49 protein-coding genes and 1 pseudogene are annotated in these 50,611 nt (G+C 73.9%); 36 read left to right on the forward strand and 14 right to left on the reverse strand.

The annotated features are described in order from the left end of the window. The 7 genes from VGI02_RS26820 to pknB all read left to right on the forward strand — a co-directional run. Nucleotides 1-937 (forward strand): FHA domain-containing protein (locus VGI02_RS26820; protein ID WP_331632739.1); only part of this gene is annotated, 937 nt, incomplete at its 5' end. A gap of 12 nt (nt 938-949) precedes the next feature. Continuing rightward, nucleotides 950-1,432, forward strand: coding sequence for an FHA domain-containing protein FhaB/FipA (locus tag VGI02_RS26825; RefSeq protein WP_331632740.1), 483 nt, complete (start codon nt 950-952; stop codon nt 1,430-1,432). A 112-nt stretch (nt 1,433-1,544) separates the two neighbouring features. Continuing rightward, entirely contained in the window at nt 1,545-2,945 is a 1,401-nt protein-coding gene (locus tag VGI02_RS26830; protein WP_331632741.1) for a PP2C family protein-serine/threonine phosphatase, read from the forward strand. Further along, on the forward strand, nt 2,945-4,741 hold the full coding sequence (locus tag VGI02_RS26835) for an FtsW/RodA/SpoVE family cell cycle protein (RefSeq protein WP_331632742.1): 1,797 nt from the start codon (nt 2,945-2,947) through the stop codon (nt 4,739-4,741). The genes VGI02_RS26830 and VGI02_RS26835 overlap by 1 nt, the downstream gene beginning before the upstream one ends. Beyond that, nucleotides 4,738-6,216 carry a peptidoglycan D,D-transpeptidase FtsI family protein gene (locus tag VGI02_RS26840; RefSeq protein ID WP_331632744.1) on the forward strand — a complete coding sequence of 493 codons (1,479 nt, stop codon included), beginning with the start codon at nt 4,738-4,740 and terminating at the stop codon, nt 6,214-6,216. The genes VGI02_RS26835 and VGI02_RS26840 overlap by 4 nt, the downstream gene beginning before the upstream one ends. A gap of 4 nt (nt 6,217-6,220) precedes the next feature. After that, nucleotides 6,221-7,630, forward strand: coding sequence for a protein kinase domain-containing protein (locus VGI02_RS26845; protein WP_331632746.1), 1,410 nt, complete (start codon nt 6,221-6,223; stop codon nt 7,628-7,630). Next, on the forward strand, nt 7,627-9,645 hold the full coding sequence (gene pknB, locus VGI02_RS26850) for a Stk1 family PASTA domain-containing Ser/Thr kinase (RefSeq protein WP_331632748.1): 2,019 nt from the start codon (nt 7,627-7,629) through the stop codon (nt 9,643-9,645). The genes VGI02_RS26845 and pknB overlap by 4 nt, the downstream gene beginning before the upstream one ends. A gap of 16 nt (nt 9,646-9,661) precedes the next feature. On the opposite strand, the gene VGI02_RS26855 is transcribed toward pknB, so the two are convergent. Beyond that, entirely contained in the window at nt 9,662-10,312 is a 651-nt protein-coding gene (locus tag VGI02_RS26855; RefSeq protein ID WP_331632750.1) for an aminodeoxychorismate/anthranilate synthase component II, read from the reverse strand. A gap of 169 nt (nt 10,313-10,481) precedes the next feature. Between VGI02_RS26855 and crgA the strand changes: the two genes are divergently transcribed. Continuing rightward, nucleotides 10,482-10,739: a cell division protein CrgA gene (crgA, locus tag VGI02_RS26860; RefSeq protein ID WP_331632752.1), complete on the forward strand. Its 258-nt coding sequence runs from the start codon at nt 10,482-10,484 to the stop codon at nt 10,737-10,739. A gap of 216 nt (nt 10,740-10,955) precedes the next feature. Further along, a pseudogene (locus tag VGI02_RS26865) lies at nt 10,956-11,234 on the forward strand (PH domain-containing protein); the annotation flags it as partial. A 33-nt stretch (nt 11,235-11,267) separates the two neighbouring features. Here VGI02_RS26865 and VGI02_RS26870 read toward each other — a convergent pair. Both VGI02_RS26870 and VGI02_RS26875 read right to left on the reverse strand, forming a co-directional pair. Beyond that, entirely contained in the window at nt 11,268-12,164 is an 897-nt protein-coding gene (locus VGI02_RS26870) for a rhomboid family intramembrane serine protease (protein ID WP_331632754.1), read from the reverse strand. A gap of 58 nt (nt 12,165-12,222) precedes the next feature. Then, nucleotides 12,223-12,753, reverse strand: coding sequence for a peptidylprolyl isomerase (locus VGI02_RS26875; protein ID WP_331632756.1), 531 nt, complete (start codon nt 12,751-12,753; stop codon nt 12,223-12,225). A 115-nt stretch (nt 12,754-12,868) separates the two neighbouring features. Between VGI02_RS26875 and VGI02_RS26880 the strand changes: the two genes are divergently transcribed. Further along, entirely contained in the window at nt 12,869-13,681 is an 813-nt protein-coding gene (locus VGI02_RS26880; RefSeq protein WP_331632758.1) for a hypothetical protein, read from the forward strand. Nucleotides 13,682-13,767: 86 nt separating this feature from the next. On the opposite strand, the gene VGI02_RS26885 is transcribed toward VGI02_RS26880, so the two are convergent. After that, complete coding sequence (locus VGI02_RS26885) at nt 13,768-15,174, reverse strand: alpha/beta hydrolase (protein WP_331632760.1); 1,407 nt, start codon at nt 15,172-15,174, stop codon at nt 13,768-13,770. Then, nucleotides 15,171-15,464 (reverse strand): hypothetical protein, encoded by a 294-nt coding sequence (locus tag VGI02_RS26890; RefSeq protein WP_331632762.1) that lies wholly within the window; start codon nt 15,462-15,464, stop codon nt 15,171-15,173. The genes VGI02_RS26885 and VGI02_RS26890 overlap by 4 nt, the downstream gene beginning before the upstream one ends. Before the next feature lie 377 nt (nt 15,465-15,841). On the opposite strand from VGI02_RS26890, the gene mug reads away from it, so the two are divergent. From mug to VGI02_RS26955, 13 genes are all read left to right on the forward strand, one after another. Continuing rightward, the gene (gene mug, locus VGI02_RS26895) at nt 15,842-16,465 is read left to right on the forward strand and encodes a G/U mismatch-specific DNA glycosylase (RefSeq protein WP_331632763.1); all 624 of its coding nucleotides are present in this window, start codon (nt 15,842-15,844) and stop codon (nt 16,463-16,465) included. Between the two features lie 82 nt (nt 16,466-16,547). Then, on the forward strand, nt 16,548-17,366 hold the full coding sequence (locus VGI02_RS26900) for an N-acyl homoserine lactonase family protein (RefSeq protein ID WP_331632764.1): 819 nt from the start codon (nt 16,548-16,550) through the stop codon (nt 17,364-17,366). Next, nucleotides 17,363-18,655, forward strand: a complete 1,293-nt coding sequence (locus VGI02_RS26905; RefSeq protein ID WP_331632765.1) for a hydroxyacid-oxoacid transhydrogenase — start codon at nt 17,363-17,365, stop codon at nt 18,653-18,655. The genes VGI02_RS26900 and VGI02_RS26905 overlap by 4 nt, the downstream gene beginning before the upstream one ends. A gap of 8 nt (nt 18,656-18,663) precedes the next feature. Continuing rightward, the gene (locus tag VGI02_RS26910; RefSeq protein WP_331632766.1) at nt 18,664-19,104 is read left to right on the forward strand and encodes an FmdB family zinc ribbon protein; all 441 of its coding nucleotides are present in this window, start codon (nt 18,664-18,666) and stop codon (nt 19,102-19,104) included. 34 nt (nt 19,105-19,138) lie between these two features. After that, nucleotides 19,139-20,611, forward strand: a complete 1,473-nt coding sequence (locus VGI02_RS26915) for an aldehyde dehydrogenase (RefSeq protein WP_331632767.1) — start codon at nt 19,139-19,141, stop codon at nt 20,609-20,611. Nucleotides 20,612-20,623: 12 nt separating this feature from the next. Then, the gene (locus tag VGI02_RS26920; RefSeq protein ID WP_331632768.1) at nt 20,624-21,535 is read left to right on the forward strand and encodes an SCO6745 family protein; all 912 of its coding nucleotides are present in this window, start codon (nt 20,624-20,626) and stop codon (nt 21,533-21,535) included. 29 nt (nt 21,536-21,564) lie between these two features. Beyond that, nucleotides 21,565-22,422: an SCO6745 family protein gene (locus VGI02_RS26925; protein ID WP_331632769.1), complete on the forward strand. Its 858-nt coding sequence runs from the start codon at nt 21,565-21,567 to the stop codon at nt 22,420-22,422. 55 nt (nt 22,423-22,477) lie between these two features. Continuing rightward, nucleotides 22,478-23,449, forward strand: a complete 972-nt coding sequence (locus VGI02_RS26930; protein WP_331632770.1) for an NADPH:quinone reductase — start codon at nt 22,478-22,480, stop codon at nt 23,447-23,449. 77 nt (nt 23,450-23,526) lie between these two features. Beyond that, complete coding sequence (locus VGI02_RS26935) at nt 23,527-24,063, forward strand: hypothetical protein (RefSeq protein WP_331632771.1); 537 nt, start codon at nt 23,527-23,529, stop codon at nt 24,061-24,063. A 73-nt stretch (nt 24,064-24,136) separates the two neighbouring features. Further along, nucleotides 24,137-25,918: a GMC oxidoreductase gene (locus VGI02_RS26940; protein WP_331632773.1), complete on the forward strand. Its 1,782-nt coding sequence runs from the start codon at nt 24,137-24,139 to the stop codon at nt 25,916-25,918. Between the two features lie 151 nt (nt 25,919-26,069). After that, a complete protein-coding gene (gene pepE, locus VGI02_RS26945; protein ID WP_331632775.1) occupies nt 26,070-26,840 on the forward strand; it encodes a dipeptidase PepE in 771 nt (256 codons plus the stop codon). Nucleotides 26,841-26,886: 46 nt separating this feature from the next. Then, nucleotides 26,887-29,835, forward strand: coding sequence for an FAD-binding and (Fe-S)-binding domain-containing protein (locus tag VGI02_RS26950; RefSeq protein ID WP_331632777.1), 2,949 nt, complete (start codon nt 26,887-26,889; stop codon nt 29,833-29,835). Further along, on the forward strand, nt 29,828-30,157 hold the full coding sequence (locus tag VGI02_RS26955) for a DUF5313 family protein (protein WP_331632779.1): 330 nt from the start codon (nt 29,828-29,830) through the stop codon (nt 30,155-30,157). Before VGI02_RS26950 ends, VGI02_RS26955 begins: the two co-directional genes overlap by 8 nt. Here VGI02_RS26955 and VGI02_RS26960 read toward each other — a convergent pair. Next, the gene (locus VGI02_RS26960; protein WP_331632780.1) at nt 30,145-30,768 is read right to left on the reverse strand and encodes a TetR family transcriptional regulator; all 624 of its coding nucleotides are present in this window, start codon (nt 30,766-30,768) and stop codon (nt 30,145-30,147) included. The two genes, VGI02_RS26955 and VGI02_RS26960, sit on opposite strands and share 13 nt — an antisense overlap. Nucleotides 30,769-30,832: 64 nt before the next feature. On the opposite strand from VGI02_RS26960, the gene VGI02_RS26965 reads away from it, so the two are divergent. Then, nucleotides 30,833-32,311: an FAD-dependent oxidoreductase gene (locus VGI02_RS26965; protein ID WP_331632782.1), complete on the forward strand. Its 1,479-nt coding sequence runs from the start codon at nt 30,833-30,835 to the stop codon at nt 32,309-32,311. Here VGI02_RS26965 and VGI02_RS26970 read toward each other — a convergent pair. Together VGI02_RS26970 and VGI02_RS26975 are read right to left on the reverse strand one after the other, a co-directional pair. Beyond that, nucleotides 32,230-33,759: an alpha/beta hydrolase gene (locus VGI02_RS26970; protein WP_331632784.1), complete on the reverse strand. Its 1,530-nt coding sequence runs from the start codon at nt 33,757-33,759 to the stop codon at nt 32,230-32,232. The genes VGI02_RS26965 and VGI02_RS26970 overlap by 82 nt on opposite strands. Before the next feature lie 29 nt (nt 33,760-33,788). Next, nucleotides 33,789-35,339 (reverse strand): ArnT family glycosyltransferase, encoded by a 1,551-nt coding sequence (locus VGI02_RS26975; protein ID WP_331632786.1) that lies wholly within the window; start codon nt 35,337-35,339, stop codon nt 33,789-33,791. 124 nt (nt 35,340-35,463) lie between these two features. On the opposite strand from VGI02_RS26975, the gene VGI02_RS26980 reads away from it, so the two are divergent. From VGI02_RS26980 to VGI02_RS26990, 3 genes are all read left to right on the forward strand, one after another. Continuing rightward, entirely contained in the window at nt 35,464-36,258 is a 795-nt protein-coding gene (locus tag VGI02_RS26980; RefSeq protein WP_331632788.1) for a BglII/BstYI family type II restriction endonuclease, read from the forward strand. A 74-nt stretch (nt 36,259-36,332) separates the two neighbouring features. Continuing rightward, nucleotides 36,333-37,151: an MT-A70 family methyltransferase gene (locus VGI02_RS26985; RefSeq protein ID WP_331632790.1), complete on the forward strand. Its 819-nt coding sequence runs from the start codon at nt 36,333-36,335 to the stop codon at nt 37,149-37,151. Between the two features lie 65 nt (nt 37,152-37,216). After that, nucleotides 37,217-37,444: a helix-turn-helix domain-containing protein gene (locus VGI02_RS26990; RefSeq protein ID WP_331632792.1), complete on the forward strand. Its 228-nt coding sequence runs from the start codon at nt 37,217-37,219 to the stop codon at nt 37,442-37,444. A gap of 31 nt (nt 37,445-37,475) precedes the next feature. Here the strand turns inward: VGI02_RS26990 and VGI02_RS26995 are convergent, their stop codons facing one another. From VGI02_RS26995 to map, 3 genes are all read right to left on the reverse strand, one after another. Beyond that, nucleotides 37,476-37,997 (reverse strand): ester cyclase, encoded by a 522-nt coding sequence (locus VGI02_RS26995; protein ID WP_331632794.1) that lies wholly within the window; start codon nt 37,995-37,997, stop codon nt 37,476-37,478. Between the two features lie 72 nt (nt 37,998-38,069). Continuing rightward, entirely contained in the window at nt 38,070-38,990 is a 921-nt protein-coding gene (locus VGI02_RS27000; protein WP_331632796.1) for an MBL fold metallo-hydrolase, read from the reverse strand. Continuing rightward, entirely contained in the window at nt 38,987-39,778 is a 792-nt protein-coding gene (gene map / locus VGI02_RS27005) for a type I methionyl aminopeptidase (RefSeq protein ID WP_331632798.1), read from the reverse strand. The genes VGI02_RS27000 and map overlap by 4 nt, the downstream gene beginning before the upstream one ends. Nucleotides 39,779-39,975: 197 nt before the next feature. Between map and budC the strand changes: the two genes are divergently transcribed. Next, nucleotides 39,976-40,746 (forward strand): meso-2,3-butanediol dehydrogenase, encoded by a 771-nt coding sequence (budC, locus tag VGI02_RS27010; protein WP_331632800.1) that lies wholly within the window; start codon nt 39,976-39,978, stop codon nt 40,744-40,746. A 28-nt stretch (nt 40,747-40,774) separates the two neighbouring features. On the opposite strand, the gene VGI02_RS27015 is transcribed toward budC, so the two are convergent. Then, entirely contained in the window at nt 40,775-42,229 is a 1,455-nt protein-coding gene (locus VGI02_RS27015; protein WP_331632802.1) for a flavin-containing monooxygenase, read from the reverse strand. A 28-nt stretch (nt 42,230-42,257) separates the two neighbouring features. On the opposite strand from VGI02_RS27015, the gene VGI02_RS27020 reads away from it, so the two are divergent. Next, entirely contained in the window at nt 42,258-42,641 is a 384-nt protein-coding gene (locus VGI02_RS27020; protein ID WP_331632804.1) for a thiol-disulfide oxidoreductase DCC family protein, read from the forward strand. A gap of 44 nt (nt 42,642-42,685) precedes the next feature. On the opposite strand, the gene VGI02_RS27025 is transcribed toward VGI02_RS27020, so the two are convergent. Next, on the reverse strand, nt 42,686-44,002 hold the full coding sequence (locus VGI02_RS27025; protein WP_331632806.1) for an amidase family protein: 1,317 nt from the start codon (nt 44,000-44,002) through the stop codon (nt 42,686-42,688). Between the two features lie 31 nt (nt 44,003-44,033). Here VGI02_RS27025 and VGI02_RS27030 point away from each other — a divergent pair, with 31 nt between their 5' ends. The 4 genes from VGI02_RS27030 to VGI02_RS27045 all read left to right on the forward strand — a co-directional run bounded on the left by VGI02_RS27030 (nt 44,034) and on the right by VGI02_RS27045 (nt 46,596). Next, on the forward strand, nt 44,034-44,867 hold the full coding sequence (locus VGI02_RS27030) for a helix-turn-helix domain-containing protein (RefSeq protein ID WP_331632808.1): 834 nt from the start codon (nt 44,034-44,036) through the stop codon (nt 44,865-44,867). Nucleotides 44,868-44,908: 41 nt separating this feature from the next. After that, the gene (locus tag VGI02_RS27035) at nt 44,909-45,274 is read left to right on the forward strand and encodes a VOC family protein (protein ID WP_331632810.1); all 366 of its coding nucleotides are present in this window, start codon (nt 44,909-44,911) and stop codon (nt 45,272-45,274) included. A gap of 132 nt (nt 45,275-45,406) precedes the next feature. After that, a complete protein-coding gene (locus tag VGI02_RS27040) occupies nt 45,407-45,817 on the forward strand; it encodes a VOC family protein (RefSeq protein WP_331632812.1) in 411 nt (136 codons plus the stop codon). A 131-nt stretch (nt 45,818-45,948) separates the two neighbouring features. Next, nucleotides 45,949-46,596, forward strand: a complete 648-nt coding sequence (locus tag VGI02_RS27045; protein WP_331632814.1) for a TetR/AcrR family transcriptional regulator — start codon at nt 45,949-45,951, stop codon at nt 46,594-46,596. On the opposite strand, the gene VGI02_RS27050 is transcribed toward VGI02_RS27045, so the two are convergent. Then, a complete protein-coding gene (locus VGI02_RS27050) occupies nt 46,568-47,311 on the reverse strand; it encodes an SDR family NAD(P)-dependent oxidoreductase (RefSeq protein ID WP_331632816.1) in 744 nt (247 codons plus the stop codon). The two genes, VGI02_RS27045 and VGI02_RS27050, sit on opposite strands and share 29 nt — an antisense overlap. A 182-nt stretch (nt 47,312-47,493) precedes the next feature. On the opposite strand from VGI02_RS27050, the gene VGI02_RS27055 reads away from it, so the two are divergent. From VGI02_RS27055 to VGI02_RS27065, 3 genes are all read left to right on the forward strand, one after another. Further along, the gene (locus VGI02_RS27055; protein WP_331632818.1) at nt 47,494-48,309 is read left to right on the forward strand and encodes an enoyl-CoA hydratase/isomerase family protein; all 816 of its coding nucleotides are present in this window, start codon (nt 47,494-47,496) and stop codon (nt 48,307-48,309) included. Then, on the forward strand, nt 48,306-49,955 hold the full coding sequence (locus VGI02_RS27060) for an acyl-CoA dehydrogenase family protein (protein WP_331632820.1): 1,650 nt from the start codon (nt 48,306-48,308) through the stop codon (nt 49,953-49,955). The genes VGI02_RS27055 and VGI02_RS27060 overlap by 4 nt, the downstream gene beginning before the upstream one ends. A 305-nt stretch (nt 49,956-50,260) precedes the next feature. Beyond that, nucleotides 50,261-50,611 (forward strand): Phenylacetic acid catabolic protein (locus VGI02_RS27065; RefSeq protein WP_331632822.1); only part of this gene is annotated, 351 nt, incomplete at its 3' end.

Here is a 50,611-nt window from a genome sequence, read left to right on the forward strand (position 1 = left end):
TGAGGTCGTAGTCTCTCTGGAGCGTTCCGACGCGCTGCACACGGGACAGTTCCGCACCAAGTCGTCCGTTGACCCCGACGCGTCGCGGCAGCGGACCGCGAGCCCCCGAACCGCAGGAGAGCACCCCATGAGCCAGGCACCCGGTCGCTACCCGGAAGAGCAGGACCAGCGCGGCTACGGCCAGCCGGACCCCTACGGCCAGCAGCAGGGCTACCCGCAGCAGGGCTACGCGCAGGACCCGTACGCCCAGCAGCCGGGTTACCCGCAGCAGGGCGGCTATCCCCCGCAGGGCTACGGGCAGGACCCGTACGGCCAGCAGCAGGGCTACCCGCAGCAGGGTTACCCGCAGCAGGGCTACGGGCAGGACCCGTACGGCCAGCAGCAGGGCTACCCGCAGCAGGGCTACGGGCAGGACCCGTACGGCCAGCAGCAGGACCCGTACGGCCAGCAGCAGGGCTACGGCCAGCCGCAGGGCTACGACCCCTACGGCCAGCAGCAGGGCTACGCGCAGCCGGGCTACGGCCAGCCGCAGGGCTACGACCAGTACGGCGGCCAGTACGGCCAGGGCGGGTACGACCCGTACGGCCAGCAGCCGGGCTACGACCAGTACGGCCAGCAGCCCGGGTACGGCGGCGTCCAGACCCGCCAGATGACGGCGAGCCTGACCCTCGACGACGGCTCGAACCGCTCGTACCAGCTCGTCGCGGGCGCCAACGTCATCGGCCGCGGCCAGGACGCGCAGTTCCGTCTCGCCGACACCGGGGTCTCCCGCCGGCACCTCGAGATCAGCTGGGACGGCCAGCAGGCCACCCTGTCCGACCTCGGGTCCACCAACGGGACGACGGTCAACGGCACCCCGGTGCAGACCTGGCAGCTCGCCGACGGCGACACGATCCGGGTCGGACACTCGGCGCTGCTGTTCCGCGCCCAGGGCTGACGCGCTCTCCTCGTGCCCGAACTCGTCCTCCAGCTCACCCGAGCCGCGTTCCTCGCGCTGCTCTGGCTGTTCGTCTTCGCCGCGCTACGGGTCGTGCGCTCGGACCTGTACGCGGCGTCCGGACTGCGCGCCGCGGCGCCCGGCCGACGACCCTCCAAGGGAGGAGGGACGGCGAAACCGGGCCGCGGCGGGGGTCGGTCGAACGGGCCGAAGGCGTTGATCGTGACGGCGGGCGCGCTGGCGGGCACCCGCATCGCACTCGACGGTCGCCCGATCATGCTGGGTCGTGCTGACGACTCGACGCTGGTGCTCGACGACGACTACGCGTCGACCCGGCACGCCCGCATCTCCCAGTCCGGTGACGACTGGTACGTCGAGGACCTCGGATCGACCAACGGCACCTATCTCGACCGCGCCAAGGTGACCGGTCCCACCAAGGTGCCCCCGGGCACGCCGATCCGTATCGGCAAGACCGTGATCGAGCTCCGTACATGATGGCTGACACCGCACGCGGGCATCGGCGCCCGCACGCCGCCCGCGCTCCGAGCGCGCCCGTCGCACGGACCCGGGTGCAGGTCGTCCGTGCCCGTGAGTGCAGGATCGTCCCGTGACCCTGGTGCTGCGCTACTCCGCCCGCAGCGACCGGGGCCTGGTCCGGCAGAACAACCAGGACTCGGTCTACGCGGGCCCTCGCCTCCTCGCGCTCGCGGACGGCATGGGAGGCCACGCGGCCGGTGAGGTGGCCTCCAAGCTGGTCATCGCCGCGCTCGTGCCCCTCGACGACGACGAGCCGGGAGACGACCTGCTCGGCGAGCTCGCCGAGGCGACCGCCCAGGGCAACGACGCCATCACCGAGCTGGTCAACGAGGAGCCCGACCTCGACGGGATGGGCACCACGCTCACCGCCGTCCTGTTCGCGGGCACCAGGCTCGGCATGGTCCACGTGGGCGACTCGCGGGCCTATCTCTTCCGCGACGGCGTCCTCACCCAGATCACGCGCGACGACACCTTCGTGCAGTCGCTCATCGACGAGGGCCGGATCACCGAGGACGAGGCCGCGAGCCACCCGCAGCGCTCGCTGCTGCTGCGCGCGCTCACCGGCCACGACGTCGAGCCCTCCCTGACGGTGCGCGAGGCGCGCTCCGGCGACCGCTACCTGCTCTGCTCCGACGGCCTCTCCGGCGTCGTGAGCGCGGAGACGATCGCGGAGGCGCTCACCATCCGGGACCCGCAGGGCTGCGCGGACCGGCTCATCGAGCTCGCGCTCAAGGGCGGCGGGCCGGACAACGTCACGTGCATCGTCGCCGACGTCGTCGACGTCGACTACGGCGAGGACGAGCCGATCTACGGCGGCGCCGCGGGCGACGGCCGCGCGGACCCACCGCCCGGGGACTCCGCCGCGGCGCGTGCGTCGGCGGCGACCCTCACCCGGTCCGAGGCCACCCCGCGCCCCGATCCGCTGCCCACCCGCAGCGACGCCGCGCGCAGCCGGAACAAGCCGCGCCGCTCCCGGCTCGCGGTGGTGCTCGCCGTCGTCGGCGTGATCGTGCTGGCCGGCCTCGCGCTGCTCGTCACCCGCCTCTGGATCTCGCAGCAGTACTACGTCGGCGCCTCGGGGGATCAGGTCGTCATCTACCAGGGCGTGCGCGGCAGCGCGCTCGGCGTGCAACTCCAGGACGTGACGGAGCAGACCGGTCTGCGGGTCGGGGACCTGACCCAGGTGGGTCGGATGTCCGTCCAGGGCGACTCGCTGCCGACCTCCGACCTCGACTCCGCGCACCGCACCGTCGAGCGCCTGCGCACCGACGAACTGCTGCCGGCGTGCAAGCCGCCGGCACCCGCCGCGGTCCCGGGCGCCCCGGGCACCCCCGCGGTACCCGGGCAGGCCGCTGCCCCCACGACCGCCGCGGCACCGGGAGCCCAGGCGCCCGCGGCCGTCACCGCGGCACCGCCGACCGTGTCCACGTCCCCGCAGGTCCCGGGACGCGACTGTCGCCGGGTGCAGTAATGGCCCGCCCCGCCCAGGCCGCGCCCGGCAGCGGACGGAGCGGCAGCGCCCGCCCCGCCGTCGAGGCGCCCGCGGACCGCACCGCCCTGCGCCCGATCGTCGCCGCCGCCGTCTCCACCCGGCGTGGGATCGAGCTGGCGCTGCTCGCCTTCGCCGCGGTCATCACGACCGGCGCGCTCGTCCTCGTCGAGGCGAACCAGAACCAGGAGCTCACGCTCACCCTGCTGTACCTGGGTGCGGCCTACCTGGGGCTGTTCGCCGCCGCGCACATCGCCGTCCGCAAGTTCGCGCCCTACGCGGACCCGGTGATGCTGCCGTGCGCGGCCCTGCTCAACGGGCTCGGCCTCGTGATGATCCACCGGATCGACCTGGCCAAGGCCGCCAAGGCCATCCAGCTGGGCAACCCGGTCCCGGACGCCGACGCGCTGAAGCAGATCGAGTGGCTCGCGCTCGGCCTGGTGATCTTCGTGGTCGTCATGTGGAAGGTGAACGACCACCGCGCGCTCGCGCGGTACGGCTACACGGCCGGGTTCGTCGGCCTGATCCTGCTGGGGCTCCCCGCGATCCTGCCCTCGGCCCTGTCCGAGGTGAACGGCGCGAAGATCTGGATCCGGATCGGCGGCGTCGGTATCCAGCCCGGTGAGTTCGCCAAGATCCTGCTGACGGTCTTCTTCGCGGGGTTCCTCGTCTCCAAGCGCGAGCTGTTCACGACGGCGGGCAAGCACTTCCTGGGCATGACCTTCCCCCGCCCGCGCGACCTCGCTCCGCTGCTCATCGCGTGGGCCGTGGCCATGGGCGTCCTGGTCTTCGAGTCCGACCTCGGCACCTCGCTGATGTTCTTCGGGATCGTCCTCGCGATGATCTACGTGGCCACCGAGCGGTCGTCCTGGGTCCTCATCGGCCTGGTCATCTTCGGGGCGGGCGCATTCGCGGCGTGGACGTTCGTGTCCCGCGTGCAGCTGCGCGTCGACGTGTGGCTCAACCCGCTGGGCGACCCGGCCAACACGAGCTTCCAGGTCGCCCAGGGACTGTTCGGCCTCGCGACCGGCGGCATGCTCGGCACCGGCCTCGGCGCCGGGCGGCCGGACCTCGTGCCGCTGTCGAGCACCGACTTCATCTTCACGTCCATGGGTGAGGAGCTCGGCCTCGTCGGGCTCATGGCGCTGCTGCTGCTCTACGGGCTGATCTCGACCCGCGCGCTGCGGACCGCGCTCGCCGTGCGTGACACGTTCGGCAAGCTCCTCGCCGCGGGCCTGGGCTTCGCCCTGATGATCCAGGTGTTCGTGGTCTGCGGCGGCGTCATCGACCTCATCCCGAACACCGGCCAGGCCGCGCCGTTCATGTCCTACGGCGGGTCGTCGCTGGTGGCGAACTACGCGCTCGTGGCCCTCGTGCTGCGGGTGTCCAACGCCGCCCGCCAGCCCGCGGGCGGCGACAAGGCGAAGCCGGAACCCGGGGCCGCCCCGGAGGCTCCGCGCAAGCCGCTCGCCGAGGCGCACACCGAGATGGTGTCGCGGGGCGAGGCGGCCACGCCGCCGCAGGGCTCCCCGGCCACTCCGCACGAGGCCGCGGGTGCGCCCTACGGCGGGACGACGTCGCCGCCCGAGGGGAGCACGCCGCCCCGGGGTGGCCCGCTCATGCCCTCCGGCCCGCATCCGGCCGGCCAGAACCCGCCCGGCCCGGCCGGCCAGGTCCCGCCCGGACCCGGGGCCCACCGGCCCGGCGCCGTTCCCCCGCCGTCACGCGGGAGGACCCGCTCGAGCGAGCGCAACGACGGGAGGAGGACCCGAGAGTGAACACCCCGCTGCGTCGGGTCTCCCTCGTGGTCATGGGCCTGATCGTGCTGCTGCTGGGCCAGGCCACCTGGGTCCAGGTCGTCAAGGCCGACGACTACAAGGCGAACCCCTACAACCAGCGCGTCCTGCTCGACGAGTACTCGCGCCAGCGCGGTCAGATCAGCGCGGGCGGCGACGTGCTCGCGGCCAGCGTGCCGACCGACGACCGCCTGAAGTACCTGCGTCAGTACTCCGACGGCCCGATGTACGCGCCCATCACCGGCTACTACTCCCAGGTCTACGGCACGACCGGCGTCGAGCGCGCCCTGGACTCGGTGCTCAACGGCTCGGACGACCGCCTCTTCGTGCGTCGCATCTCCGACGTGGTGACGGGCCGGGCGCCCGCGGGCGGCAACGTCGCGCTGACGATCGACCCGAAGGTGCAGAAGGCCGCGTACGACGCGATGACCTCCAAGGGCTACAGCGGCAGCGTCGTCGCGATCCGGCCGCAGACCGGCGAGATCCTCGCGATGGTGTCGACCCCCTCGTTCGACCCCAACCCGCTCGCCAGCCACGACGGCCCGACGCAGAAGGCCGCCTGGAACGCGCTCGACCCGAACAGCTCGGACTCCCCGCTGATCAACAAGGCGATCAGCGCGACGTATCCCCCGGGGTCGACGTTCAAGCTGGTCAACACGGCCGCCGCGCTCGAGGCGAACGCGATCACGCCGCAGTCGCCGGTGACCGCGGCGCCCCGGATCACGCTGCCCGACAGCGTGACCACGCTGGAGAACTACAACGGCGAGGCCTGCGGCTCGGGCCCGACGGTGCCGTTCTCGGTCGCGTTCGCGAAGTCCTGCAACGGCCCGTTCGCGCAGCTGGCCGACCAGATCGGCGCGGACAAGCTGCGGGCCATGGGCACGGCACTCGGCATGGAGAACACCGGCCTCACCGTGCCCATGCCGGTCGCCGAGTCCTCGGTCGGCGAGCTCGGCGACGGCGCCGCGTTGGCGCAGTCCGGGATCGGGCAGCGCGACGTCCGCATGACCCCGCTCCAGAACGCGATGATCACGAGCACCATCGCGAACGGCGGAGTCCCGATGCAGCCGCACCTGGTCAGCCAGATCCAGGGCCAGGACCTCTCGGTCGTCGACACCACCGATCCCGACCGCGGGTCACGCGCGTTCTCCACGAACACCGCCTCGACGCTGACCCAGCTGATGATCGGCTCGGAGAACGGCGGCACCAGCGGCGGGAAGATCCCGGGCATCCAGCTCGCGTCGAAGACCGGCACCGCCGAGTGGGGCTCCACCCCCAAGATCAGCCCGCCGCACACCTGGTACGACGCGTTCGGGCCCGTGCCCGACCCGCAGGTCGCGGTCTCGGTGATCGTCGAGAAGGGCGGGAACCGCGGGGATGACGCCACCGGCTCCTCCGTCGCGGGCCCGGTCGGTCGCGCGGTCGTCGCCGCCGCTCTGCAGCAGGGAGGGAGGTAGCTCCATGGCTCCGACCACGGGCACCTTGCTCGCCGACCGCTACCGGATCGGCCGCCGCATCGCGATCGGTGGCATGGGCGAGGTCTGGGAGGCCCAGGACTCGCGCCTGGACCGCACCGTCGCCGTCAAGATCCTCAAAGCCGAGCTGTCCGGGGACCCGGAGTTCCTGCACCGCTTCCGCACCGAGGCCCGCACGGCCGCGTCGCTGAACAACCCCGGCATCACCCAGGTCCACGACTACGGCGAGACCACCACCGACTGGACGACGGCCAACGGCACCGTCCAGGTCCCGGTGGCCTACCTCGTGATGGAGCTGGTGCGGGGCGACCCGCTCGCGCAGCTCCTCTCGGTGCACGGCCGTCTCGGGGTGGACTTCACCCTCGACATCCTCGAGCAGTCGGGCTACGCGCTCGACGCGGCGCACGAGCGCGGGCTGGTCCACCGTGACGTCAAGCCCGGCAACATCCTGGTGACCCCGAGCAACCAGGTGAAGATCACCGACTTCGGGATCGCGAAGGCCGTCGACGCCGCCCCGGTGACCCGCTCCGGCATGGTCATGGGCACCGCGCACTACATCGCCCCCGAGCAGGCGGGCGGGGGTGACGCGGGCCCGGCGTCGGACGTGTACTCCCTCGGCGTCGTCGGCTACGAGTGCCTCGCGGGCCGCCGGCCCTACCTCTCCGAGAACGCGGTCACGGTCGCGATGATGCACATCCGCGACCCGCTGCCGCCGCTGCCGCCGGACGTGCCCCCGGTGGTGCGCCAGCTCATCGAGCTGACCCTCACGAAGGACCCGCGCGGTCGCTACGCCACCGGCGGCGAGTTCGCGCGCGCCGTGTCCGCGGTGCGCCGCGGCGAACCGCTCCCCCGGCCGGGGGCGGCGACGGCCGCGACCGAGGCCGTGAACCCGTCCACGCGGATCGCCCCGGCCACCACGCGGGAGCCCCAGCCGTCGCCGCCCCGCCGCGACCGCTGGGAGGACCAGCAGCCGCAGCGGCGCCGCGGCCCGTGGGGCGCGGTCGCCGCGATCGCCCTGGTCGTCGCGCTGCTCGCCGTCGCGGGCTACGTGCTGCTCTCGAACACCGAGACCAGCGCGCCGCCCGCTCCCGTCGCCACCCCGACCACGACGACGACCACCCCGGCGCCGACCACGACCACGCGGGCGAGCCGCACGACGACGGCCACGAGTTCGGCGTCGGGCAACACGATCACGGTCAGCAACATCGATTACGTGGGGCGGCCCGCCTCGGTGGCGGTCGCCGCACTGCGACAGGACGGCCTCGACTCCGACGTCCGGACCGTCCTGGGCTCGAAGCCGAGCGACCCGTCAGCCTGCCGGGTCCTCTACGTGTCCCCCACCGGCGAGGTTCGCCGCGGGGACACCGTCACCGTGACCTGTCAGGAGTTCGGATGACCACTCCCCGCCTCCTGTCCGACCGCTACGAGCTCGGGCCCGCGCTGGGCTACGGCGGGATGTCCGAGGTCCACGGCGGCCGGGACGTGCGCCTGGGTCGCGACGTGGCCATCAAGGTGCTGCGCGCCGACCTCGCCCGCGACCCACAGTTCCAGATCCGCTTCCAGCGCGAGGCCCAGAACTCGGCGGCGCTCAACCACCCGGCGATCGTCGCGGTGTACGACACCGGCGAGACCTGGGCGGACGACATCCCGCTGCCCTACATCGTCATGGAGTACGTCGCAGGCCGGACGCTGCGCGACATCGTCAAGACCGGTGGCCCGATGGAACCGCACCGGGTCTGCGAGGTCATCGCCGACGTGTGCTCGGCGCTCGACTTCTCCCACCGCTACGGGATCATCCACCGCGACGTGAAGCCGGCCAACGTCATGATCACCCCGGCCGGGGCGGTCAAGGTGATGGACTTCGGCATCGCGCGGGCGCTCTCGGACGCCCAGCCCGCGGTGACCCAGACCGCCGCGGTCATCGGCACCGCGCAGTACCTCTCGCCGGAGCAGGCCCGCGGTGAGTCGGTGGACGCCCGCTCGGACGTCTACGCCACCGGGTGCGTGATCTTCGAGCTGCTCACCGGGAACCCCCCGTTCACCGGGGACTCGCCGGTCGCGGTGGCCTACCAGCACGTCCGCGAGGACCCCAAGGCGCCGTCGGAGGTCAATCCCGCGGTGCCCGCGGCCCTCGACGCGATCACGCTCAAGGCGCTCGCGAAGAACCCGTACAACCGGTACCAGACCGCGGGCGAGATGCGCGACGACCTGATCCGGGCGCTGCAGGGCGAGCCCGTCGAGGCCCCGCTCGTCATGTCGGACGACGAGCGCACCGACTACATGAACCAGACCGGCCCGACGCAGGCGGTCGGCCCGGCGTACGCCACCGGACCCGCGACCGACGCGGGCGACTTCGCCGCGTGGCAGGCCGAGCAGGAGGAGGTCCGGCGCTCGCGGCGCCGGAAGCGCAACGCGATCATCGGCGGCATCGTGCTGCTCGCCGCCGTGCTGGGCGGGCTGTTCTGGCTGACGTCGCCGTCCAACCGACAGTTCGCGATCCCCGACGTCACCAACCAGCCCCAGGACGTCGCCCTCCGGACCCTGACCGGGGCGGGCCTGCGGCCCAACCTGGTCCAGGTCGCCTCGGATCAGGGGCAGGTGGGTCGGGTGCTCGGCACCGATCCGGGGGCGGGCACCCAGGTGCAGCCGGACACCGTCGTCGCCCTGCGGGTCGGCCGCGGGCCCGACCGGGTCCCCACGCCGCAACTGGTGGGGCAGACCGCCGACCAGGCCCAGCAGATGGCCCAGGCGGCCGGGCTGACCCTCACCTCGGTGCCGCAGCAACGCCAGGTCGACGATCCGTCGCAGGTGGGCAAGGTCCTCGCGCAGGACCCGACGCCCCAGACCCCCGTGGCGCCGGGCACCCCCATCCAGCTCACCCTCGGCCAGGCGCGTCCCACCCTGCGCCTGCCCGACGTCACCAACCAGGACCAGGCGACCGCGACGCAGACCCTCGAGGGGGTCGGGCTGGACGTCACCGCCACCCAGGTCGACGGCGGCGGCAAGCCGGGCACGGTCATCTCCACCTCGCCGTCGGCCGGCTCGACCGTGGCGCAGGGATCGAAGGTCACGCTGTCGGTCTCGAAGGGCAACCAGCTGCAGGTGCCGTCCATCGTCGGGAAGTCGCAGGCCGAGGCGCTGTCCGCGCTGGCCGCGGCCGGTTTCAGCGGGAACCTCCAGACCAACCCGACCGACATCGAGGACCCGAGCCAGGACGGCAAGGTCCTGAGCCAGAGCCCGACGGCGGGCACCCAGGCCAGCGCCAAGGACACGATCACGGTGACCGTCGGCCGCTTCAACGGCGGCGGCAACGGGGGCAACGGGAACGGCAACGGCAACGGCGGGGTCTTCGGCGGGAACACCGGCGGCGACGGGACCGGCAGCGGCGGCGGCCTCTTCCCGGGCAACTAGCTCGCCGCGGCGCCCCCTACGCGGGGGGCGCGGCGGCGAGGGCCAGGGCGCGGACGTCGCGCACCAGGTCCTCGACGAGCGTGTCGGCCACCGGATGACCGCAGACGGCCATCCACGAGGCCAGCATCCGGTGCCCGTCCTCGGTGAGGACCGACTCCGGGTGGAACTGCACGCCCTCGAGCGACAGCGTGCGGTGCCGCATCGCCATGAGCACGCCGTCGGAGGTCCAGCCGGTGGCCTCCAGCTCGTCGGGCACCGAGTCGGGCCGCACGGTGAGCGAGTGGTACCGCGTCGCGGTGAAGGGGTCGGGCAGTCCCGCCAGCACCCCCGCCCCGCCGTGGTGCACGCTCGAGGTCTTGCCGTGGCGCAGTTCCGGCGCGCGCTCGACCACGGCGCCGAAGGCCTCGCCGAGGGCCTGGTGCCCGAGGCAGACACCGAGCATCGGGCGACCGGCCGCGGCACAGCGCCTGATGACCTCGATGCTGCGTCCGGCCTCGCGCGGGGTCCCCGGTCCGGGGCTCACGAGCACGCCGTCCACCTCGTCGGCGAGGTCGAGGACGTCCGCGGCGTCGTTGCGACGCACCACGGGCTCCGCCCCCAGCTGGGCCAGGTACTGGACGAGGTTGTAGACGAAGCTGTCGTAGTTGTCGACGACGAGGACCCGCACGACGCCCAGCCTACGGTCCACCCGGGCGACGCGGGTCCGGCCGCTTCGGCGCCTGGGCTACCGTGGAATCCGACACACGCCACGTCCCCGGGTGCGCGGGCCGTGCCCGAGGGCACCCCGCGTCCCGTGCCGGACGAGACCGCATCCCCGTCCCCGAGCGGAGCATCCCGTGCCCAAGTCGAAGGTCCGCCGCAAGCCGGCCTACACCCCGCCGCCGCAGGCCGCAGCCACGACGTCCACCGGCCCCTCGCACCCGGCCTACGTCTTCATCATGCTCGGAATCGGCCTGCTCGGGCTCGCCTGGCTCGTCGTCAACTACCTCGCCGGCGAGAAGATCCCCTTCATGGCCGAGCTGGGGGGCTACAACTTCCTCATCGGGTTCGGGCTCGTCGTGGTCGCGCTGCTCATGACGATGAAGTGGCGCTGACTCCGGCCCGGCACGGTCCGCGAACTACACGAATGTCATTCGTCCCCACTGTGGACGGACCCTGTGGACAACTCTGACGACGCGCCCGCTCGCCGGTGGGCCGCCCCGGTGCCCGCCGTCGTCGTGGGGCTGCTGGCGGGCGTCGGCCTGCTGGCGTGGGTCGCGCTCGGCGTGCGCACCGGCTCCCTCGACGGGCCGGGCCGCCTGCTGCTCGGGGTGGCCGGGGTCGCGGTCGGCGCAGCGGCGCTGGTCGGCCTGCGCGCGCGACCGCGGCTGGCCGCCGACGAGGACGCCCTCGTGCTGCGCGGCGTGCTGACGACCCGGAGCTGGCCCTGGGCGCGCGTCGACGCCGTACGGGTGGTGCGGATGCGCCGCCTCGGCCTGCCCGCCGCCTACCTCGAGATCGACGCCCGTGACGACGACGGCAGCGAGCGGCTGCTGGTGCTCGGCCGGCTCGAGCTCGGCACGGACCCGGTCGACGTCGCCGAGGCGCTCCAGGCCCACCGGGCCGACGCCGGGCGGGTGCGCTCAGGAACCGCCGCGGCAGAGGGTGCCCGCGTCGCAGACGATCGAGCCGAAGGACAGGTCCCGCAGGACGATCGCGACGAGCAGGACGGCGACGACCCCACCGGCGACGGCGAGCCCCACCGAGGGTCGTGACCGGGCCGGGCCGTGCACCATCCCCGCGGCCACGACCGCGCCGACCACGAGCCCGCCGAGGTGACCGAGCAGCGAGATGCCGGGGAACGTCAGCGAGAACACGACGTTGAGGCCCACGATGACGAGCGCGGAGGTCATCGGGAGCTGCAGGCGCCGGAGCAGCACGATGAGTGCCCCCATCAGCCCGAAGATCGCGCCCGACGCCCCGGCGACGGCACCGGTGGGGCTGCCGAACAGCATCACGGCCGCCGAGCCGCCCAGCAGCGACGCGCCGTAGAGCACCGAGAAGCGCAACCGGCCCAGCACCAGTTCGATGTCCCGGCCGATGAACCACAGCGCGATCATGTTGAACAGCAGGTGCAGCGGTCCGATGTGCAGGAAGCCGGAGGTCACCAGGCGCCACCAACCGCCGCCCGCCACCTGGATCGGGGCGAGGGCGGTGGCGTCGAAGACCGCACCCGAGGCGTTGTCCGCCACGCTGCCTGCGTCGATCGCGGTCAGCAGGAAGACCGCGACGTTGACCGCGATGAGCGCGGGGACGACGACCGGGGTCGCACTGCCGACCCGCCGCCGGGCCCGCGGTGTGCTGCGCGCGCCCGCGGACACGCAGTCCACGCACTGCATGCCCACGGCGGCCTCGCGGAGGCACTGCGGGCACGCCGGTCGGTCGCAGCGGGTGCAGCGCAGGCCCGTCGGGCGGTCGGGATGGCGGACGCAGACCTGCGTGTCCGCCTGGTGCGGCGGCCCGGCCGCGGGAACGGTCATGCCCCCATTGTCCGGACCATCCGGTGACGGTGCCGTCGGATCCGTCGTGTCCCCGTACTCAGCGGGTGATCTCGACGGTCTCGATCACGATGTCGGACACCGGGCGGTCCCCCGGGCCCGTCGCGGCGGCCGCGATGGCGTCGACGACGTCGCGCGAGGTCTGGTCCGCGACCTCACCGAAGATGGTGTGCTTGCGGTTCAGCCAGGTGGTCGGCGCGACGGTGATGAAGAACTGCGAACCGTTGGTGCCGGGCCCGGCGTTCGCCATCGCGAGCAGGTAGGGGCGGTCGAAGCGCAGGTCCGGGTGGAACTCGTCGGCGAACTTGTAGCCCGGTCCCCCGCGACCCGTTCCGGTGGGATCCCCGGTCTGGAGCATGAAGCCCGCGATCACGCGGTGGAAGATCGTGCCGTCGTAGAACGGCCCGTTCGACGAGCCCTTCGCGTTCGGCTCGCTGTACTGACCTTCACCGGTCGCGAGTCCCACGAAGTTCGCCACGGTCTTCGGGGCCTGATCGGGGAAGAGGTTGACGCTGATGTCGCCGTTCGAGGTGTGCAGCGTCGCGGTCGGCCCGTTCTCGGCATTCGTCACGGGCGTCATGGTGCCACCGTCGGTGTAGCGGGTGTGACGCACCGGCGGGTCGGGCACTTGCAGACAGGGGAATGGCGGGCATAGTGAGCCGCCACCGAGGAGTGAGGTGTCGCCGTTGAGCAGCAAGACCGTGATCGGAGCCAGGGAAGACCTGGACGATCTGCGCAAGGAAGGTCGCCGCGCGCGCAAGAAGGCGGCCAAGCACGCCGAGAAGGCCGCCGCCCAGGCCCGCAAGGACCGTGAGAAGGCGCGGAAGGAGGGCGCGAAGAAGCGCGCCGACGTCCGCAAGGACGTCCGCAAGGCCGCCGACGACGCCCGCCAGCGCGTCCTCGACGCCCGCGCCGACGCCCGCAAGCGGGCCGAGGAGGCGCAGGGTGAGGCGCGCAAGCGCGCCCACGAGGCCCGCGCGGAGACCCGTCGCCGCGCGAACCAGGCCGGCAAGGTGGCCCGCAAGCAGGCCAAGGTCTACGCCAAGGACGCGCGCAAGGCGCTCGAGTCCTCGTCGCTGCCGAGCAGCGTCGGCGAGCTGCGCGACCTCGGCGACTCGGTCCGGGGCTCCCTCGAGGAGGGCCTGACCACCGCCCGCAAGGACCTCGCGGCGCGTATCGAGCCCGAGGAGCCGAAGAAGAAGCGCCGTCGCTGGGGCCTCTGGCTGGTGCTCGGAATCCTGGGTGCCGGCATTGCGGTGGTCGCGACCCGCAAGGCACCCGAGCTCCCGCCGCCGCCCCCGCCGGCGCCGCGGCCGAAGCCGAGCCCGACGCCGGGTGCCTCGAAGGACACTCCGGCGGCCAAGGCAGGCGCCGTGCCGGACCCGTCGGAGGACGGCGGCATCGTCCCGCCGAAGGCGCCGACCGACGCGGTCTCGCCGAAGCCGAGCACGAACGGCACCACCGGAAGCAGCAAGCCGGCGGGCGGCGCGAAGAACTGACGCACCGCACCCGGTCCTCCTCGCGGCCGGTCAGGTCCCGGACGACGGGTCCTGACCGGCCGCGGGTGTGTCCGGGGTTCCTCCGCTCACCCGCCGGGCCGTAGCGCCCGGTCCGGGCCGAGGATCGCCCGCAGCCGGTCCCCGGCCCCCACGGTGCGGTCCGGGGCGACGTCCGCCCCCCGCCCGCCGACGACCGCGGCGACCCCTTCGGCACTCGTCGTGCCCGGGCGCAGGTACTCCCCGTGCCCCCGGGAGCCGTCGCTCGCCGGGAGCGCGCTCCCGGACGCCCCGCCGCGGGCGGGCTGTGGCGTCGTCGACATCCCGCGGACCTCCGGCGAGGAGTTCGTGTCCGGTCCGAACCAGCCCGCGTCGGCGACCGGGTCGCCGCGGGCCTCCGCGACCCAGACGTGGCCGGGGCGCACCGGCGCGGGCGTGACGCCCGGCGAGCCGAGCAGGACCACGTCGTCGACCCCGTGCGCGGCGGGCAGGGCCTGCGCGACGGTGACCGACCCGTAGGAGTGGCCCAGCACCGTCACGTGCGCCGGGTCGTCGGGGCGGGCCGCGTCGAGGCCGGCCACGAACGACGCGAGCCGCGTCGCGCCGACCGACGCGGGCCCCGTCCCCAGTACCGACCGCGGCGGATCGGCGACCTCGGACCACTGCGGCGCCGCGTAGTCGTACCAGGCCACCATCGCGGCGTCCGGGCCCGCGCGGGCCGCGACGGCGTCGAGCTCCGCGATCCGCCCGGGGAGGTCCTCGGCCCGCGCGGTGAATCCCGGGACGAACACCCCCACGTGCCGGGCGTCGTCGGTGTCCCCGGTGGCCACCGCCGCGCGACCGCTCACGGGGTCGAGGGCGAGCAGCTCGTGCCCCGGGGCCGCGGCGGCGGCGTCGACCGCGGCGAGGCGGCCCAGACGGGCCCGGACCTCGGCGAGACGGGCCTCGACGTCCTGCAGGGCGGCGAACCCGCTCGCCCCGTCCCGCGCGAGGTCCAGGGCCGCCTCCTCGGCCTCGCCGTCGCGCCGGGCCGTCGCGAGGCGGATCCGGTTCGCCCGGTCGCGGTCGCGCGCCGGGATGCCGTCGAGCGCGCCGACGAGGTCGGGACGCCCGGCCGTCAACCGGTCGCGCTCCTCCCGGCGCAGCGATCCCCACCAGTGCGCCACGGCGATCGGGACGGGACCGTCGACGGGCGCGCCCACCGGCCCGGGCCCGACCCTGCCTGCCGCGACGAGTGCCCCCACCAGCCGGGCGTCGAGCGCCGCGTCGAGCGGGAGGGTCGCGGTGAGCGCCACGTCGGTGAGCACCGCGGACAGGCGCCGGGCCCGGTCGAGCAGGGCTGCGCCGCGGTCGACGAGCCGGGCGTGCGCTCCTCGGGCCGCGTCGGCGGCCGCCCCGGACCAGCCGTCGGGCAACGCGACGGCGAACACCGCCCGCTCCCAGCCCGCCACCGCGACCTCGAGGTCGCGGGCGGGTCCGGCGAGCGGGGTCGTCACCGGCCGAAGGAGGCCGCCAGTGCCTCCTCCGCGACCTCCTGGTCGGCGGCCCCGGCCTCGAGGGCGTCGCCGAGCTTTCGCGCGGTGTCGGTCCACCTGGCGGCGTCGGCGGCCCAGGTCGCGGCCAGCGCGGTGGCGTGCTCCGCCGCCCGGGTCCCGGGCACGGCCGCCGCGAGCGCCCGGAGGGCGGTGACCATCCCGCGCGCCGCGGTCCCCGCCTCACCGACCGCCTCCTCGATCTCCTCGACGGCGTCGCGCACCGCGTCCGTGGGGTTCGTGAATCCGTTCATGCCCGTCGGACGTCCGCGGACCCGCTCCCGGTTCCGCGGGCTCGCCGGGCCTGGGGACAACCGGGTCCGCGGTGCCGGTGGGGACGCCTCGCTGCTCCGTCCTGCGGAACCCTCGGGCGTGCGCCCCAGCCCGACGCCGCCTCACCTCCGTCACGCCCGACGGGCCCCCGTCGCCGCTGGGCCTGCCGCCGCCGCGCCGTCCCACGAGGGGCACACCACGCACCCCACAGCGCCGCTGAACCTGCGCCACGTGCCCCTCGCCAGCGCTGGTCGCCCGCCGCCCACGTCCACCCCGTCCCAGCCGACCGGTACGGCCCACCTTGTCGCGGGATTCCGCGGCCACGGACCCGCCCTGTCGTTGTGATTCACTGCGACAAGTGGCCGGGGCTTCCGCAGGAGACCGCGACAAGGCGAACAGCGGCGCGCGCAGGAGACCCGGCCCCACCCGCGCCCAGCTCGAGGCGGCGCGGGGCGAGCTCCTCCCCGACGTCCTGCCCGGCCCCGGTGACCCCCCGCTGCGCGTGCTCTTCAGCGGGATCAACCCCGGACTCGTCTCCGCCCACACCGGCCACCATTTCGCGCGCCCCGGCAACCGGTTCTGGCCCGCCCTGCACGCCGGCGGTTTCACCCCGCGGGTGTTCGCGCCCGCCGAGCAGAACCTGCTGCCGGGCCTCGGGCTCGGGATCACGAACGTCGCGCCGCGGGCCACCGCGCGGGCCGACGAGCTCTCCGACGCCGAGATGGTTGCCGGCGGCGAGCGGCTGCGCGCGCTGGTCGCCGGACGAGCGCCGCGCTGGCTCGCCGTCGTCGGGATCGTCGCCTACCGGGTCGCCTTCACCGAGCGCACGGCCGTCGTCGGACCCCAGGAGCGCCGGGTCGGCGACACCCGGATCTGGGTGCTGCCGAACCCCAGCGGGCTCAACGCGCACTACACGCCGGCTGCTCTCGGCGAGGCCTTCGCCGCACTGCACCGAGCCGTCGAGAAACCCGACCCGCCCTGATGCATACAAGCCTGTTGACGGTGGCACCGGTCACAGGCCAGGGTCAGCTCACGGGAGATCGGACTCGACGCGGAGGTCGGCTGTGGCCAGTGGCGACATCAAGGTGAGCATCCTCGACTGCGGGGCGATGACCGCGGACCTGACGTGGTTGCTGCTGAAGCCGGGGCGGTCGATCCGCGCCCGCCAGCAGCGCGACGAGCCGACCGAGTGGGCCACGGTGCCCACGCACTGCGTCCTCGTCGAGACGCCCGACGGCACCATCCTCTGGGACACCAGCTGCCCCCGGGACTGGGAGGACCGCTGGGGTCCGACGGGCCTGCAGGACTTCTTCCCCTACGAGAAGGTCAGCGAGGACGAGTACCTGGACTCGCGCCTCAAGCAGATCGGCGTCGGGGTCAACCAGATCGACTACGTCGTGCTCAGCCACCTCCACTTCGACCACTGCGGCAACGCCGACCTGTTCAAGGACTCGTCGGCCAAGCTGATCTGCAGCGAGAAGGAGAAGGAGTTCGCCTTCGGGTTCGACGGCCTGTTCACCGGGGCGCACCTCAAGACCGACTACGAGGGCCTGAACTGGGACACCGTCTCCGGCGACACCGAGTTCCTCCCCGGGGTCACGCTGCTCCAGACCCCCGGCCACACCCCGGGCACCATGTCGATGCAGGTCGACCTGCCCGACACCGGGACGATGATCTTCACGTCGGACGCCGTGTACATGGGCGAGTCCTACGGGCCGCCGACCACGCCCGCCGCGATCGTCAACGACATGGGCCAGTTCTACTCGTCGGTCGAGAAGATCCGCGGCATCGCCGAGAAGAAGGACGCCACCGTCGTCTTCGGCCACGACGCCGAGCAGATCCACCAGCTGAAGACCGTCTCGAACGGGGGCTCCTACACGTGACCGTCCCGCCGATCCCCACCGACGAATCCGTCTTCACCTGGGGAGCACCACCCCTGAAGTTCGGCGCGGGCGCGGCCGACGAGATCGGGTTCGACCTCGCCCAGTACGGCGCCAGGCGCATCCTGCTCATCACCGACCCGGGCATGCAGCAGACCGGGCTGCCGGACCGGATCGCGGACGGCATCCGGCGCTTCGACATGACCGTCGAGATCTTCGACGGCGTGCACGTCGAGCCCACCGACGATTCGATGAACAAGGCCATCGGCTACGCCACTCAGCAGGGCCCGTGGGACGGGTTCGTCGCGGTCGGCGGCGGCTCGTCCATCGACACCGCGAAGGCCGTCAACCTCCTGACGACCTTCCCCGGCGAGCTGATGGACTACATCAACAAGCCGGTGGGCAGCGCGCAGGCCCCGCCCGGGGCGCTCAAGCCGCTCATCGCGGTCCCGACGACGGCGGGCACCGGTTCCGAGTCGACGGCGATGTGCATCCTCGACGTGCTCTCGCTGCGGGTGAAGACCGGCATCAGCCACTGGCGGCTGCGACCCACCCTGGCCGTCGTGGACCCGCTGCTGACGATGACGCTTCCGCCACAGGTCACCGCGGCGGCCGGGATGGACATCGTCTGCCACGCCCTGGAGAGCTACACGGCGCGCTGGTACACGACGTTCGACCGCAAGAAGCCCGAGGAGCGGGTGACCTACTGCGGGTCGAACCCGGTCTCGGACCTCTGGTGCGAGAAGTCGATGTCGCTGTTGGCCCGCTCGTTCCGCACCGCCGTGGAGCGGGGCGACGAGGACGTCGACGCGCGGATGGACATGATGATGGCGGCGACGTTCGCGGGGATGGGCTTCGGGAACTCGGGCGTCCACATCCCGCACGCCAACGCCTACCCCATCGCCGGGCAGGTCCGGGACTTCCACCCGGCGGGCTACCCCTCGGACGAGGCGATGGTGCCGCACGGGATGTCGGTGTCCCTGACGGCACCGGAGGCGTTCCGGTTCTCGTTCGAGTCCGCCCCCGACCGGCACATGGCCGCGGCGCGGATGCTCGGCCCGAACGCCGACACGCAGAACACTGCGTCCGAGCAGCTCCCGCACGTGGTGACCGAGCTGATGCGCGACATCGACATCCCGAACGGCATCGGCGCCGTCGGGTTCGGCGAGTCGGACATCCCCGACCTCGTCGACGGGACGATGAAGCAGCAGCGCCTCCTCGCGACGTGCCCGCGCATGCCGACCGAGGACGACATCGCCGACATCTTCGCCAAGTCGATCACCAACTGGTAGGTGCCTGCGTGCCGATCTACGACTACCGCTGTGACTGCGGGCTGCGCTTCGAACGGCTGATGGGCCTGAACGCGCCCGCGCCCGCCTGCCCGGAGTGCGGCGAGGCCACCCGCAAGGTGCCGTCGCGCCCCGCGCTGCACGGCCAGGCCGACGCCGGGCTGTCACGGGAGCAGATGCCCCAGACCTGGCGGGGCACCTACAACGGCAACCGCGAGTACCTGACCGCGATGCAGCGGAAATGGGACCAGCGCCAGCGCCTCGAGGACAGGCACCCCGAGCTCGCCGGCGACACCCGACCGGTCGCCGCGCACGAGGGCCGCTACGAACAGGTCCCGCTCCGGGCCGGCGAGCCGATGATCACGCCGGCCGCGGCGCCCGAGGGCGGCCAGTCCCACGGGCACGGTCATGGCCACGGGCACAGCCACGGCGGTGCCGCGGGCGGGGCATGATCATCATCGACTGACCAGCAGGGAAGAGGACGACGTGGGCGAGCTCGAGCAGCTCTCGATGGTGATCGGCGGCAAGGCCGTCGCAGCGGTGTCCGGGAAGACCTTCGAGTCGCAGAACCCCTACACCGGGCAGTCGTGGGCGCTGATCCCCGACGGTTCCGACGAGGACATCGACGCCGCTGTGGCCGCGGCCCGCGCCGCCCTCGACGGCGAGTGGGGGCAGATGACCGGGTTCGCCCGGGCGGCGTGCCTGCGTCGCCTCGCGGACCTCATCACCGAGAACGCCGAACGGCTGGCCCGGCTCGAGGTCAACGACTCGGGCAAGCTCTACCGCGAGATGCTCGGGCAGCTCAACGGGCTCGGCGGCTGGTACCACTACTACGCCGGGATCGCCGCCACCCTCGAGGGACGCCAGATCCCCGCGCCCAACCCGAACTACCTCGTCTACACCCGCCGCGAGCCGGTCGGCGTCGTCGCCGCCATCACGCCGTGGAACTCCCCGCTGCTGCTGATGAGCTGGAAGGTCGCACCCGCCCTCGCCGCGGGGTGCACCCTCGTCGTCAAGCCCTCGGAGCACGCCCCGGGCTCGACCCTCGGGTTCGCCGAACTGATCGCCGAGGCCGGGATCCCCGCGGGCGTCGTCAACGTCGTGACCTCGTCGTCCGGCGCACCGGGGGCCCACCTGGCCGCCCACCCCGGCGTCGACAAGGTCGCCTTCACCGGGTCCACCGCCACCGGGCGCAAGGTCGCCGTCGCGGCGGCGGAGAACCTCAACCCGGCCACGCTCGAGCTGGGCGGGAAGTCGCCGCAGGTGGTGTTCCCCGACGCCGACCTGCAGGCCGCCGCCAACGGCCTGGTCGCCGGGGTCTTCGCCGCCACCGGCCAGACCTGCATGGCCGGCTCGCGGCTGATCGTCCACGCCGACGTCCACGACGAGCTGATCCGCCTGGTTGCCGAGCGCGCCGCCCAGATCAAGCTCGGCGACCCCTTCGCCGAGGACACCGAGATGGGTCCCGTGGCCAACGGGATGCAGTACGAGAAAGTCGTCGGCTACCTGCAGACCGCACGCGACGAGGGCGCGACCATCGCCTACGGCGGAGCCGCCGACGAGGGCCTCGGCGGCTACTTCGTGAAGCCGACCGTGCTCTCGGTCAAGCCCACCGACACGGTGTTCCGCGAGGAGGTCTTCGGGCCGGTGCTCGCCGCGACGACGTTCACCGACGAGGACGAGGCGATCAAGCTCGCCAACGACACCCCCTACGGTCTCGCCGGCGCGGTCTGGACCAAGGACGTGCACCGCGCCCACCGGATCGCCGCGCGCATCAGGGCGGGCACGGTGTGGATCAACGCCTACCGGGTGGTCGCCCCGAACGTGCCCTTCGGCGGCTACAAGGCCTCCGGGCTCGGCCGCGAGAACGGCGCCGCCGCCGTCGACGCCTACCTCGAGGACAAGTCCGTCTGGGTCGAGCTCACCGGCGGTACCCGCGACCCGTTCACCCTGGGTTAGCGGGGCCGGACCGTGGACTTCGCCGAGGCCCGGCAGACCTTCTTCCGACCCCGCGCCGGGGCCGCCGCCCCCGTGACGGGGACCCCGGCCCTGCGGCTGCGCCACGTGCTCGAGCCGCTCGCGATGGTCAGCGTGTGGGGTGCGCCCGCCCACGAGCACCTGGCGAAGGCCGGGCTGGACTTCCTCACCGGCTACGTCGGGGGACGGGCCTGCGTGCTCGGCGACCCGTCGCCCGGCGTCGTGGCCGCGACCTTCGCGGTGTTCGAGCCCGGCCTCGCGGGCGAGCTGTGGCGCGGGGCCCGGGCGGCGTGCTCGGTCTCCGAGCTCCGGGCGGTCCGGGAGCTCGGCGGTGGGGAGAGCCTGCGAGCCGCCCTCGAGGGGGTCGACATCGCCGAGATCGGGCGGGTGACGCGGGCGCTGCGGGAGGCCCTCGACGCGGCCGGGCCCGCCGAGAGCGCCGGTCGCCCGCTCTACGCCGGGCTGCGCGACCTCCCCTGGCCCTCCGACCCGCACGCCGCGCTGTGGCACGCGGCCACGCTCCACCGCGAGCACCGGGGCGACGCCCACCTCGGCGCGTGCGTCGCGGCAGGCGTCGACGGGCTCGAGGCGAACGTGCTCACCGAGCTGCGGATCGGGTTCGAGCTCTACGAGTACACCGGGACCCGGGGCTGGTCACCGGAGGCCATGGACGCCGCGGTCGCGCGGCTCGCGGCGCGGGGGTGGATGGCCGACGGTGCCCTGACCCCGGCCGGCCGCGTGGCCCGTGACGACATCGAGGCGGCGACCGACCTCGCGCAGGCGCGGGTCCTCGACACGCTCGCCTCCGGGCTCGACGAGCTGGTCGGCACCCTCGGCGGCTGGGCGGACCGGGTGGTCGACGCCGGCTGGTTCCCGCCCGACCCGTACAAGCGCGCCGCGGGATGAGCGCGGACTCGGCGGGGTACCGCCCGCAGGTGAGCGACGAACCGACCCCCGCCCGGCGGCTGCGCGACGCGATCGAGCCGGTCGCGATGGTGCACGTGCACTCCGAGGAGGCCCGCGAGCAGTACGCGGCGCTCGGGCTCGCGCGCTTCGCGGGCTACGTGCTCGGCCGGGCGGGCACGCTCGGCCTCCCACCGGCCCCGCTGGTCGTCGCGAGCTTCGGGGTGTTCGAGCCGGAGATGCTCACCGGGATCTACGAGAGCGCGCTGACGACCGCCACGGTCCCGGACGTGCTCGCCGCCAAGCAGGCGGGCGCGGTGCGGTGCCTGCACCGGGTGCTCGGGGACGCGGGCCGCGACGTCGAGGAGGTCGTCACCGTGCTGCGCGGCGGCCTGGATCGCGCGCCGCTGCTCGGCAAGCCGCTGTTCGCGGGTCACCGGTCGCTCGACTGGCCCGGCGACGCCTGGGGCCGGCTCTGGCACGCGACGAACCTGCTGCGGGAGTTCCGCGGCGACGCCCACCTCGCCGCGCTGGTCGGTGCGGGGATCGGGCCGGTCGAGGCCAACCTGCTGACCGAGGCGCACGTCGGGATCACCACCCGCGATTACACCCGCACCCGCTCCTGGGCCGAGGCGGACATCACCGCGGCGCTGGACGACCTGATCGACCGCAGGCTCCTGGTGCTCGAGCACGGCTCGGCCGTCCTCACCGAGCGGGGTGTCGCGCTGCGCCGGGAGATCGAGGACGTGACCGAGGCGGCGCTCGACCCGGTGCTCGAGGGGATGGAGCACGGCCTGGACCGCGTGGTCGAGCGCTGCACCGGCTGGTCACGGGCCCTGCGCGACGGCGGTGCGTTCCCGGACGACGAGCAGAAGCTGCGGGCCGGCTGACATCACTCCGACGACCGCGGGTGCGCCACCGCCGTCACCGGGGAACCCTGGGGACATGAAGGCTGCCGTGTACCGGAAGACCGGACCCGCCTCGGAGGTCCTCGCCGTCGAGGAGATCGCCGTCCCCGACCCCGGGCCGGGCGAGGTCCGGGTGCGCGTCACGCGGTCCGCGATCAACCCGACCGACTGGAAGACCCGCGCCGGGATGACCGGCCGCGATCCCGACGACTTCCAGATCCCGCACCAGGACGGCGCGGGCGTGATCGACGCTGTGGGCCCGGACGTGACCGACCGCGAGACCGGCCAGCACGTCTGGCTCCTCCTCGCCGCCTTCGGCAACCGCTTCGGCACGGCCGCCGAGTACTGCGTGCTGCCCGCCGAGCGCGCCGTCCCGCTGCCTGACGGGGCCTCGGACGACCTGGGCGCCTGCCTCGGCGTCCCCGCCGTCACCGCGGCGCACTGCCTGCGGGCGGATCCCGACGCCCTCGACGGCGGGACGGTGCTGGTCGCCGGCGGGGCCGGGGCGGTCGGGCACTACGCGATCGAGCTGGCCAAGCACGCCGGGGCGCGCGTCATCACGACGGTGAGCTCGGAGGAGAAGGCCGAGCTCGCGCGGGCGGCGGGCGCCGACCTCGTCGTGAACTACCGTGAGAACGGCGCGATCGAGCGCGTGCGCGGGTACGCCGAGCGGGTGGACCGGATCGTCGAGGTCGCGCTCGGGGCGAACCTGGACCTGGACCTCGCCGTCTCCGGGGCCGGCACGGAGATCGCGGTGTACGCCAACGAGCCGAACGACCCGGTCCTTCCCGTGCGCCGTTTCATGGCCACCAACGCCACGCTGCGCTTCGTCCTGCTCTACGGCATCCGCCCGGCCGACCTGGCCGCGGACGTCGCCTGGGTCCGCGGCGCGGTGGGTGCCGGGGCCCTCACTCCGCTGCCGATGTCGCCCTACCGACTCGACGATGTGGTCGCCGCCCAGGAGGCGGTGGAGAACGGCGCCGTCGGAAAGGTCGTGCTCGTCCCGTGACCCGTTGGGGGGCGCCTCGGAGCGGCTGACGCCGTCCGGGGACAATGGAGCCGACCACCGACCCTGGGAGTCAGCCTGTGACCAGCCGTTCCGACCGCTTCGAGATCCTCCCCGACGTCATGCTCGCGTGGACCCCGGCGGAGAACCCCGAGGACGACCCGGCGTGGATCCGCTCAGCGGGAGCGCGGTGGGATCGCGACGGTGACTGGGCGGGGACGCGCACCGCCTGGCACCTCGCCTGCTCGCACTCCCGCGAGAAGCGGGTCGGCCCGGGGACCGTCGGCTGGATCCACGAGTGGAACGGGCGCGGCAGGCTCGCGGCCGTGATGGTCTTCGACAGCAACCCGTACAGCCGGACCGAGTCGGCCAACGAGGTCAGCTGGTACGCCGACGGCATCGTCGGCGTGATCCCGCCCGAGGACCGCGTGACCGCGGAGACGATCATGGCCCACCCCGACTGGAAGCCGAGCGCGCCGTACGTCGGAGTGCGCGGACGCCAGTTCAAGGACGGGGCGCCGGTCTCGCCGGCCAACGCGGCGGTGCTGCGCGGGCTCGTCGACGCCGAGACGGCACGGTGGATCGCCCGCGACGCCCGGGGCATGGCCGCGCGCTGAGCCCCGCTCGGTGTGGCTGACACCGTGTACCTGTGACCTTCCGTCACAGCTACTCGGCGGTTAATGTGCGCTGGTGTCGTCCCACCACCCTGCTGCTTCGCCCCGCCACTACGACGTCCTCGTCATCGGGTCCGGCTTCGGCGGCAGCGTCTCGGCGCTGCGCCTGACCGAGAAGGGCTACGCGGTCGGGGTCCTCGAGGCGGGACGCCGGTTCACCCCGGAGACGCTGCCCTCGACGTCGTGGAACGTCCGGAACTTCCTGTGGGCGCCCGCGCTCGGGTGCTACGGGATCCAGCGCATCCACGTGCTGCGCGACGTCGTCGTGCTCGCCGGGGCGGGCGTCGGTGGCGGGTCGCTGAACTACGCGAACACGCTCTACCAGCCGTCGTCGCCCGCGTTCTACGGCGATCCGCAGTGGGCCTCGATCACCGACTGGCGCGCGGAGCTGGATCCCTTCTACGACCAGGCGCAGCGGATGCTCGGCGTCGTGACGCAGCCGACGGTGACGCCGTCGGACGAGGTCATGCGCCGGGTCGCCCGCGAGTGGGGCCGGGAGGACACCGTGACCCCGACGCAGGTCGGGGTGTTCTTCGGGCGCGACGGGGCGAAGGAACCGGGCGAGACCGTGCCCGACCCGTTCTTCGGCGGCGCAGGCCCCGACCGGGTCGGCTGCCTGGAGTGCGGCGAGTGCATGACCGGGTGCCGGCACGGGGCGAAGAACACCCTCGACCGCAACTACCTCGGGCTCGCCGAGCGCGCCGGGGCCACCGTCCACCCGGAGACGACGGTGCTGTCGGTGCGGTCCCGCGGAAAGGGGGAGCACGCCGATAGGGGGGGATACGAGGTGACGACGCGGCCGACGCGGCGCCACCGGAGGCAGCGGACCGTGTTCACGGCGGACGAGGTGGTGTTCTCCGCCGGGACGTGGGGCACGCAGTCGCTGCTGCACCGGCTCCGCGACTCCGGGACGCTGCCGCGTATCTCGGCGCGGTTGGGCCACCTCACCCGCACGAACTCGGAGGCCCTCGTCGGGGCGATGTCGCGGCGGGCGCCCGAGCGCGGCGGGCCGCGGGACTTCTCGCAGGGCGTGGCCATCACCTCGTCCTGGCACCCCGACTCCGACACCCACATCGAGCCGTGTCGCTACGGCCGCGGATCGAACGCGATGGGACTGCTCACCACGCTGATGACCGACGGTGGCGGGAAGGTGCCGAGGCTCGCGAAGCTGCTCGGCGCGATGGTGCGGCACCCGCGGTCGCTGGCACGGTCGCTGGACAAGCGGCGGTGGTCCGAGCGCACCGTGATCGCGCTGGTCATGCAGTCGCTGGACAACTCGATCACGGTGCGGCGACGGTTCGGGCGGCTCGTGTCCGGGAAGGGCCACGGGACACCGAACCCGACGTGGATCCCCGCCGCCAACGCGACCACGCGACGGATGGCCGAGCTCATCGACGGTGACGCAGGCGGCACGTGGGGCGAGGCGGCCAACATGCCGATGACCGCGCACTTCATCGGCGGCTGCGCGATCGGATCGTCGGCCGACTCCGGCGTGATCGACGCGTACCAGCGGCTCTACGGGCACCCCGGGCTGCACGTCGTCGACGGATCAGCGCTCTCGGCGAACCTCGGCGTGAACCCGTCCCTGACGATCACCGCGCAGGCGGAGCGGGCGATGGCGTTCTGGCCGAACAAGGGTGAGGCCGATCCGCGCCCGCCGCTGGGGTCGGCGTACGAGCGGCTCGCCCCGGTGGCCCCGACCGCCCCCGTGGTGCCGGCCGACGCGCCGGGCGCGCTGCGGGTGACGCTGCCGGTGCCGGTCGTGCCCCCGCGCGCCGAGGTCGTCACCGGTCCCTGAGCGTGCGCCCGGGCCGGCTTGTCGCGGGCTCCCGCGGTTCCGGCACCGCCCTGTCGTTGTGATTCACAGCGACAAGGCGACGGCGGGGGGCGGCAGGGCAACGGTGCCCGGGACCCGCGATCCGACGGCCCGGCGTGCCACGCTGCCGGGCGTGCCCGGTGACGTCCTGCTGCTGTCCAACTCGCGCCCACCGGGCGGGGCCGCGCCGTTCGCGCACGCCCGGGAGGTCCTGGCGAGCCATCTCGGCGGCAGGCCGGTGTGGTTCGTGCCCTACGCGCGCGCCGACCACGACGACTACTTCGCCTGGGTGAGCCGCGCCCTCGGCGAGGGCATCGACCTCCGGCCGCTGCACCGCGAGAACGACCCCGCGGCGACGCTGTCCGACGCGCGGGCCGTGTTCGTCGGCGGCGGCAACACCTTCCGCCTGCTCCACGACACGCGCGGACTCGGGCTGCTCGACGCCCTGCACGCGAACCCCGACTGTCGCTACACGGGGAGCTCCGCCGGCACGAACCTCGGCTGCCCGACCATCCGCACCACCAACGACATGCCGATCGTCGATCCCGGCGGCCTCGACGCCCTCGGGCGCGTCCCGTTCCAGGTCAACCCGCACTACCTCGACCCGGACCCGGCGAGCACCCACCAGGGCGAGACCCGGGAGGAGCGGATCCTCGAGTTCCACGAGATGAACGCCGTCCCCGTCGTCGGGCTCCGGGAGGGCGCGTGGCTGCACCGGACCGGAGACGAAGCGCAGCGGAGCTCGACCATCGGGGCCGGAGACGAAGCGCACCGGAGCTCGACCATCCCGACCGGAGACGCGCTGACCCTCGGCGGCCACACCGCCCGCCTGTTCCGCCAGGGCCGGGAGCCGGCCGAGCTCGCCGTCGGGACCGACCTCTCGTGGCTGCTCGGCCCGACGTGACGGACACGGTGCTGCACGCCCGATGATCGCCAAGCAGGATGGGGTCATGACGACCGCTCCGTCCCGCCCGGGCACCGCGAACTCCCTGCTGGCCGAGGAGCTCGCGGGCGCGATGCGGGGAGCGGTCCGGTTCGACACGGCCACGCGGGCGATGTGGTCGGCCGACGCGTCGAACTACCGGCACGTCCCGCTCGGCGTCGTGCAGCCCGTCGACGGCGGCGACGTCGAGCGTGCGGTCGAGATCACCCGCCGTCACGGGATTCCACTGCTCCCGCTCGGCGCGCGCACGAGCATCTGCGGGCAGTCGGTGAACGAGGCGGTGGTCGTCGACTTCCACCGGCACATGCACCGCGTGCTGGAGATCGACCCCGAGGCGCGCACCGCCCGTGTCCAGCCCGGCGCCGTCCTCGACGACCTGCGCGACGCGGCCCGCCCGCACGGCCTGACCTTCGGGCCCGACCCGTCCACGCACAACCGCTGCACGCTCGGCGGGATGATCGGCAACAACGCGTGCGGGTCGCACTCGGTGGCCTGGGGCAAGACCGTCGACAACGTCCGCGAGCTCGACGTCCTGCTCGCCGACGGCACCCGCATGCACGTCGGCGGACCGATGGACGATGCCGCCCTCGAGGCCGCGACGACGCGCCCCGGCTCCGAGGGCCGGGTCTACCGGGACCTGCGTGCCCTGCGGGACCGGACCGCCGACTTCGTCCGCACCGACACCCCGGACCTGACACGGCGTGTCAGTGGCTACAACGTGGACCAGCTCCTCCCCGAGCAGGGGTTCGACCTGGCCAAGGCGCTCGTCGGCACCGAGGGCACCTGCGTGACGCTGCTCGAGGCGACGGTCGACCTCGTCGAGTCGCCGCCGGTGCGCGCGCTCGCCGTCCTCGGGTTCGCCGACGCCTACACCGCCGCCGACCACGTCGTCCCGATCCGGGACCACGCCCCGCTGACCATCGAGGGCATGGACGTCGGGGTGATCGGCGCCCTGCGCGCGGCCCGCCCCGACGACCGCACCCACGAGGCACTCCCCCGTGGGAAGGGCTGGCTCTACGTCGAGACCGGCGGAGCGACCCGCGAGGAGGCCCTCGCGAAGGCCGAGGCCATCGCGCGGGAGATGGCCTTCGCGACGGTCGAGTCCAAGGTCGTCAGCGACCCGAAGGCCATGCGCGGGCTGTGGAAGATCCGTGAGGACGGGTCGGGCATCGTCACCCGCGGGCCCGGCGGCGTCGAGGCGTGGCCCGGCTGGGAGGACGCCGCGGTCCAGCCCGCCCAGTTCGGCAGCTACCTGCGTGAGTTCGACTCCCTGCTCTCCAAGCACGGCCGCAGCGGCGCCTACTACGGGCACTTCGGCGACGGCTGCCTGCACGTGCGGATCGACTTCGAGCTGCTGACGACCGCGGGCCTCAAGAACTTCCGGGCGTTCCTCGAGGACGCCGCCGACCTCGCCGTCGCGCACGGCGGGTCGCTGTCCGGGGAGCACGGGGACGGGCAGGCACGCGCGGAACTGCTCTCGCGGATGTACTCGCCGCGGATGATCGAGACGTTCGGCGACTTCAAGCGGGCGTGGGACCCCGACGGCCGGATGAACCCGCATCGCGTCGTCGACCCGCCGCGCATCGACGACGACGTCCGCGTCTTCCTCGGGCAGCCGACGATCGGCACCCGCACCCAGCTGGACCTCACCCACGACGGCGCCCCGGAGACCGGCTTCGCGTCCGCGACCCGGCGGTGCATCGGCGTGGCCAAGTGCGTCACCGCGCAGGGCGGCGTGATGTGCCCGAGCTACCGGGTGACCGGCGAGGAGAAGCACTCCACCCGCGGCCGCGCCCGGCTGCTGTTCGAGATGGCCTCGGGTCAGCTGGTCCCCGACGGCTGGCGCTCCACCGAGGTCCGCGACGCCCTCGACCTGTGCCTGAGCTGCAAGGGCTGCTCGCGCGACTGCCCGGTGGGCGTCGACATGGCGACCTACAAGAGCGAGTTCCTCGCCCAGCACTACGCGGGCCGGGCCCGGGACCGGCCGCGCTCGCACTGGTCGATGGGCTGGCTGCCGGCGTGGCTGCGCCTCGCGGGGTCGATCCCGGGCGCCCCGCGGCTGGCGAACGCGCTCGCGCGCCGTCCCGCGCTCGCCGGGGTCGCGAAACGGGTCGGCGGGATCGCGCCGCAGCGCTCGATCCCCCCGCTGGCGGCCAAGCCGTTGCGGCGGCTGCTCGGGAAGACCGACCACGCCCCACGACCCGACGCCGCGAAGCGCGTGCTGCTCTGGCCGGACACCTTCACCGAGGCGTTCGACCCCGAGCTCGCGCTGGACGCGATCGCGGTGCTCGAGGCGCTGGGCTACCGGGTGGAGCTCCCGGACGCCGCCGTCTGCTGCGGTCTGACCTGGGTCACCACCGGGCAGGTCGGCGCCGCCCGGAAGGTCATCGCGCGGAGCCTGGAGCGCATCCGGCCGTGGCTGGAGGACGGAGTGCCCGTCGTCGGGCTGGAGCCCTCGTGCACGGCGGCGCTGCGCAGCGACTCGCTGAAGGTGCTGGGCCGCGACGACGAGCTGGCGCAGACCGCGGCCGCGTCGATCCGGACGTTCGCCGAGGTCCTGGCCGGGCACACCGACGAGCTGGCGGCCCTGGGCGACGGTGCCGAGCGCACAGCACTGGTCCAGATCCACTGCCACCAGTACGCCGAACTGGGCACCGACGCCGACCGCGCGGTGCTCTCGGCGCTGGGTGTGACCGCGGACGTGCTCGACGAGGGCTGCTGCGGGCTGGCGGGCAACTTCGGCTTCGAGGACGGGCACTACGAGGTGTCGACGGCCTGCGCGGAGCGGGGTCTCATGCCCGCGGTCCGGGCGGCGTCGGACGGGACGACGGTGCTCGCCGACGGCTACTCGTGCCGCACCCAGATCCGGCAGCTCGACAACGGCGGCCACGAGCCCACCCACCTGGCCCGGCTCGCGGCGCAGGCGCTGGGTCTGCGCCCGGGGACGCGTGGCTAGGACCCCCCGACCGGGCGTGCTGCGCTGGCTCGCCTACGCGTTCGGGGCCCGGCTGCCGGTGACCTACGGCGACTGGGTGCTGCACGACCTCACGGCCCGGACCTGGTTCCTGCGCCAGCTCGCCCGCACGACGGTGCAGTGCGTCCCCGCGGCGCTGCTCGCGCTGCTGCCGGGACCGGCCTGGCTGCGGGTGGCGCTGCCGTGCTTCGTGCTGTTCTCGGCGCTGCTGATGGCCGCGATCTTCTCGCCGATGATCCGGGAGAAGCGGCTCTACCAGCACGGCTTCCTGCCCGAGCTGGTGCTCGGGCGTCAGGAGGAGTGAGACGCGATCCGGCCGGGAGCCCGGACCGGTTCGTCGGCGAGTGGGACACCGTCACCGAGACGTCCCAGCATGGCGTCCAGCGCGTCGACGTAGCTCGTCGCGCGCCCGGCATCGACCGCCGCCTGCGCGGCCCGTCGCGCGCCGAGCACGATGCCGCTGAAGAGGAGCACCTCGGGATCGTCGGAGGCCCGATGCGTTGCGGGCCCGACCATCCCGGCGACCTGCTCGAGCCCGAACGGGTTGCGCTCGCGCAGGATCGCGGCGACCTCGGGGATCGTCCGCGCGAGCTCCATGCGGACCTCCTCGAGGGCGCGGGCCTCGTCGTCGAGCGACGCGAACGAGTCGCGCAGCACCGTGCGCAGGGCCTGCAGCAGGGGCGTGCCTTCGGGCACTGCGGCCATCATGCGGTCCATGACCGGGTCGACGTCGTCGAAGAGGACGACGTCCTCCTTCGTCCCGAAGTACCGGAAGAAGGTGCTGCGGCTGACCTCGGCGGCCGCCGCGATGTCGTCGACCGTGGTCTCGGCGTATCCGTGGTCCCGGAACAGCCGCAGCGCATGGCGCTGCAGGTCGGCGCGCGTGCGCTCCTTCTTCCGTTCCCTCAGGCCCACACGCCGATTGTGGCACGGGAAATCTTTTGACACTGAGTTCTAGTTGAGTTGTAGTCTCACTTCCATGGACGACGTGGTGGTGGTGGGAGCGGGGCCGACCGGGCTCACGGCGGCGATCGAGCTGGCGCGGCGGGGTGTGCGGGTCCGGGTGCTCGACGCGGCCGACGGGCCGCACCGCGGGTCACGCGGCAAGGGGATGCAGCCGCGGACTCTGGAGCTGCTCGACGCGATGGGGGTGGCCGACCGGCTGGTGTCGCTCGGGCGCTTCGAGCTGCCGATCCGTCGCCACGACCCGGACGGGTCGGTGCAGGACGTGGAGCTGAACCCGGCCGGGGTGCCCGACGCGACGACGCCGTGGGCGCGCTCGCTGATCATCCCGCAGTGGCGCACCGAGCAGGTGCTGCGCGAGCGGCTCGGCGAGGAGGGGCTCGAGGTCGAGTACGGGCGGCGCGTCGCCTCGCTGTCCCAGGACGAGAGCGGGGTGCGGATCGCGCTGGAGGACGGCCAGGAGCTGCGGGCGGCGTGGGTGGTCGGCGCCGACGGCGGGTCCAGCACCGTGCGCCGCGAGCTCGGCGTCGGGTTCCTCGGTGAGACCCACGAGGAGATCCGGTTGCTGCTCGGGGACGTGGAGCTCGACGGGCTCGACCGCGACCACTGGCACATGTTCTCCGGGGCCGGGGCGGCGTACTTCGCGCTGTGCCCGCTGCCCGCCACGTCGACCTGGCAGGTCCAGATCGGGCACTCCGACCCGGAGGTGCACGCGAGCGAGCCGGTGCTGCGGGAGTTCGTCGACGCGCTCGCCCCCCGGATCCGGGTGCGCCGGGTGGTGACCTCGGGGGACTGGCGGCTCAACGTCCGCATGGCCGACGAGTACCGCGTCGGGCGGGTCCTCCTCGCCGGCGACGCCGCCCACGTGCACTCCCCCGCGGGCGGACAGGGCATGAACACCGGGATCAGCGACGCGATCAACCTCGGCTGGAAGCTCGCGGCGGTCGCCTCCGGCACGGCGGTCGAGTCGCTGCTCGACACCTACTCCGCCGAGCGTCTCCCGATCGCCGCCGGCGTGCTCGGCCTCTCGAGCGCGCTCACCGGCCGCCGGTTCTGGCAGCGCACCTCCGAGCAGGTCCGCGACGCGCTCGGGTTCGGCACGAGCTACCGCGGCGGCCCCCTGGCGGCCTCCGACGACGACGACGGGCCCGGGCCCCGGCCGGGCGACCGGGCCCCGAACGCCCCGCTGGTCGTCGACGGGGCGGCCACCGACCTCTTCGCCCAGCGGCGGCGGGCGGACTGGACGGTGCTGACGTTCGGCGGCGCGGAGGTCACGGCCCCCGAGCTGCCGAGCACGGTGCAGGTCCTCGAGGCCGACGCGCTCGCCGCCGACGCCGTGCTGCGCGAGGCGTACGGCGCGGGCGACGGCGAGGTCGTCGTCATCCGGCCCGACGGGTACGTGTGGTCGCGCGCCTATCCGGCGAAGGCCACCGCGCCCGGGTCGGGCGGGCACACCGTGCCCTCGGCGGGCGGCCGGTTCGGGTCCAGCAGGTAGGCGGCCGCGGCGTCCTGCGCGCAGTGGCTCGGGAGGTCGAGCGTGGTGTGCCCGAACCCGTCGACGACGAGGAGCCGGGCGGCGGCGAGCTGCGACGCGGTGGCGCGGGCGTTCGCGAGCGGCGTGTCCGGGTCCTCGCGGGCGTTGATCACGAGCGCCGGGGCGCGCAGCGGGGCGTTCCAGGGACCGAGGTAGCGGTCGGGATCGACGGCGGGCCAGTCGACGCAGGCCGCGGTGTTCAGCGCCGCGGGCACCCCGAACAGCGGGTGCGCGGCCTGCTCGCCGGGCAGCAGCGCGGTGACCTGGTCCGCCGTCGGCGTGACGACGTCGGTGCACTGGACCGCGAGGAAGGCCGTCGAGTGGGCGGGGGCGCCCGCGGCCGGGTCGGGCACGACGGGGCCGGGCGGGACGCCCGCCGGGGCGCGGGCGGCGAGGGAGCGGGCGAGGGAGGCGAGCCTGCCGCCGGACTCGAGCGCGGTCGCGACCCGGTCGGCGAGATCGGCGGAGGCGCCCGCGCGGGTGGCGCCGGCGACGGCCGCGTCCACCCGGGCGCGCGGGTCGGCGCCGGGCGGCGCGGCCAGCGCACAGCGCCCGGGTCCGGCCGCCCCGCAGTCGGCCAGGAAGGCCTGCACGGATCCCTCACGGGCGGCGGCGACCCCGGCACGCACGTCGACCGGCCGACCGGGGTCGGCGGTCCCCGCGTTGGCGGCGAGGTCGAGGGTGCCGTCGACGACGAGGGCCCGCAGGTGGTCGGGGAACAGGTTCGCGTACGTCGCGCCGAGCACGGTCCCGTAGGAGTAGCCGTAGACGCTGATCTCCGGGTCGCCGAGGGACTGCCGGATCAGGTCGAGGTCGCGGGCGGCGTTCGCGGTGGACAGGTGGCGCAGCAGCTCCCCCGAGGCGGCGGAGCACGCCTGGCCGGCCGCGCGGGCCGACGTCCAGAACCCCGCCGGGTCGGCGAGCGGGGAACCGGCCGGGTGCACCGGCTGCCCGTCGAGCCCTCCGCAGCGCACCGGGCTGCTCTGCCCGACGCCGCGCGGGTCCACGGCGAGCACATCCATCCGCGCCCGGACCCCGTCGAACCGGGACGCGAGCCGCCGCAGGCTCGACACCCCCGGCGTGCCGGGGCCGCCGTAGTTCACCGCCAGGGTGCCGATCCGCGCGGCCGGGTCGAGCGCGGGCAGCCGCACCATCCCGAGCGGGATCGTCGGCCCCGTGGGGTTCCGGTAGTCGAGGGGGACCGGGACGGTCGCGCACTGGAACGCGCCGCCGCACGGGCGCCAGTCGATGCGTGGGGCCTTCGCGCCGTCGGTGCCGAGCGGAGCGGACGCCGAGGCGTCACCGGGACCCGTGGGCGCCGTCGGCCCGGCGCACGCCGTCAGCAGCACGACGAGGGTCGCGACGAGGAGGTGGCTTCGCCTGGTGAGCACTTTCAGGGTGTATAGCACCCGAAAGTGCTCACAAGCGCGAAGCGCACCTACGCGAGGTTCCGCAGCGACGGCCACGCCTGGGCCCAGGGTGTGCGCGGCGTGCACAGGGCCATCGGGACGTCGTCGTTGATCGGGGCGAACTCGGCCCCGGCGACCGGCGGCAGCGTGACCAGCCGCGCGCAGAACCGTGGTGCCCACTTCACCTCGCCGACCAGCAGCGCGTCCTCCGAGCCGGGCGGGACGTCGAAGTACCCGAACGCGCGGTGGGTGGAGTAGATCGTCGAGGGCAGCCCGCGGGACGGGCCCTCGTGCTCGAGCGCGGCCGCGTACCAGTACGAGTACGCCACGACCGCGGTGTGCTCCTGCTGCCCCGGCGGCAGCGCCCGGAACCGCTGGGCCACCCCGGCGGTGAACTCCGGCCAGCCGACCTGGCCCATCGTCGCGAACTCCGTCGGCGCCCGCCACGACGACGGCCCCACCGGCAGCACCCAGGCCAGCGCCAGGACCGCGCCGACCGCGACCGCCGCGGGTCGCAGCGTCCAGCGCCAGCACCGGTGCCAGGGCCGATCCGGCAGCGTGCCCGCCGCCACCGCACCCGCCGCGAGGACCAGGCCGTAGACCCCCGACAGGTAGTACGGCCGCCCGCCCGCCGCGAGCAGCGCCACGGTCACGAACGCGCAGGCGATCCCCAGGGCGCGCCAGGGACGCAGCCGCTCGGTCCGCAGCAGCGCCCACAGCCCCAGCACGACGAGCACCGCGCCGGGCAGCACACCCGCGTAGTAGAGCGCGAAGGGCAGGAACTCCCACCGGTTGCCGAACAGCGACGACTCGCCCGCGACCACCGAGCCCATCCGCAGCTGCGGCCACCCGTGATGCGCCTGCCAGACCAGCGTCGGCACCGTCGAGGCCGCGGCGAGGGCGAGCCCGACCCACAGCATCGGGCGGTGCAGCAGCCGCCGCGGGCCGGCGAACCAGATCCCGATCGCGAGGCCCAGGAGCAGCACCGGGATGAGGATCTTGTCGAACAGCGCCACGGCGACCACGAGGCCGAGCGCCAGCAGGAGCCGGTCCCGGGTCGGCGCCCCGCGCGAGTCCGGACGGTTCTCGAGCCGCAACCACCGCACGAGCAGCAGCAGCACGACCGACCAGCAGACGGGGTCGACGGTCGACGTCGCGAGGAAGTGGCCGGTCTGGAGCAGGTAGGGGCTGGCCCCGGTGGCGACGGCGGCGAGCACCTGGGCGCGGCGGGCGCCGCCCAGCTCCGCGGCGATCAGGGCGGCGACGACGACCCCGGCCGCGGTGAGCAGCGTCGCGGGCAGCCGCAGGACGACGAGGTTCCCGGGCGCCAGGTGCGCCAGGGCGGACGCCAGGAACGGGAGCAGCGGCGGCTGGTCGGCGTACCCGGCGGCGGGCCGGGCCCCGGCGGAGATGAAGTAGTACTCGTCCCCGAAGTAGCCGTAGCGCGAGGAGAGGACACCCAGGACGAGGCCCAGCGCGGCCGCGACGCCGAGCACCGGCCACCACGCCACGGGCGCCCGGTCGGGCGGAGCGGGCGGCGGGGTGAGGGCGGTGAGGCCCCGGGCAGGCGTCGTGGTCATCGGCCCCCGTCCTCCTCGTCCGCGCCCACGCTCGGCGCGGACAGGTCTCGGGTCCAGCAAACCGCACCGCACTTCCCCGGAGGTTCGCGGGGGTCAGGGGCCCGGCCTGGGAGACTGCCCCGCGATGGAGCTCACCGACAGCTGGTCCCGCGCGTGCGGTGCGGACCCCGCCACCGCTCCGCTGGCGCGGCTCGCGGCGCTGGAGGACCGGTACGAGCTGCGGGAGACCCGCAACGCCGCCGCGGTCCTCGCCGCGACTGCGCCCGGCGAGTTCGCCGAGCTGTGCGCGGTGCTCGACGCCTTCGTGCTGCACACCGCGGACCTCATCGAGGCGGGCGGGAACGAGTCCCGGCTGGCCCACCGGCTCAACGACGACTTCCGGGTCCGGGGCTGGCGGGAGGGCCGCGTGGACACCGTGGTGCGGTCGGTGCTCCAGGTGCAGCCGTGGGCGCCGGCCGGGGAGCGGGACGTCGTCGAACGGCGCAACGAGGTGCGCAACGAGGGCTACAAGGTCGACAACGTGAAGGGCCGGGTCGCGCTCGACGTGGAGTGGAACGCCAAGGACGGCAACCTCGACCGGGACATCGGGGCCTACCGCAGCCTCTACGACGCCGGGCTCATCGACGGCGCCGTCCTGCTCACCCGCACCCACGACGACATGCGCGAGATCGCGCGGCGTCTCTCCCGGGACGCGGGCCACACCGACGAGCAGATCCGCAGCCGGTTCTCGACCTCCACCACGACCCACCTGGGCAAGCTCGAGTCCCGGATGACCCGGGGCGACGCCGGCGGGTGCCCGTTGCTCGCCGTCGCGGTCACCGCCCGCTGCTGGGGCCCCGACGAGGCGGTGCCCGGCTCCGAGGTGTCGGCCCGGCAGCCCGCGGCGGAGCAGCCGGTGCTCGACGGGTGGTCGGGATGAGCGCCGCGGACGGCGCACCGCGCCCGGCCGCCGCCGGCCCGGGGCTGTCGGACCCCCCGGCTACCGTCGCTCCCGTGACCGCCGCCGCCGCTGCCGACCCGAGTGCCGCCGATCCGGGCCCGGCCCAGCCCGAGCCCGGCCGGGGGGTCGCCGCGCGGCGGACCCGCCGCCCGGCCCGGGTCGACCCGCTGCGGGTCGACGTCTCCCCGCTCGAGGCGACTCCGCTGCCGCGCACCGGGGGCGGGTGGTCGTGCGTGTACGCGGACCCGCCGTGGCGGTTCACCAACCGCACCGGGAAGGTCGCGCCGGAACATCGCCGGCTGGACCGGTACGACACCATGACCGCGGCCGAGATCGCGGCCCTGCCCGTGGCGGACGTCGCGGCGGACAACGCGCACCTCTACCTCTGGGTCCCGAACGCGCTGCTCCCCGAGGGGCTCGCCGTCATGCAGGGCTGGGGGTTCCGCTACGTCTCCAACCTCGTGTGGGCCAAGCGCCGCAAGGACGGCGGCCCGGACGGGCGGGGCGTGGGGTTCTACTTCCGCAACGTCACGGAGCTGATCCTGTTCGGCGTGCGCGGGTCGATGCGGACGCTCGACCCGGCACGCCGCCAGGTGAACATGATCGAGACCGTGAAGCGGGAGCACTCCCGCAAGCCCGACGAGGCGTACGACCTCATCGAGGCCTGCTCTCCCGGCCCCTACCTCGAGATGTTCGCGCGCTATCCCCGCGAGGGCTGGTCGGCCTGGGGGGCGGAGTCGGAGACGGACGTGACGCCCCGCGGCAAGCAGTATCCGACCTACGGAGGCGGCGCTCCACACGAACCGGGCACGCATAGTCACTCCGATGCAGGCGAGAGTGACCACGCAGCGTCGTTTGGACGCGAGATCTGACCGCTTGACCGCCAAGTAACCCCGGGTAGTGGCGCTCGTCGACCACTCTTGGTGATAATGTGCACATGGCGAAGACCCCCGACCTGGCGCGGAACCAGCGGGTGACGGGTCCCGACCGCGAGAAGCTCTCCGGGGAGCTCCTCAAGCGGTACCAGCGGGGCCAGAGCATCCGTGAGATCTGCTCCGAGACCGGCTACAGCATCGGCCGCGTCCGACGACTCCTCGTCGACGCAGGCGTCGAGTTCCGCGGTCGCGGCGGGACCCACGGACGGATCCGCAAGAAGGCCGACTGACCCGCTCGAGGAGGCCCCGCGCGAGCGGGCTTCAGTGGCGCAGGCGGGTGAGCAGACCCGCGCCGCGCCGCAGGGCCACGTCCAGGCGGCTCCCGTCGCCGGGTGCCAGCCCGAGCTGCCGCGCGACCTGCACCTCGTCGAAGATCACGAAGTTCGCGACGATCACGCCGCCCCGCACCGTCGCGTGGTCGACGCCGTCGAGATCGATACGCGCCCCGGTCGGCGCGATGCCCGCCAGGTCCGCGCCGGTGTGGGTCCCGGTCAGCGTCCAGCGCACGAAGACCGTGTCGTCCTGCTCGGCCATCGCCTGCATCGTCATCGTCAGATCGGGGACGGCGGCGAGCACCCCGTCCCAGAATCCGAGGATGTCGTCGACGCCGCGGTAGGTCCCGACCGGCAGCCGCGTCCGGGACCCCGCCGTCAGCACGGCCCGCAGCGGCGCGGCGTGGTGGGTGTTGAGCACGTCGAACATCCAGCGCATCACCTGGCCCGGCGACGCCTGCGACCCGGGCGGTGTCGGCGCGGGCGGGCCTGCGGACACGCTGGGGGGCATGGTCACCGACCCTAGTGCGGCCCTCCCCGCCGGGCAGGACCACGCGTGGGTCGTCCGGAGCGGGCGCACGCGTCAGCGCACGGGATCGGCCGCGGGAGGATCGGCGCCCACGAGGATCGAGAGCTGCCCGAAGACCGCCTCGCGGACCTCCACGTCGTCACAGTCACGCTGGACCCGGAACTCGACGGACCGGTCGCCGGAGACGAGCCGCTCGAAGGCCTCCGCGACGTCGGCGAGGTAGCGCGGTTCGGCGACCCCGCGCCCGAAGTGGCCCATGCAGACGAGCGAGACGTCGCGGGCCAGTCCGGCGAGCCGTGCCGTCGAGCGGGCGAAGTCCTCGAGGTCCGACTCCGGCCCCTGGGCGTAGATCGGCCCGGAGTTCAGGGTGTCGCCGCCGAGCAGCAGGCCGTCGCGGTCGTCGAACAGGCACAGCGAGTCCGGGCTGTGGCCCGGCGTGTGGAGCACCGTGAGGGTGCGCCCACCGAGGTCGATCACGTCGCCGTCGTGCAGGGCACGGGGGGTCGGGCCGGCAGGCGGACCGGACCGCACCCAGGCCTCGGCGTCGAAGGCCGGGGGCAGCGGGCGCGGGTCGGCGTCGTCGGTGAGCAGGTGGAAGAACCGCTGGTCGAGCGCGCGGTAGCTGCCGGCGGCGGCGAGCAGGGCGCGGGTGTGGGCGAGGTAGGCCGCCCGCTCGGACGGCGGGGCACCCGCGGCGAGCAGCCCGACCCCGCGTTCGTGGACGGCGACGGCGTCGAACTCGGCGTTGCCGCCGGCGTGGTCGAAGTGGTGGTGGGTGTTGACCGCCTCGACGGGCAGCCCCGACGTGGCCTCGGCGACCGGCCGGATCGGCTCGATCCCCAGGCCGGTGTCCACGAGCACGGCGCGATCGCGGCCGGCGACGAGCCAGCTGTTGACGTGCGACGGCTCCGCGACGAGCCAGGCCCCGGGCGCGACCGGGCGGACGTGGAACCAGGGACGACCGGGCGCCGTCATGACTCCGTGAGGATGCGCGGCCCGTCCGGGGTGATCGCGATGGTGTGCTCGGCGTGGGCGGCGCGGCTGCCGTCGGCCGTGCGCAGCGTCCAGCCGTCGGGGTCGTGGCGGTAGTCGTCGCCCCCGCCGGCGTGCAGCATCGGCTCGATCGCGATCACGAGGCCGGTCTGCAGGCGCAGCCCCTTGCCCGGCCTGCCCTCGTTCGCGACGTGCGGCTGCTCGTGCATCGCGCGCCCGACGCCGTGACCGCCGTGGTCGGCGAGCATCCCGTAGCCGGCCGGGCGGGCGACCCCCGCGACGGCCGCTCCGATGTCGCCGAGGGTGTTGCCACGCTGCGCGGCCGCGATGCCGGCGTACAGGGCGCGCTCGGTGGTGTCGATCAGCGCGAGGTCGGCCGGGGCGGCCGCCTCGGCGGGACCGGTGACGTAGCTGATCGCCGCGTCGCCGCACCACCCGTCGACGAAGGCTCCGATGTCGACGCTCACCAGGTCGCCCTCGGCGAGCCGGTAGGCGCCGGGGATGGCGTGGACGACGGCGTCGTTGACGCTCGCGCAGATCACCCCCGGATAGGGCGAGGGGGCGAAGGGCGGGTGGTAGTCGAGGAAGGCCGGCGTGGCGTCGTGTTCGCGCATGACGTCGTGTGCCACGGTGTCGAGCTCCTTGAGCGACACACCGGGCGCGCTGGCGGCGCGCACGGCCTCCAGGCAGCGCGCGACGACGCGACCCGCCTCCCGCATCACGTCGATCTCCGCGGGGGTCTTCAGCTCGATCGTCGCGCGGCGCCTCACCGTCGCGACAGTAGTCGCCGCGCCGGAGGGCTTCGAGTCGCCGCGACGACGGCGAATGACATCGGTGTAGTTCTTCCACACTGTGGACGGTGCTTGTGGACAACTCCCGGGCCACGTGTGACCGGATCGTCCCGTGACGCCGCGGCGCCCCGGGTATCCGCCCGGGTCCGTCGCTCCCGAGCCTCCAGGAGGACCCCGTGCCCGCAGGCCGCTTCAGCGGGAAGGTCGTCATCGTGACCGGTGGCGGTTCCGGTATCGGTGCCGCCACGGCGCACCGCTTCGCCGCGGACGGGGCGACCGTCGTCGTCACCGGCCGCTCGCCGGACAAGCTCGACAAGACCGTCGCCGACGCACCCGCCGGCTCGACCGTGATCGCCCGGCAGGCCGACACCTCCGACGAGCAGGCGATCACCCACCTCGTCGACGAGGTCGCCCGCGAGCACGGGAGGCTCGACACGCTGGTCAACAACGCCGCCGTCGCCCGGCCGGGCACCGTCACCGACCTGGACGCCGACACCTGGCGGCAGGTCATGTCGATCGACGTCGACGGCGTGTTCTACGCCTCGAAGGCCGCGCTCCCGCACCTCACCGCGACCCGCGGCAGCATCGTCAACGTCGGGTCGGTCTCCGGGCTCGGCGGCGACTGGGGCATGGCGGCCTACAACGCCGCGAAGGGCGCCGTGGTCAACCTGACCAACGCGATGGCCCTCGACCACGGGCCCGACGGCGTGCGCGTCAACGCCGTGCACCCCAGCCTCACCGTGACCGACATGAGCGCAGGCATCCGCGAGGACGACGACACCCTGGCGCGCTTCCGCGACCGGATCCCGATGGGTCGCCCCGCCGAGCCGGACGAGGTGGGCGACGTGATCGCGTTCCTGGCCGGCGACGACGCCCGGTTCGTCAGCGGCGCGCACCTGCCCGTCGACGGCGGGCTCGGCGCCTCGAACGGCCAGCCGCGGATGTAGGTGGGCGAAGCCCTCGTGACCAGCGCACCTAGAGGAAGTCGTACTCCGAGGGATCGAGCCGCTGGGTCGCCTTCTCGTACTCGACCATGTAGCCCGGCCAGTTGGTGATGATGCGGCCGGACGCGTCGCGGTACCAGGAGTCGCACTCGAGCCAGGCCGTGCCGGCAAAACGCTCCTGGACCTCGCGGTCGTACTCCGCCTCGACGTCGGCGCGCACGTCCACCGCGGCGGCCCCGCGCCGGTCGGCCTCCTCGAGCGCGGTGCGCACGTACCGCGCCTGCGCCTCGAGGTAGACGATGATCGAGCCGCCCGAGGTGTTGGTGTTCGGGCCGTAGAGCACGAACATCGACGGGAACCCGGGCACCGTCATCCCCAGGTGGGCGTGCGGTCCGTCGGCCCACGCATCGCGCAGCGACGCCCCCTCGCGCCCGACGATCTCCATCGGGAACATGAACCGGTTCGTCTGGAACCCCGTGCCCCAGATGATGGTGTCGACGCGGTGCAGCGTCCCGTCCGCGGTCCGCACGCCGTCGGCCTCGATGCGCTCGACCGAGTCGGTCACCACGTCGACGTTGTCGCGCTGCAGGGCGGGCAGCCAGTAGGAGCTGAACAGCACCCGCTTGCAGCCGAACGTGTAGTCCGGCCAGACCTTCCGGCGCACCTCGGGGTCGCGCAACTGGCGGCGCATGAACCACGAGGAGCGGAAGGACAGCAGCCACCCGAAGCTCCGCGGCGTCCGGATCGCCACGGTGAGCGACTCGAGGTAGATGTTCTTCAGGCCCCAGCGGCGGATCCGCTGCAGGTACGGAACCTTCATCAGCGCCCGGACCGCCCGGGGGTAGAGCACGTTGCGGCGCGGCAGGAACCAGTTCCCGGAGCGGTGGAACACCGACAGCCGCCCGACCTCCGGGGCGATCTCGGGCACGAACTGCACCGCGCTCGCGCCGGTGCCGATGACGCCGACCCGCCGTCCGGTGAGGTCGTGGTCGTGGTCCCACTGCGCCGAGTGGAAGGTGTGCCCGGCGAAGTCCTCACGCCCCGGGATGTTCGGGATCGACGGCTGGGCCAGCTGCCCGGTCGCGACGACGACGGCGTCCGCGATCCAGGTCCGGGCCTCGCCTGCGGTCTCGGCCTCGATCCGCCAGTGCCGCGCCCCGTCGTCCCACCGGCACTCGCCGACCCGGGTGTCCGGCACGACGAGGTCCGCCACGCCGTGCTCGCGGGCGACGGTGCGCAGGTAGTCCAGGATCTCCGACTGCGGCGAGCACAGCCGTGACCAGGTCCGGCGCTGGGCGTACGAGTACGAGTACAGGTGGCTGGGGACGTCGCACGCGGCGCCCGGGTAGGAGTTCGCGAGCCACGTCCCGCCGACGCCCGGGGCCGCGTCGAGGATGGTCACGTCCGTATAGCCGTGCGCCCGCAGTTCGATGGCCGCCCCGATGCCGCCGAACCCGGCGCCGATGATCACCACGCGCCTGGTCATCCCCGGAACCTAACGGCACCCTGGAGACGTGGCTGATCGGGTACTCGTGTTCGACGGCGACTGCGGGTTCTGCACCCGCAGCGTCGGATGGGTCCGCGCGATGGACCGTCGGGGGCGCATCGAGATCCGCCCGTACCAGGAGCCGGGGGTGCCCGGGTCGATCGGGACGGACGCGGCGACCTGCGCGGACGCGGTGCAGTGGCGCGGGCCCGACGGCGGGCGGCTCGCGGGGGCCGCCGCCGTCAATGCCGTGCTCGACACCGTGACCGGCACCCGGATCCCGTCGGGGCTCTACCGGGTCACCGCGCGCGTCCAGGAGCGCGCCTACCGGTGGGTGGCCGACCACCGCGGCCGCTTCCCGGGGATGACGCCGTACTGCCGGTCGCATCCCGGGGCGTGCCATCCCTCGTGAGCACGGCCCTGCCGGCGAGCTCCCCCGACTCCGCCGTCGAGATGTCAGCGATGCGCCACGGCTGACACGACCTGGCCTGCCACCGACATCAGCAGCGCGTCCCGGTCCCGTGCCGCCACGAGCTGGACCGCGCGCGGCAGCCCCGCCCCGGTGTCGACAGGCAGCGTGACCGCGGGCTGGCCGGTGTGGTTCCAGAGCGGGGTGTGCGCGTAGAAGCGGCCCATCGAGGTCAGCGTCGTGACCCCGCCGACGCGGGTGCCGTGCGCCGGCCCGCCCCAGCGGTCCACCCGCGGCGCCGGGCCGCGCATCGTCGGGGTGAGGAGCACGTCCACCCCGAGCTCGTCCAGCACCCGCGCGCCCCACCGCCGCCCGTGCGCGACCGCCGCCCGGACCGCGACCGGTGGGATCAGGGCCCCGGCGCGCGCCAGGTCCCGGATGCGGTCCTCGAGCAGCTCCGGACGGTCGGCCCCGGCCGCCGTGTCGTGGAGGCCGGCCAGGATCCGGGTGGTGACACCGAGCGCGGCGGCCTGGGCACGGTCGGTGCGGATCCGCACCGGGCGGACCCGGTGACCGGCCTCGGCCAGCCGGTCCGCGACGAGGCGCACCGCGCCCGCGACGTGCGGGTCGAGCGCGAGCGGCGGGGCCAGGGGCAGCGGGTCCACGGTGACGCCGACCCGCAGCCGGCCGGGCTCGGCGTCCAGCGCGTCCCGCAGCGACTCGGGGAAGGAGCCGATCGCGTCGAGGTAGTCCGCGGCGAGCCCGAGCTCCCGGGTCAGGCACCCCTGCGTGGCCAGCCCGTGCCACCCGCCCGAGGAGGGCATCGTCCCGTGCGTCGGCTTGAAGCCGGGCAGGCCGCAGCACGCGGCCGGGATGCGGATCGAACCGGCGCCGTCGCTCGCCGTGGCGATCGGCACGACGCCCGCGGCGACGGCGGCCGCCGACCCGCCCGACGACCCGCCGGGGGTGCGCCCGAGGGCGAGCGGGTTGCGGGTGATGCCGTAGCGGGCCGAGTCGGTCACGCCGAACGCCGCGAGCTCGGGCAGCGCGGTCCGCCCGATCGGGACGAGACCGACCCGGCGCAGCGCGGCGACCAGCTCCCCGTCGGCGCTCGCGGGTCGGGTGAACGCCCGGCCGCCGAGTGCCGTGACGTGCCCCGCCGCGTCGACGTCGTCCTTGACCGCGATCGGCATCCCGAGCAGCGGCGAGTGCTCCCCAGCCGCGCGCCTGCGGTCGGCCTCGCGGGCCGCGGCCTGCGCGGCCTCGTCGTCGATCTCGACGAAGGCCCGCAGCGGCGGCGCGACGTCGTGGGCCCGGCCCAGGGCCACCCGGGTCCGCTCCGCCGACGACGCGTCCTGCTCCACAGCGGCGCACGCTAGCGGCATCATCGAGCCCGTGTTCCTGCTCGCGCGTGTCCCGCCGCCGTTGCGGGGCGTGGTGCGCAGGCTCGCGGCCTACGAGGAGCACAGCGCGGCCCCGGTGCGCCGCCGGCAGGCCCCCGGTGCCACGTGCACCCTGATCCTCGGCCTGGGTGAGCCGCTGCGGGTCGACGACCGGGAGCTGGACTCCTTCCTCGGCGGCCTGGCCGACTCCGCCGCCCTCACCGAGTTCCGGGGCCACCAGGCCGGCGTGCAGGTCGACCTCGCCCCGCTCGGCCTGCTGCGGCTGCTCGGCGCGCCGGGATCCGAGGTGACCGGGTCCCCGGTCGCCACCGGGGACCTGGTCGGTGTCTCCCCGGCCGGTCGCACCCTCGCCGCCCTGCCCGAACGGCTCGCCGACCTCGGGTGCTGGCCGGAGCGCCTACGGCTCGTCACCGACACCCTGGCCGCCCTGCTGGTGGGCTCCACCGTCGCGCCCGACCCCGAGGTCGCCCACTGCTGGCGGCGCCTCACCGCCGTCGAGGGCCGGGTCCCCGTCCCGGAGCTGGCCGCCGAGGTCGGCTGGAGCAGGCGCCACCTCTCGCGCCGCTTCTCCTCCCAGGTCGGACTCGCCCCGACGACGACCGCCCGCGTCCTGCGCTTCCGGCGCGCGGCGGACCTGCTCGTGCCCGGACCCGGCGCGGTCGCCGGCCCGCCGCGGCGGATCGCCGACGTCGCGCAGGACTGCGGCTACGCCGACCACGCCCACCTCGACCGCGAGTTCCGCACCCTGGCCGGGTGCACCCCGCAGGACTACGTCTCCGGGTGGGCGGCCGTCGGGGTCGACCCCGCCGACGTCGTCCGCGACTGAGGTCCCCGACGTCCAAGACAGCGCGGCGGGGGGTGACCACCATGGACACCATGATCGTGACCACGCTGCGCAGCGATGACGTCCTCGCGCACGCCCGTTTCCTCACCGACGTCCTGGGCCTGGTCCCCGGGCATCTGTCCGAGGGCCACGCCGAGCTCTTCTGGGGCGACGGCGCGCTCCTGCTCGGCCCGCGGCACCGCGACGACGCGTGGGACACCGGTCGCGCGGTGACCTACCTCGTCGTCGACGACCCGGACGCCCACCACGACCGCGTCGTCGCGGCAGGCGGCGAGATCGTCATGGGCCTCACCGACCAGCCCTACGGTTCGCGGGAGTTCGCCGTCGCCGACGGGGAGGGCAACCGCTGGGCGTTCGGGACGTACCGCCCGGTTCCGCCCGCGCCCTGATGGCCCCCGGTCACCGGCCCGGCACGGTCTGTACCGATCCTGGTCAAGCACCCCGACCGGCGGTCACGATGGTCGCCCCTGGACCGGACGGCCCAGGCATCCGCAGTCCTCGACCCGGCCGGAGGAGCCCCCATGGGCACCAACCTGAACCCCTACCTGCACTTCACCGACACCGCCCGCGCCGCGATGGAGTTCTACCGCGAGGTCTTCGGCGGGACCCTCAACGTCATGACGTTCGGCGACATGGGCACCGAGGGCCCGGAGGCCGCCAAGGTCATGCACGCCCAGCTCGAGACGCCGAGCGGCTACCTCATCATGGGGTCGGACACCCCCGAGGGGATGTCGCGCCCGACCGGGAACGGCATCACCGTCAGCCTCTCCGGCGACCAGGCCGACGAGCTCCGCGGCTACTTCAAGCTCCTCAGTGACAGCGGCGCCGTGACCATGCCGCTCGAGAAGCAGATGTGGGGCGACGAGTTCGGCGCCTGCACCGACCGCTTCGGCGTCGACTGGATGGTCAACATCGCCGGCTCCTCCGCCTGACGTCCCTCCGGCCCGTCACGTCCCGACGACGTGGCGGGTCGGCAATCGGGTAGGCGTTCCCGGGGACCGACCCGCCGGTCGAACCGTTGGGTCGGTGGTCGACTGCGGGACCACGGGGTCACAATGGATCGGTGGTCGAGTCCGTCGTCACCGAGCCCCGCGGGTCGGGCCGCGTCGCCCGCCGCCGTGACCGGCGCAAGGCCGAGATCGTCCGGACCGCGACCACGCTGCTCTCGGAGCAGGGCTACCAGGGGATGAGCCTGGAGGAGGTCGCCGAGCAGACCGACATCGCCAAGGCGACGCTCTACCACTACTTCTCCGGCAAGGACGAGCTCGTCGCCGCGGTGCTCGAGGCGCTGACCGTCGACGTCAACGCGCGACTCGAGGCCGAGCTGGCCCGGGTCGCCTGCGCGGGCCACCTCGAACAGCTCGCCTCCTTGATCCGCGAGCAGGTCCGCATCCTCACCGACACGGCGCCGGAGGTGGCCACGCTCTTCTCCTGGCCGAAGTCGTGGCCGGAGTCGTTCGACCCGATGATGAAGGACAGCAGGCGCCGCCACGACGCGATCTTCCGGCGGGTCGTCGAGGCGGGTATGGCGGCGGGCGAGTTCGACTGCCCGAGCGCGGACGTCGCCCTGCAGTGCCTGCACGGCGTGCTGAACCAGTCGTCGCTGTGGATCCGTCCGTCACTGTCCACCGAGCGCCGGACCGAGCTCCGGGAGGCCGTGGTCGAGACGGCGGCGCGGATGTTCAGCCCGCCATCGTCAGGCCCCCGCTGACCGAGAGGACCTGCCCGGTCACGTAGTTGGCGCGGTCCGAGGCGAAGAACAGCACGGCGTCCGCGATCTCCTCGGGCGCGGCGAGGCGGCGGAACGGGATGGCCCGGACCAGGGCCTCGCGGACCTTCTCGGGCACCGTCGCCAGCAGCGGGGTGTCGGTCGGGCCCGGGCAGACGCAGTTGACGGTGATCTGGTGGCGGGCCATCTCGCGGGCCAGGGACTTGGTGAAGGCGATCAGCCCGCCCTTCGTCCCCGCGTAGACCGTCTCCCCCATGCTGCCGACCCGCCCGGCGTCGCTCGCGATGTTGACGATCTTCACCCGGCGCTCCTGCGCGAGGATCGACTCGAGGAACGCGTGCGTGAGCCGGACCGGGCCGAGGAAGTTCACGGTGGCCAGGGCCTCCCACAGGGCGTCGTCGTTGGCCATGAACGGCTCGACGCGGTCGAAGCCGGCCGCGTTCACGATGACGTCGGGGACCCCGTGCGCGGCGACGACCTCGTCGCGCAGGGTGAGGATGGCGTCCTTGTCACCGAGGTCGGCCCGGTGCGCGCGGGCCCGGTCGCTCCCGATGGCCTCCACGGTCGAGGCGAGCCCGTCGGCGTCGCGGTCCACCGCGGCGACCATCGCCCCGGCACCGGCCATTCCGACGGCGATCGCCCGCCCGATGCCCGACGCGGCGCCGGTCACGAGGGCCACCTTGTTCTCGAGGTTCACGACCGTCGCCTCTCGCCGGATCCGCAGCTCTGCGCCGCGGACGGTACGACCCGCCCCCCGCTTCTTCAACCGACCGGTCGAACTCCGGTCACGGTGGTCGAACATCCGTAGGTGTGCTTGGGTCGGCGCTGCGACGAGGCACGAGGGCCCGACGGCGGGCCGCGCGGACCGGAGGAACCACGGTGGGCTTCGAGGACTACCAGCAACTGACCTTCGAGCGCCGGGAGCACGGCGTCCTGCTCATCACCATCAACCGGCCGGAGAAGTACAACGCGGCCGACGAGGGGATGCACACGGAGTTGGCGACGGTCTGGCGGGACGTCGCGGCCGACCCGGAGACCCGGGTCGCCGTCATCACCGGAGCGGGCAAGGCGTTCTCCGCAGGCGGGGACCTCGCGATGGTCGAGCGCATGGCGGGGAACTACGACGCGGTCTCCCACATGCTCACCGAGATGTCCGAGCTCGTCTACAACATCATCAACTGCGACAAGCCGATCATCTCGGCCATCAACGGGGTCGCGGTCGGCGCGGGCACCGTCGCCGCACTGCTCGCCGACGTCGCGATCGTCGCCGAGGACGCGAAGATCGGCGACGGCCACGTCAAGCTCGGGGTCGCCGCGGGCGACCACGCCGCGATCCTCTGGCCGCTGCTCGCCGGGATGGCCAAGTCCCGCTACTACCTCCTCACCGGCGAGATGATCACCGGCGCCGAGGCGGAGCGCATCGGCATGGTCGCGAAGGCGCTGCCCCGCGACCAGGTGCTCGACGAGGCGCTCCGCGTCGCCGACAGCCTCGCGACCGGCTCCCAGCAGGCGATCCGGCTCACCAAGCGGACCCTCAACAACTGGCTGCGCAGCGCCGGGCCGACCTTCGACCAGTCCGCCGCCTACGAGATGCTCACCTTCCTCGGGCCCGACGTCCTCGAGGGCGTCGCGGCCCTGCGGGAGAAGCGCGCACCGTCGTTCCCGTCCGCGGCACCGCAGGCCCGAACGTCGTGACCGCCACCGATTCCGCGTCCGACTTCACCCGGCAGGGTCCGGTCCCGGAGAACCTCGTCGGCGATCTCGTCGACGTGAACGCGTTCGAGCGCGACGCGGTGGCCACCCACGTCGTCGACACCTACGCCCCGTGGGCCCGCGAGCGGGCGTCGGCGCTGGGGGCCCGGGTGTGGGACCCGCAGGTGCTCGAGACCGCGCGGAACGCCCAGCGGCACACCCCCGAGCTGCGGCGGCTGGATCGGCTGGGTCACGAGGTCCACGACGTCGACTTCCACCCGAGCTACCACGACCTGATGTCGCTGGCGTTCGGCTCCGGGGTCCACTCGCTGGCCTGGACCGCCGACGCGCCGGGGGCCCACTCGGCGCGCGCGGTGCTCTCGTACCTGTGGAACCAGGTGGACGGCTCGACGGCGTGCCCCACGGGCATGGCGTACGCCTCCATCCCGATCCTGCGCAGCAGGCCCGAGCTCGCCCCGTGGGCCGAGAAGATCGTCGTCGAGGGCTACGACCCGGCCGACGTCCCGCTCGAGCAGAAGTCGGCCGCGACCATCGGCTACTTCATGACCGAGAGGCACGGCGGCTCCGACCTGCGGGCGAACATCACCGTGGCGCGCCCGGTCGGGCGCCGGGGCCCGGGCGAGACCTACCTGGTCAACGGGCACAAGTGGTTCGCCTCGGTCCCGATGGCGGACTGCTACCTGACGGTCGCGCAGACGGAGGGCGGGGTGTCGTGCCTGCTCGTCCCGCGCCGGCGAGCCGACGGGAGCCTCAACGGGATCCGGGTCAACCGGCTCAAGGACAAGCTGGGCAACCGCGCCAACGCCTCCTCCGAGATCGAGTACCACGACGCCGAGGCCCTCCTGGTCGGCGACGAGGGGCGCGGGGTGAGCACGATCCTGTCGTCCGCGGAGTACACGCGGCTCGACTTCGCCATCGGCTCCGCGGGCCTGATGCGCGCGGCGCTCTCGCAGGCCCTGCACTACAACGACCGCCGCACCGCGTTCGGCTCCCGGCTGTCCGAGCTCCCCATCCAGGCGCCCGTGCTCGCCGACCTCGCCCTGGAGTGGGCGGGCGCCGCGCATCTCGGGTTCCGGCTCGCGCGGGCCGAGGACCACCACGACGACGTCTCGGAGCAGTTGGTGAGCCGCCTGCTCACCCCGGTGGCCAAGTTCTGGAACTGCCGGCGCGTCTCGGGCGTGACCGAGGAGGTCATCCAGGCCATCGGCGGGAACGCCTACATCGAGGAGCACCCCTGCCCGCGGTACTACCGCGAGGCGCCGCTCAACGCGATCTGGGAAGGCACCTCGAACATGATGGTCTCCGACGTGGGCCGCGTCCTGACCCGGGAGCCGAAGGCCGTCGAGCCGGTCCTCGACGAGATCCGGCCCGCCGCGGCCGAGCACCCGTTGCTCGCCGACGCCGTCGCCGAGATCGAGAAGCTGGTGGGCACGCCGGAGGACACCGGTCGCTACCTCGTCACCCGGCTCGCGCTCGCCGCGCAGGCCGCGTTGCTCGTCGAGCACGCCCCGACCGCGGTCGCGGACGCGTTCGTCGGCTCCCGCCTGGGCACCGGATGGGGCCCGGGCTACGGCACGCTCCGTGGCGTGGACTTCGCGTCGATCATCGACTTCGCCCGCCTGGACTGAGGCCCATGATCACGGGCACGTGAGGCAGGCCGCCGGCGCCGAGGTCCTGCCTCACGTGCCCCTCGTCGCTGGGCGCACGGACGACGCCCCCGCCCCCCATGATCACGAGCACATGAGGCAGGCCGCCGGCGCCGAGGTCCTGCCTCACGTGCCCCTCGTCCGCGAACCCTGGGGCGGCTCACGCGTGGTCGAACCCGGAGGCGCCCGGGAGCGCACCGTTCGCAACCGGCGGTTGCGCCCCCACGCGGACTGCGGCACCATCGGTAACCGAACGAACATTCGGGCGGAAGGTGATCACGGTGACCATGTCCGACGAGACGACGAGGCCGGCCACGGCCTCGACGCCGGACGGCGCATCCAGCGCACCGGCGGACCTGGAGGCCGAGCTCGAGGAGGCCTTCGAGCACACCGTGGCCTCCGAGGGCCGGGTCGAGCCGCGGGACTGGATGCCCGAGGCCTACCGGAAGAACCTGATCCGCCAGATCGCCCAGCACGCCCACTCCGAGATCATCGGCATGCAGCCGGAGGGCAACTGGATCCTCCGCGCGCCCAGCCTGCGCCGGAAGGCGATCCTGCTGGCCAAGGTGCAGGACGAGGCCGGCCACGGGCTCTACCTGTACTCGGCCACCGAGACCCTCGGGGTCGACCGCAGCGAG

It is taken from the genome of Actinomycetospora sp. (genome assembly GCF_036497245.1).
Lineage (GTDB): Bacteria > Actinomycetota > Actinomycetes > Mycobacteriales > Pseudonocardiaceae > Actinomycetospora.

Bases quoted from the DNA above. Each gene is read 5' to 3' on its own strand.
- VGI02_RS27015 (WP_331632802.1), bottom strand. From the start codon at position 42,229: ATGACCAGGCGCGTGGTGATCATCGGCGCCGGGTTCGGCGGCATCGGG.
- VGI02_RS26930 (WP_331632770.1), top strand. From the start codon at position 22,478: ATGAAGGCTGCCGTGTACCGGAAGACCGGACCCGCCTCGGAGGTCCTC.
- VGI02_RS26980 (WP_331632788.1), top strand. From the start codon at position 35,464: ATGGAGCTCACCGACAGCTGGTCCCGCGCGTGCGGTGCGGACCCCGCC.
- VGI02_RS26965 (WP_331632782.1), top strand. From the start codon at position 30,833: ATGGACGACGTGGTGGTGGTGGGAGCGGGGCCGACCGGGCTCACGGCG.
- VGI02_RS27035 (WP_331632810.1), top strand. From the start codon at position 44,909: ATGGACACCATGATCGTGACCACGCTGCGCAGCGATGACGTCCTCGCG.
- VGI02_RS26995 (WP_331632794.1), bottom strand. From the start codon at position 37,997: ATGCCCCCCAGCGTGTCCGCAGGCCCGCCCGCGCCGACACCGCCCGGG.
- VGI02_RS26950 (WP_331632777.1), top strand. From the start codon at position 26,887: ATGACGACCGCTCCGTCCCGCCCGGGCACCGCGAACTCCCTGCTGGCC.
- pknB (WP_331632748.1), top strand. From the start codon at position 7,627: ATGACCACTCCCCGCCTCCTGTCCGACCGCTACGAGCTCGGGCCCGCG.
- VGI02_RS26890 (WP_331632762.1), bottom strand. From the start codon at position 15,464: ATGAACGGATTCACGAACCCCACGGACGCGGTGCGCGACGCCGTCGAG.
- VGI02_RS26870 (WP_331632754.1), bottom strand. From the start codon at position 12,164: ATGACCGTTCCCGCGGCCGGGCCGCCGCACCAGGCGGACACGCAGGTC.
- VGI02_RS26845 (WP_331632746.1), top strand. From the start codon at position 6,221: ATGGCTCCGACCACGGGCACCTTGCTCGCCGACCGCTACCGGATCGGC.
- VGI02_RS27040 (WP_331632812.1), top strand. From the start codon at position 45,407: ATGGGCACCAACCTGAACCCCTACCTGCACTTCACCGACACCGCCCGC.
- VGI02_RS27000 (WP_331632796.1), bottom strand. From the start codon at position 38,990: ATGACGGCGCCCGGTCGTCCCTGGTTCCACGTCCGCCCGGTCGCGCCC.
- VGI02_RS26990 (WP_331632792.1), top strand. From the start codon at position 37,217: ATGGCGAAGACCCCCGACCTGGCGCGGAACCAGCGGGTGACGGGTCCC.
- VGI02_RS26975 (WP_331632786.1), bottom strand. From the start codon at position 35,339: ATGACCACGACGCCTGCCCGGGGCCTCACCGCCCTCACCCCGCCGCCC.
- VGI02_RS26835 (WP_331632742.1), top strand. From the start codon at position 2,945: ATGGCCCGCCCCGCCCAGGCCGCGCCCGGCAGCGGACGGAGCGGCAGC.